This window comes from Clostridium sp. MCC353 (genome assembly GCF_018785315.1).
Taxonomy (GTDB): Bacteria; Bacillota; Clostridia; order Lachnospirales; family Lachnospiraceae; genus CHH4-2.
Map to the genome: position 1 here is coordinate 1 of NZ_WQPN01000143.1, position 57,671 is coordinate 57,671.

The window sequence follows — 57,671 nt, forward strand, 5'->3', positions numbered from 1 at the left end:
ACGGTTGGAAGCCGGTTTTCATCGCCAACGGATTCCGCTCCGCCCGGCGTCAAGCCTCCAAGCAGGCCTCCGCCCCCGTCTGTTCCCATCCCCTGGATTCATGGCGTTACTTCCGCCAACACATATAAAGCAGATTTTTATTTTTTCTGCACATATTTCAGGCAGTCAAGTGTAACCGCCGTAATGATGATGATACCCTCGAATACGAACTGAAGATTTGTGTCAATACCCAGGATGGTAAGGGAATAGATGAGTACGGTGAAGATCAATACACCGACTACAACACCTGAAATCTTACCGATACCTCCGGTAAAGGATACGCCGCCCACTACGCAGGCTGCAATTGCGTCCATCTCCCAGCCCTGGCCGTAAGCTGCGGAACCGGAGCCGACCATTCTCGCACATTCAAGCCATGAACCAAATCCGTAAAGGATACCAGCCATGATAAAAGCACCCATGGTTACGGCGAATACGGAAATACCTGAAACTGATGCCGCTTCCGGATTGCCGCCGACCGCATAGAGGTTTTTGCCGAACGTCGTTTTATTCCAGATGAACCAAACGATTGCAATCGCCGCTACAGCCCAGAGAATGATGGTTGGGAATCCGTTGATTTTCGGAATGATCATCTTAGGGATAGACGGCTCAATGGCGCCGAACGATACGCCCTTTGTTGCATATGTAACCAATCCGAAGATAACTAACATGTTCGCCATCGTTGAAATGAAAGGATGCATTTTAAATTTGGCTGTGAAAAAGCCTCCGATCGCTGTAAAGAACGTACATAAAAGAATACACATAAACAGCGCGAAAATAACCCTTACACCGATGGGCAGTCCTGTAAAATCAAATACATGGCCGAAAACCGCGCCAGTATTGATTCCCTGATGCATGATAATCGTTGCAGTTGTCATTCCCATACCAACCATACGTCCGATTGAAAGGTCCGTACCGGTAAGGAGAATCAGTCCGGCAACGCCCAGAGCAAGAAACATTCTCGGGGATGCCTGCTGCAGAATATTTAAAATATTGTTATACGTAAGAAGAGGTACGCCTTTTATGATAGGTGTGGCGATACACAGCCCGATAAAAATCAGGATGATGGCGATATACAAACCATTCTGCAGGAAAAATGCCCTGCGGTTGAATGTGTATTTGTAGTTTTCCCATTTCTGTGCCCTCGTCTCCATAAAGGTAAACTTTGACATGCGGAGCAGGTCGATCAGATGATATTTCCAGGCAAAGGCTGCATGCCTTCTGTCTTTTATCTGCTGAAGCTCCTTTTCCAGTTCCATTTTCGCGTCAAACAGACGGTTCTTATGAACATATTTTTCGTCTTTTATTTCCTGATGGTCTGTAATTTTTGAGAGATTTTCCTGGTGCGATTTCTCCAGCTCGGCAAGTTTCTGTTTATTCTTTTCCTTTGCCTGTATTTTTTCCTGGTCGCAGCTTGCTTTCAAAGGCTGATAATAATCCTTATCAAAATGTGCCGCAAGATAGGATTCCGCATCGGAAATTAATTTTGATATCTCCGCTTTGTTTTTCTCTTCTACTGCTTTCGCTTTTTCCAGCAGCGCTTTGTCGCTGGCAATTCTGGCTTCTTTTTCTTCCTTCGCCAGGCTGCGGTCCCTCTTCGTCCTGTCTATATTATTCTGAAGAGCAACCACCTTGTTTGAGCCGTCCGCTCTGAGGATGTCGATCTGTTTTTGTATTTTACCAACATAATCCTCGATTGGCTGGCGCAGTTTCATTTCCTGTTCAACCGTCAGAGTCTTACTGTTTCCATTAGCCATATCCGTCATTCCCCCCATTATAGATATTTTGCGCTGAGTCGTAAAAGCTCTTCCTGATTTGTCTCTTTTGTATTAACAATTCCAGAAAGGCGTCCATTGGACATAACGCCGATACGGTTCGTAATGCCCAAAATCTCCGGCATTTCAGAGGAAACAACAATGATTGTTTTTCCCTGTTTTGCCATATTGATGATCAGCTCGTATATTTCATATTTTGCACCAACATCGATTCCTCTTGTGGGTTCGTCCATCATAAAGATCTGCGGCCCGCGCTCCAGCCATTTTCCAAAAATAACTTTCTGCTGATTGCCGCCGGAAAGGCTGGAAATCATGTCATCCGGCCCCATGCACTTGGTATGCATGATTTTAATTTCCTTTGCAGTCGCCCGGATCATCTTAGGATCGGAAAGGGCTACGCCGGACTTATACTGCTCCAGATTCGCGATCGTCGTATTGAATGTAAGATCCCCCTTGAGGAACAGCCCGTTTGCCTTTCGTTCCTCAGTGATCATGGCAAACCCGTGTTCCATGGCTTCCTTGGCGCTGCTGAAATTCATAAGGCGGTTGTTCAAATAGACACGCCCCGCCGCCCTGGTCCGGACGCCGAAAATCGTTTCCAGAAGTTCTGTACGTCCTGCGCCCACAAGGCCGTAAAGCCCGAAAATTTCGCCTTCTTTCACATCAAAGGAGACGTCCTGCAGATGGGGTTCAAACTTTGTAGACAAATGCTGTATGGACAAAATAACATCCTTGGGGGTGTTGTCAACCGGCGGGAACCGGTTATCCAGAGAACGGCCGACCATAGCCGAAATCAGTTCGTTCATATTCGCATCCCTGGTACTCTTTGTCATTACCAGGTTGCCGTCACGCAGTACGGATATTTCGTCACAGATCTCAAAAATCTCATCCATCTTGTGGGAGATATAGATCAGGGCGATTCCCTGCTCTTTTAACATCCTCATCATCTCGAAGAGCTTGGTGACTTCCTGTACGGTCAGCGAAGATGTGGGTTCATCGAGAACGATCACCTTGGCATTATAGGAAATGGCCTTGGCTATTTCACACATCTGTCTCTGAGATACAGACATATTGCGCATCGGCTGAGTGAGGTTAACGGTCATGCCCAGCTTTCTGAAAAGCTCGGCAGCTTCTTTTTTCATTCTGCCTTCATCAACTACGCCTATGGAATTGACCGGATAACGTCCGAGGAATAAATTATCAATTACATTTCTTTCCAGACATTGATTGAGTTCCTGATGAACCATCGCAATGCCGTTTTCAAGAGCATCCTTGGGTCCGGAAAAGCTGACTTCCTTACCGTTCAGGAAGATAGTTCCCTCGTCTTTTTGATAAGTGCCGAAAAGGCACTTCATCATGGTAGACTTACCGGCTCCGTTTTCACCCATAAGCCCCATGACAGTTCCACGTTTCACATCCAGGTTAATACGATCCAGAACCCGGTTTCGGCCAAATGACTTGCTCATACCGCGTATTGATAAGACGATATCATCTTTCTTATCTGCCATTATTTTTACTCCTGTATTATAGTGTTTTCCCACAGGCGAAGCGATTAACGCCTGATTATTATAAGAAATTATTAGGGAGAATTTCTTCTCCCTAATAGCTGCCCACCTTTATTTCAATGGAAATTACTGATTAAGTAAGGATGTATAAGATGCCGCATTATCTGTCTTAACCATGTTGATGGCAAATGCATCATACTGGCTCGGATTTCCAAGACGGTTTGTGATGTTGGACTCTGTCTGTCCGTCACCGCCGATATAGTCTACCTTGAGGTTGAGAAGCTTATCATACTTCTGAAGAAGCGGCTGATAAGTTGAGCCAAGGAAGTTATCAGATGAATTGTAGATATTCAGCCATACGGACTTTGTCGGATGTGCTGCTTCATCAAGCTGATTTGAAACAGGTGCATAAGTCATTGTGGAATCTGTAAAATCCTGATAGTTGTCAGCAGTTACAGCCACGTTTAAAGCATAGTAGGAACGTTCGTCTGCTTTGTAGATAAATACGTCATCGCTCAGCACGTTTCCAGCGTCGTCTGCTGTGCTGATACCAGTATTAACATCAACTCCGTCCAGAGCATTACGAAGAACACGAAGTGTCAAATAAGCCTGAACATCCGCATGCTGGCTGATGGTTCCCCCGTAGCCTTCTGCAATGGCGGCTACCGCATCACTGTTCGCGTCATATCCGAATGTAGGAACATTATTATCTTTAGACCATGCATTGAACATGGACATGCCCATACCATCGTTATTGGAAACTACGATATCAATCTGATCGCCGAAAGAGGAAGACCATGTGCCGATACCATTACCTGCTGTTGCAGCATCCCATGTGGCTCCGGCTGAGTTCTTCATTTCCTGAGAAGCAAGCTCTCTAACCGTATAGGTCTTTCCGCCGACTTCAATGGTTCCATCCTGTACAGCGGTTGCTTTGCCTTCTGTGTTTGTACCGATCGGCTCGCTGTTGATGTTGCCGTCTTTATCAACGCCTGTACCCAGCGCCCTGCGGACACCTCTTGTACGTGCGATGGAATCGTTATGTCCGATATCTCCGATTGCCAGAACGTAACCGATGATTCCGTCGCCGTTGCGGTCAATCGTATCAATATTTTTCTCGATATAATCTTTAACCATGGTACCCTGGAGTTCAGCACCCTGATTTGCATCGAAACCTACGTAATATGTATCCTCGTTGAAATTCAGAGCCGTCATATCAAGGGCTCCGGTAGCACTGCTGGATGGCTGGCGGTTAAACCATACTAACGGTTTATCCTTATTCTCCACCTTAGCCGCTTCGGTTTCTGCCGGTGCTGCCGTTGTGTTGTCTGCCGGTGCAGCTGTTGTATCCGTTTTACCAGCCGCCGTTGTCGGAGCCTCAGTAGGCTTGGAGCCGCCGCCGCAGGCTGCAAGGGTGACTGCCATAGAGCACGCAAGTGCAACGCTTAACATTTTTTTCATTTTAAATTCCTCCTTAGATATTTAATGAACTTGGTTACAAGTAACAGTATATAGAAATATCCGGGCATTTTAAATAGAAATTCTTATGCAAAATGTTAAAATTCTTATCGTATTCACCCTGCTAATTATAAAAAATCACCTAAACGACAAAATATCCCCTATTTCTCCGTTCCGTCTCTCATTTTATTAGGGGATTTTCCGTAGTACTTTTTAAAGCAGTAGCTGAAATAATGCTGGTCGCTGTAACCGCAGCGGGCGGCGATCTCCTGTATCTTCATCGGGGTGCAGAGAAGGTACTCTTTTGCTTTTTCCATCCTCTTTTTTGTCAGAAGGCTGATAAATGTTTCCCCCGTCGTCTTTTTAATGGTGGCGCTCAGATAATTGGAACTGATATGGAGCTGTTCGCTCAAAGATACCAAAGTCATGGTTTCATCGGCAAAGCCCGTCTCAATCAGCTGAAGCGCCTTATCTGATAAGAGTTCGGAACTGACTTTTCTGTGGTTGGCGATAATATCCTGGGCCTGGCGGCAGAGGCTGGTCACCTTGGCCTGCACCTCATCCAGAGATTCCCTGGTAAAGCCCTTCTCCAAAAATGAAAACTTGGACAGCACTTCCATGGGCACATTATTATTAAGGGCCATGCTCACGGTACGGTACACCGAGGCTATAATCTGTATAACCAAAAGGTCGCGGCTGCTCTTCATCTCTTTCTCCCCGCTGACCCGGGAAAACAAGCCTGTCAAAAACTTCTCCAGTTCTCCCCTGCTGCCGGTCTTGATGATCTGATCCAGTTCCGCCACGATTTCCTCAATGTATTCGAATTTTTGGAATTCGCCTGATTCCGTATCTGATATGAACTGCACTCCCGCAGCGTCTGAAGGCACATAGTGCATGGCGGCCACTGCCTCCGAATAGGCCACGCCGCTCATGAACACTTCCGGAAAATCCCGGCTGACGCCGATTCTGCATTTAAGGCCCAGAATTCTCTCCGCACTCTGTAAAATCTCCGTCACCAGAATATGGATATATTTTCCCATATCCCGGCCTCCGGCTGAAATGACGGAGATCACCTTTCTTTTGGAAATCACACTTCCGAACTGCACATATTTCTTCAGGATTGAGTTCACAAAATTCACATGTTCCACAGCGGTCATATTCTCCCCGCTGCCGCCGAAAAATCCGGTCACCAGGACCATGTAGCAGACGTTCTCGGCGGGAAATCTGCGCAGCCCCAGTTCTGAGGCCCTCTGTTCCATCAGAAGCTTTCTCTCCCGGCTCAGCTCCTGCATCGGTTCATCCTGGTCCATCAGCATGGGCAGCAGGAATTCGGCCAGTTCCATCCGGCGTTCCCTCTCACTGAAGTCTCCGTCCTGGATCCCCCTTTTTAAATTGGCAAACCGTTTGTCCAGTTTTTCCTTGATCCGCTTCATCTCTTCCGTCAGCTCTTCGGCGGAGATGGGTTTTAAAAGATAGCTGATAATATTATATTGAATGGCCTGCTGGGCGTAGGCGAAGCTCTCATAGCCGCTTAAAAATGCAATCTGCATATACGGCCTGATTTCCCTTGCCTGTCTTGCCAGATCGATGCCGGAAATAAAGGGCATCCTGATATCTGTCAGCAGCAGGTCCGGCCCCAGTTTTTCCACAAGCTCCAATGCCTCTGCTCCGTTTTCCGCCTCTCCGATCACCTCAAATCCCACGGAATTCCAATCAATCCTTTTGATAATCGCTTTTCTTAACGCTTCTTCATCGTCTGCTATAATTACCGTATACATCAGTTAACCTGCCTTTTTCTCTGTAATTTTATTCTTTTTCGTCATCAACTGTCCTGGCAGCCTGACTGCAGTTATAGTATTTCCCGTCTTTCAGTTCTACGGTATCCTGTACATTCTGTCCCAATCCCGCAGCAGCGGCTATCCGGAACACAACCTGGGCGTACTCTTCGCTGTCGCTCTGGACTGTTCCAAACAGTTTTCCCGTCCGCAGGCCTTCCATTCCCTGGGGGGTTCCGTCGATGCCAACGATCTTGACCGGTTTGGTTATTTCCTTGCGCATCAGCGCTTCCGCCGCGCCAAGAGCCATTTCATCATTGTTGCTGATCACCAGCTCAATCTCATCCGGGAATTCGTCCAGCCACTGTTCCATCCATGCGGACCCCTGGCTCCTTTCCCAGTTTCCGATTCCCCCTGTAATCTTTTCTAACGGGACTCCTCCGTCCCTCACGGTTCTGACCGACCATTCGGTTCTGATCAGGGAATCCTGATGGCCGGTTTCACCTTCCAGAAGCACATAGCCCACTTTGCCGTCACCATTTAAATCCAGGGAGGATGGATCCTTTTTATAAGCGTCTACCAGAATCCCGCCCTGGAGGACTGCCGCCTCCCTGGCGTCTTCCCCCACATAATAGAGCTTTTCCCACCGCCTCATATCCTCTTCCACCGGCTCCCGGTTGAAAAATACCACGGGAATATCCGCGTCCATGGCCTTGCTGATTATATAAGAGGCAACGGAACGGTCCACCAGATTGACGCAGAGAGCATCCACTCCCAGGGAAATGAAACGGTCCACCTGGCTGTTCTGCAGATTCTGGTCTCCCTTTCCATCCACCTCATCGAGAATCACTTTGATCCCCGTCTCCTTTTCATATGATTTCGCCGTCTCCACGATCTTTCCACAGATATGGTTGATAAATGGATCGTCTCCGCGATACAGCGCCACTCCGATCCTCAGGGTCTTTTTTTCCTCTTTCTCCACATGACTGCGGCTTTGAATGTATATGCAGCCGGCCCCCAGAATAAAAATCACCGCCAGCGCGGCAATCAATACTTGTCTCTTTTTCATTTGTCCTCCCGCTGTTATCTTTACTCGATGGGATACAGGATCTTTTCAAACCTGCTCTCCTGTAAATCTTCTTTTTCAATATAGTAGGATTCCAGCACAATCTGTTCCCGTTTCCGGCTCTTTTCGATGGCCTCCACCGCTTTTACAATGCTTAAATAACCGGCGTCGAACTGGTTTGAAACTACCAGCCCTTTCACAATTCCCTGATCCATCCGGTTCAGCACTTTGGTTGTGCTCCCGATTCCGTAAAGGCCTGAGATATATTTGCTGTAGCCCTGGCTCTCCTTCACGATGTCGGCCGCCGAATCCAGGCTCTGGACATCCAGCGCCGCAATGACCGCTTTCCCGCTTCCCAAAGATACCGTCTCTTCTATGGCCTTTCGGAACAAGTCTTCATTCTGATACGAAGCGGAGTTTCCTGAACTCTCTTTATCTTTTTCATAAAGAAAAGTTCGGAAACCGGCCTCTGTAAGCACTCTAAAAAGGCTGTTATACGCCTCTCTGTTATAGCCGTAATCCAATCCCTCTGTGAACACAAAGACCGGCACTTCCGCCTGATTCCCGCTGACAATGGCCTCTCCCAGCATCCTGCCCGATTCCCCGTAATCTTCCGAGATACCTCCTCTCACCTTATCATGGGAAAACAGGTTTCCCATGATGATGAGAGGGCTGTTAAGGGTCATTCCGTTCAAGGCCGCAGCGCATTCCAACGGTTTGATGGGATCCAAAACCACCGCTTTTGTCCCGTCGCCGATCTCCCTTTCCAGCAGTTCCATCTGTTCCTTCACGTCACCTTTTTCATACAAGGTGATGAAATTGACATCCACATTGTATTCATCCGCAGCTTTGTCCACGCCTTTGTGGAAATTCACATAATAATCATCCGTCGTATCCCCGACGATCACGGACACGGGGTATATCTCTGTTTTCTTCTCCTTGATAATCAAGTCTGTTGAGGACAGCAGAAACAGGATGATCAGGACTGCCGCCAGCAGGCCCCAAATGATCTTTTCTTGTTTTGTCATCTCTCTTCCTCCGTTCGTTCTGCCGGTCGTTTGTGAGCTGTGGTTCCGCTATGCTGGATCCGGCTGTAGGGCACCGCAGGAAGGCGGATGATAATTTCCGTCCCTTCGTCCAGCTCCGAGGCTATGGTGAGGCCGTATTCCTCGCCAAAATACAGCTTGATCCGCTCATTGACATTCTTAACCCCGATTCCTGATCCTTTTGTGGAGGTCACATGGATCGATTCCGTGAACAAGCTTTCCACATGCTCCTTCGTCATTCCCAGCCCGTTATCACGGACGGAAAAATATAAATCATCCCCGTCCTGCCAAACCCGCAGGTTGATCTCCCCGTCTCCGTCCATAAATTCCATGCCGTGATAAATGGCGTTTTCCACCAGCGGCTGAAGCATCAGCTTTAGACTGGCAAATTCCAGGCAGTCCTCATCGGCATTGATGTAGTAAGAAAATTTATTTTTAAAACGCATGTGCTGGATCATCAGATAGTTGCGCACATGTTCCAGCTCGTCTTTTACGGTTATGATGCTCTTCCCCTTGCTCAAACTGATGCGGAAAAAACGGGCCAGGGCAGTGACCACTTTGACCGCCTCCGCTTTCTGTTCATTTTCAATCATCCAAACGATAATATCCAGGGTGTTGTAGAGAAAATGAGGGTTGATCTGCGACTGCAGAGTGTCAAACTCCTGCTTTCTCTTGGCCTCGTGTTCCTTCACGATGTCGTCCATCAGGACACGGATCTGCCGGGCCATATTGTTGATGGAAGTACCCAAATGCTGGATTTCGTAGGAGCCGCCGGAGTACACAGGGGTTTCTAAGTCCCCTTCCTCGATATTGCCTACGGATTTTTCCAGCTCCTTGATCGGGTTGGTGATTCTGGATGAGATATAGGAATTAATCAGCATCAGAATAAAAAGGATCAGCATTATTATGAATACGATGAACAGCCTGGTCTTGATCGTATTCAAAGAAACTACATTTTTAGGGGTGACTCCAATCACTTTCCATCCGGTATAACCGATGGATTTAACGGTGACGATCCGCTCTTTTCCGTCAAACTCCTCCAGATAATTGCCGTCCTTATATCCGGCCACAGCCAGATTGTTTTCCCGAACCCGCCCCGAATCGATCAACTGGATTTTCGGATGGTATAAAATCTCTCCGTCACTGCTGATCAGGTAGACATAGCCGCCGGTGCCTGTGGTCACTCCATTGAATAAATGTTCCAGGCTGGAATAGCTCAAATCCACCAAAAGGACGCCCTGGGCGGTTGACGGCCCTTCCGTCAGCTCCACAGCCCTTGACAGAGAGATCACCCAGCGGTACTGGTTTTCATTCCCGTCAAAAATGTATTGGACATGAGGATTGGAAAAATGCTGGTTTTCCGTCTTCTCAAGGGCATTTGTGAACCAGGCGTCCCCTGTCACGTCCAGATTCGTCTTGATTCTGGCGGCCGGTACGGCCTCTACCATGGTCCCGTCCTGGGAAAACAGGGCGATATTGCTCACATTATCCTTGTTATTATCATAGAGCAGTGTGATCTCGCTGTTAACGGATTCCGAAGATAAATCCGCATTTTTTACGGCCCCGTAGTAGAGGGAATCGGACAGCCTCATGACTGTACGGAGATAGCTCTCAACCGAACGGGCCACCTGGTTGATCAGGCTCTGGTTCTCTTCCTTCACCGTCTCCAATACTTGGGAGGACAACCGCTGGTAAATGGAAAAGGTGATGAGAAGGCTGGCCGCCAACGCGGTCACTGTAAAATAAATGAAAATCGTATATCGTATGCTGTTGTTATGTAAAAATCTGTTTTTTTTCTCTTTTTTCATTAATCCGGCTCTTAAACTGCTGTTATCGTCAATGTTTCCACAATCCATTATACCTGATATGACACCACATTGCAAACGGACATGCCTCCTGCACTATTTTAAAATAAATGAATTTGTGGTATACTGATCACTCGTACTACTTAAATTAGCCGCAGGAAGCGGCGGAACGGGGAATTTATGGCATTTGACGGAATTATAATTGCAAATTTGACAAAGGAAATAAAAGACCGCCTGGAGGGCGGAAAAATATCGAAAATCGCACAGCCGGAAAAGGACGAACTCCTGTTTACGGTAAAGAATAACAGGGAAACGTACCGGCTTCTGCTGTCGGCCAGCGCCAGCCTGCCCTTGGCCTATTTTACGGAAAACAACAAGCCCAGCCCTATGACAGCGCCTAATTTCTGTATGCTGTTGAGAAAACACATCGGTAATGGGAAGATCACCGCAGTAAGCCAGCCGGGGCTGGAGCGGATTATCCAGTTGGAAATCGAACATTTGGATGAACTGGGGGATATGCGGAAGAAAACGCTGATCGTGGAGCTGATGGGAAAACACAGCAATATTATTTTCTGCCGGGAAGACGGGGTGATCATCGACAGCATCAAACACATTTCGGCTCAGGTCAGCTCTGTCCGGGAGGTGCTGCCTGGCCGGGAGTATTTTATTCCCCATACGACGGAAAAATATGATCCCCTCTCTGTCAGCGAAGAGGATTTTAAGCAGGCAATGAACTCCACCCCTGCCCCTCTTCAAAAGGCCTTGTACATGAGATTTACGGGAATCAGCCCCATCATCGGAGAAGAACTCTGTCATCTGGCTTCCCTGAATCCCGATCTTTCGGCCAATGGACTGTCCGAAGCGGAACTGATTCATCTCTACAGAACTTTTTCTTTCATGATGGAAGATGTAAAAACAGGGAATTTTTCACCGAATATCATTTACAGACAGGATGAACCGGTGGAATTTTCCGCATTACCCCTCACCTGCTATGAAGGGGGCGGTTATACGGCCCGCACCTTTGATACGGTGAGCCAGCTTCTGGAAACCTATTATGCCGCCAAAAACGCCATCACCAGAATCCGGCAGAAATCGGTGGATTTACGGAAAATCGTGCAGACAGCCCTGGAGCGCAATTATAAAAAGTATGATCTCCAGTTAAAACAGCTGAAGGATACGGACAAGCGGGAAAAATATAAGGTTTACGGAGAACTGCTGAACACTTATGGATATGAGCTGTCCGGCGGTGAAAAAGAACTGAAATGTCTAAATTACTATACCAATGAGGAAATTAAAATTCCTCTGGATCCCCAACTGACAGCCCGGGAGAATTCCCAGAAATTCTTTGACAAATATAACAAGATGAAGCGGACGTATGAAGCGCTTTCCGAACTGACCCTGGAAACCAAACGGGAAATCGAGCACTTGGAGTCCATCAGCACAGCTTTGGATATCGCCCTTTTGGAAGAAGATCTGGTTCAGATCAAAGAGGAGCTGACCGAATACGGCTATATCCGCCGCCGATATACGGGGACAAAAAAACAGAAGATCACAAGCAGGCCCTTCCACTACATTTCGTCCGACGGTTTCCATATCTATGTTGGGAAAAACAACTATCAGAACGAAGAGCTGACCTTTAAAGTGGCCGGAGGCAATGACTGGTGGTTCCATGCCAAAGGGATTCCGGGATCTCATGTGATCGTAAAAACAGAGGGAAAAGAGCTCCCCGACCGCGTCTTTGAGGAAGCAGGCGCCCTGGCGGCCTATTATTCCAAGGGCAGGAATAATGATAAAGTGGAAATCGATTATATTCAGCGGAAGAATGTGAAGAAAGCAGCGGGGGGAGCACCGGGATTCGTGATCTACCATACCAATTATTCCCTGTTGGCGATTCCCAGCGCGGATTTTACAGTGGTTGAATAAAAAATGGAATGTGTCCGGCGGTAATAAATACTTACACCATATGAAACCAATAAAAGCGGCGCTGTGCCCCTTTCCAGGGCGTACGGCGCCGCTTCCTGCCTCTAACTTGTCATACATTCATTGTTTTCGATTCCGGATATTCTTTCTTAGAATTTCTTCAATCAACGTTCCGGCACAATCTCAATCCAATACCCGTCCGGGTCTGCGATAAAATAAATCCCCATAGCCGGATTTTCAAAGCAGATGATTCCCATCTTTTTGTGTTTTTCATAAAAGGCATCGTATTCATCGGTACGGAATGCCAGATGGAATTCACATTCCCCCAGGTTATAAGGCTCTTTCCTGTCTCTCAGCCAGGTTAATTCCAGTGAAAACTCTGTAATTCCATCTCCTAAATAAACCAGCTTAAAAGAATCATCGGATGCGGTCTTCTCTCTCACCGGCTCTAAGCCCAGGGCTTCTTTGTAAAAAGCCAGACTTTTGTCTAAATCTAAAACGTTGAAATTATAATGGTTAAATTTAATCATCTTAATCCTCCCTTATTCCCACGGTTTCCCGTACTGTTTATTTTTTCCTGATCTCTGTCATGCCGCCCATGTATGGCTGCAATGCCGTCGGGATCTTAACACTGCCGTCTGCCTGCAGATTATTCTCTAAAAATGCGATCAGCATTCTCGGCGGGGCAACTACCGTGTTATTGAGCGTATGGGCAAAATATTTCCCCTTTTCTCCATTGACACGGATCTTTAACCGGCGCGCCTGCGCGTCACCTAAGTTAGAGCAGCTTCCCACTTCGAAATATTTTTTCTGTCTCGGAGACCATGCCTCCACATCCACGGATTTCACTTTCAGGTCGGCAAGATCGCCGGAACAGCATTCAAGTGTCCTCACCGGGATATCCAGGGAACGGAACAGATCTACCGTGTTCTGCCATAACTTATCGTACCACATCATGCTGTCTTCCGGTTTGCAGACAACGATCATCTCCTGTTTCTCAAACTGATGGATGCGGTAAACTCCCCGCTCTTCCAGTCCGTGAGCGCCTTTTTCCTTGCGGAAACAAGGGGAATAGCTTGTCAGGGTCTTAGGCAGCTTGTCTTCCGGTATGATGGTATCGATAAACTTACCGATCATGGAATGTTCGCTGGTTCCGATCAGGTATAAATCCTCGCCCTCAATTTTATACATCATAGCGTCCATCTCAGCGAAACTCATAACTCCCGTAACCACTTCGCTTCTGATCATAAATGGAGGCACACAGTATGTGAACCCACGGCCTATCATAAAATCCCTGGCATAAGAGATCACTGCGGAATGAAGTCTTGCAATATCTCCCATCAGATAATAAAATCCGTTTCCTGCAACCTTTCTGGCGCTGTCTAAATCAATGCCTTCAAAGCTCTCCATGATCTCCGTGTGGTAAGGAATTTCAAATTCCGGTACAACCGGCTCGCCATATCGTTCCACTTCCACGTTTTCGCTGTCGTCTTTTCCAATGGGCACGCTGGGATCGATGATATTTGGTATGGTCATCATGATCTTTTTGATCTTGGCTTCCAGTTCCGTCTCCTTTGCTTCTAACTCAGCCAGGCGGGCAGAATCGGCATTCACCTTAGCCTTTAACTCTTCCGCTTCTTCCTTTTTCCCCTGTCCCATCAAAGCGCCGATCTGCTTTGAAAATTTATTGCGGTCCGCTCTTAAACTGTCTGCTTCCGACTTGGCAGCCCTGTTTTCAGCGTCTAAAGCGATCACTTCATCGACCAATCCTAATTTACTATCTTGAAACTTGTTTCTGATATTCTGCTTTACAATTTCAGGGTTCTCTCTGACAAACTTTAAATCTAACATAATTTTCCTCCTAAATTCTATACCGCGGACCCATAGCGATACGATTTCCTGTGATATAAAAAATGTAGTATAATCATACGTGAGTATACTACATTTTAAACGCAAAGGAAAGACCTTTTTCCTTATTTCACCAGCAGACAGAGCATTTCTTCCAGGCAGACCCCATGGTTTACCGGAATATTTAATTCCTCTGATTTGAGAATGCATGCCTTTATAAATCCGGCTGATTTTCTGGCGGCTGTCAAAAGATCCTCCCCCTGCAGAAGGCTGGCCGCTGTGATGGCGGAAAAAATATCTCCGGTTCCGGGCCGCTCATGCCCCACCCTCTTCATCTTCTGGAACCTGATCTCATCCGGTCCTGCAATTACGTTCACTAAAAATCCGCCTTCATTTATTCCGGTAATTACCACTTCTTTCGGACCGATATCCAGAATCTTCAGGGCCATGTCCTTTAATTCGTCCCGTTTCCATCCGTCTTTTTTATATTCCATGCCTGTGAGAATGCAGGCTTCCGTCAGATTCGGCGTCACCACATCCCCTAAGGACACCAGTTCTCTCATCCGGCCGCACATCCGCCCATCAAACGTTTTGTATGGTTTCCCATGATCCCCCATAATGGGATCGATGATTACTTTTGTATTCTTTCCCTTAAAATCCCGGATCATACCTGAAACGATTTCAATCTGGCTTTCCGATCCCAAAAATCCGGTCAAAATGCCGTCGAAGGACAGTTCCAACTGCTTCCATGCCTGGAGATAGGGAACCATATGTTCCGTAAAATCCTGAAAATAACAGGCCGGAAAGGCCAGGTGGTTGGAAAGGACTGCGGTGGGAACCGGGCAGGCCTGCACCTTCAGCGCCGATATAACAGGAATAGCCGCTGTTAGGGAACAGCGGCCATATCCTGACAAATCATTGATTACTGCTAATTTTTTCTGATGATAATCATTCATATGAACTCCACACAAAAGGAGGACATCAGCCGATATGGAAGAATAATCCGGCTTTTTTCAGCACCGGCCTCACCGCCATATACACGAACACCACAACCAGAGTACCGGCTACCGCGTTGATAAATGTAACGCCCGCCGCCCAGGTGGACATGATCTTTGCCGCTGACGACTCCACTCCTAATACGAAATTTTTGTAAAAATAACCCACAATGGGATCCATGATAACATTGAACCCCAGCGCTGCTATGGATGAAATCAGCGTCCATTTCAGCACGTATTTAGAATCGTGATTATCGGTAATATGGGCAATTTTATGGGCAATAAACCCGGCGATCAAGCCAATGCACAGCTTCAGGATAAATGTTTTAGGCGCGCTGGTGATATAAACCGGATCCAGAATATCCGCTATGGTCATTCCCAAAGATCCGGCCAGCCCGCCGTAAACACCGCCTAAAAGCAGGGCAGCCAGCACGCAGAACGCGTTGCCGATATGCAGGGCCACCATATCCCCGCCGAAGGTGGGAATCGGGATCTTCAAAAAGGTAAATGCCACATAGCATAAAGCTGCCATCAATGCCGTAATCACAATCTTGTAAACTTTTTCATTCTCTTTGTTAATCATCATAAGCTCTCCCTTGCAAATCAATTTTCCCTATCATAGCATGCAAGTGGATTGCTATAAATATCCAGTCTGTCACTTTTTAACCATACCAGTTAATCCTTTGATTCCACGCAGATCAGGATACCGCTGTCAAATTCAATACTTCCCCTTTCCCCGGTCAGCTCATTGCTGACACAGAGGCCGGATTCTCTGCCGATTTTGATGTTCTTCTTATTCAGCGGATATTTAAACCCTTTTAAGGTTATGCCGGTCACCTGTTCGGTAAAAGGAATAAAGGATATATACCTGCCCCATACATCGGATTTATAAAACTCCTTTTTCCCCATCAACAGATACAAATAGTTCTGCGGATCGGCAATCCGCCCCTCCATCCCCATCTCCTGGCAGTAATAAAGCAGATGGATATTGGCCAAAAGGTGATCCAGCCTGCCGCCGGTAGCCCCTAATATCAGCACCCGGGTGCAGCCCAGCCTGGCCGCCACAGCCAGCGCCAGTTCCGTGTCCGTCTCGTCCTTTTCCGGTTTGTGGATATCCCAGGTAACGGGACCTGCCATCCTTTTATATTCATCCACAATCTCCGGAGAGGCCGTATCAAAATCCCCTACAATGGCATCGGGTTTCAGCCCCAGCTCTTTAACCGCCTTCAGCCCCCCGTCCACTGCCACCATTTTATCAAATCGGTATTTCTCCAATAAAGAATCAGCGAAAGCCAGATCAAGGCTTCCGCCGGTAAGAATTAAACCGTCCATTTATCCTCACATTCCTTAAATATATCTAAAAATGCCTTTGTATTGGCAGCCGCATCACCGTTGAAGACAGCGGAACCGGCCACAAAGATGTTGGCTCCCGCTTCCATCAGAGTTCTGACATTATCCGGGGTCACCCCACCGTCCACCTGGATATCCGTAGAAAGCCCCAATTCCCTGCATTTTGCCCGCAGACTGCGGATCTTATCAAGAGTATAGGGGATGAATTTCTGACCTCCGAATCCGGGGTTTACGGTCATGAGAAGCACCATGTCCAGTTGGGGCAGAATGTATTCCAGCACGCTTATGGGAGTGGCAGGGTTCAACGCAACCCCCACCTTTAATCCGGCTTCCTTAATCTGGTTTACGGTACGGTCTAAATGAACGCAGGCCTCCGCATGGACGCAGATTAAGTCCGCACCCGCTTTTTTCATATCATCCACATAACGTCCCGGTTCCTCTACCATCATGTGAACGTCAAACACCTTTTCCGTGCAGCTCCTTAAACTGGCGATCACAGGCATTCCAAAAGAAATGCTGGGCACGAAGGCCCCGTCCATCACATCGATATGAATATACTGGGCACCTGCTTTATCCACAGTCTGAACCTGTTTCCCCAGTTCCTTAAAATCCGCCGCCAAAATAGATGGTGCTAAACAAAACATATTAATATCTCCTTCTGTCCTTTAATTCCTGATACATCAACCGGTAATTTTCGTAGCGGCTGGAGCTGATCCTGCCGTCCTCCACTGCCTGTTTGATTCCACAGATTTTTTCTCCTATATGAACGCATCCAAGGAACCTGCATCCTTCTTCAAACTCCCCGAATTCCGGGAAATAATTTTTCAGCTCCTCTGCCTCCATGTTTTCCACAAACATGGAACTGAATCCGGGAGTGTCCATCATAAATGTATCCTTTTCAATATAAAACAACTGGGAATGTCTGGTGGTGTGTTTTCCCCTTTGAATCTTCTCACTGATCGTCCCCGTTTCCATGCCCGCCTCCGGCTGTATCATGTTGATGAGGGAGGATTTCCCAACGCCTGACGGACCGGCTAAAACCGTTGTTTTCCCGCGCAGAAGCCCCCGGACCATATCGATTCCGGTTTCCTCATATGTGCTGGTAAAAAGCACCTCATATCCGGCCGGTTCATAGATCTTTTTGTATTTATCTATGATCGTTTGGTCTGAGAGGTCTACTTTATTGAATAAAATTGAAACAGGCACATTGGCACACTTCATCATCACTAAAAAACGGTCCAGCAGGTTCAGATTCGGTTCCGGGTGAAGGATGGAAAACACCACCAGGGCCTGATCCACATTGGCAACCGCCGGGCGGATCAGACTGTTTTCCCGGGGCAGAATCCGGTCGATATTTCCCTCACATTCCACCTCATCGAGTATGGTGATCTCCACGTTATCCCCCACCAGGGGTTTTATCTTTTTATTTCTGAAAATTCCTTTTGCCTTGCATTCATACACGGTTTGATTCCCGTCATGAACATAATAGAATCCGGCAATTCCCTTTATAATTTTTCCTGTCATTCACATTCCATCCTGAATTAATCCATCACTATAAATGTTACCGGGTAAGATTTCAGCACAGCATCCGTGTTGGTTTCCACGATCTCCACTTCCCCTTCCGTCACTCCTTTAGCGCCTTCGATAACCGGTAAATTTACAGGAAGCGTTATGTTGCCGCTCAATGTCTGGGGCTGCATCAGCGTTTTATATTCAGTTTCCCCGTTTACCACCTGTTTTAAACGGATCATGATCGTAACGCTGGTGGTTCCCGAACCTGGACCGATCAGATTGCTCAGATCATAGGTTTCATTTAAGGAGGCGATATAGCGCCTGCTGTCCTCCGCCGGACCGGAACTCACCACATAAGAAATTGACGATCCTTCCGGAAGCTGGCTGCTTGGCGATTCCACCTGTCGTATGATAACGCCAGGCTCCACCGTATCGCTGGGTTCGGTTGTGGCCGTTCCCGGAATAAAGCCGGCATCTACCAGCATCCCGATGGCGATTTCTTCCATCTGCCCTGTGATATTGGGAACGATTTTCATCGTCACAGCAGGGCCGGAACTGATATAAAGGGTGACATTTTCTCCCTCTTTTACGCTTTGGGGCTCGTAACGGATCACTTTGCCTTTTTCAATGGTGTCGTTATTTTCCTCCACCGTGGATACCACCAGTTTTTTTGTCTCCAGAAGCCGTTTTGCAGCCTCCCCGTTCAAATCCGTAAGCTTCAATTCATCCAGGTCAATTTTATTGGAACCGTTGCTGACCACCACATTCACCGTTGAATACTTGGGCACTGGTGTTCCGGCCTTATTCTCCTGGGAAATCACATGGCCCTTAACTATGGTGTCCGAATCCTCATACCCGGCGATTTTCATGATCAGAGTGCTCTCTTTTAACTTCGTCTCAGCTAAATCCTCCGGCAGGTCAAATACATCCGGCATGGCCACCTCTGTATCGTTTAAGGTGCTCTCAGCCGTTACATCCGTCTGGCTTTCCTGGGTCGGTGTTTTTCCCGAACCCAGACTGAAAATGCCTCCCAGCTTCATCACCACAAACACCAGGATCACAACAATGATAACGGCTACAGCAACTCCCGCAAGAGTCATCAGCTTCTCAATTTTGGGATTGATATCATCGTCCGGCTCCTTTTTCGGTTTCTGTACTGAAGGCCTCTGTGTTTTTCTCACCATCGGTTCCGGTTCATAGGGCACAGGCTCATAAGGCGCCTGTTTCCGGTTTCCCTCTTTAATCTGTTCCATCTCCTCAGACGTAATGGGCCTTGTCTGACCCATGATTTCCTGATGGGGCGCCTGTTTTACAAAATCCCGTTCCGGAGAAACCAGCGCCTTTCTCAGATCGCCGATCAGCTCCGCCGCAGATGAATACCGGCGTTCCGGCCTCTTCTCCGTACATTTCAAAATGATGTTTTCCAGACACTGGGGTATATCGGGGTTATATACGCTGGGCCTGGTAATCGGCTCTTCCAAATGGGCCAGCGCTACGGTAACCGTATTATCCCCTTCAAACGGCACTCTTCCCGTAACCATCTCATACATGGTAATGCCCAGGGAATAGATATCGCTTCTGGCGTCACTGAGCCTGCCTCTGGCCTGCTCCGGCGATATATAATGAACGGAACCGATGGCTGTCGCCCCCTGGGTCTGGGCGCTGACAGCCCTTGCGATTCCAAAATCAGCCACTTTCACCTTACCGTCCCGGTTGATGATAATGTTCTGCGGTTTGATGTCCCGGTGAACCAGCCTCTGTTCATGGGCGGCGGCAAGTCCCTGAGCCACCTGGATGGAGATGCCGATGGTCTCCTTTACTTCCAGATGGCCTTTTTTAACTATGTACTTTTTGAGGGTGATCCCCTCGATCAGTTCCATCACGATGTAATGAAGATATTCTTCGTCCACAACATCGTAAACATTTACAATATTCGGATGGGACAGTCCGGCGGCAGCCTGGGCTTCCATCTTAAATTTGCTCACAAAATTGGCGTCTGTGCTGAATTCATCCTTTAATACTTTAATGGCTACCAGACGGTTCAGTTTATGGCACTTGGCCTTATAAACATCAGACATTCCGCCTGATCCTATCACATCTAAGATTTCATAACGGTTTTGTAAAAAAATTCCGGTTCTTAACATGACCTCACCTCACTTAATTGGGGGTCTATAAGAATAACGGCAATATTGTCCTTCCCACCATGGTGATTGGCCTCACTGACCAGATCCTCTGTTTTCTGTTTTAAGTTCCGGTCCGAAGATACGATACGGCGGATTTCCTCATCCTCCACCATATTGGAAAGCCCATCGGAACAGAGGAGAATATACTCCCCCGGATTCAGCGTCACTTCGAAAAAATCGATATTCAGCGTGTCCTTCGTCCCCACAGCCCTGGTGATTATGTTCTTGTTAGCCTGGTAATCCTCGCTCCCACGCTCCATCTGTCCCAAAGAAACCATCTCCTCCACATAGGAATGGTCTTTGGTCACCTGCCTGATCTGTTCTCCGACCACATACAGCCGGCTGTCTCCGATATTTGCCACATACAGGGTATCCTGATCCACCGTAGCCGCCACAAGAGTGGTGCCCATTCCGGACAGACGTTCATCTTCTATTGACTTTTCATATAATTCCCGGTTGATCTTTTGAATCCCCGATTCCAAAGCAGGGACGATGCCCATACTTTCCTGATGATTCATATATTCCACAAGCTGTTCCACCATAAATCTGGACGCATAATCCCCCGCTTTATGGCCTCCCATGCCGTCTGCCACAATAAAAAGATTCGCTAATGAGCCGATCCCGGCCGATGAGGAAAAAATGTAATCCTGATTCATGGTTCTGACTCTTCCAACATCTGTCAACGCATATGCCTGCATCTATCCTCATCCCTCCTTATCCATAAAACTTTTTCTAAGCTGTCCACAGGCGCCATTTATATCCCGGCCCATTTCCCTTCTTATAGTAACATTAATTCCGTTTTTTTCAAGATAATTTTTAAACGCCTGGATGGCTTTCTGGCCCGACTGGACATAATCCCGTTCTTTTATGGGATTGACGGGAATCAGATTTACATGTCCGTGCTGGTCCTTTATCAGGTCTGCCAAAGCCCTGGCCTCTTCCAGATTATCATTCACGCCGCTTACAAGGCTGTATTCAAAGGTCAGCCTCCGGCCTGTTTCCAGATAGTACTCATGGCAGGCCGCCAGCACATCGGAAAGCTTATAACTTTTTGCAACCGGCATCAGGCTTTTTCTCACCTCATCATTGGGCGCATGCAATGAAAGCGCCAGGGTGATCTGAAAATGTTCCCGTGCCAGTTTCCTGATGCCGGGCACGATCCCACAGGTGGACACCGTTATGTTTCTCTGGCTGATGTTGAGCCCGTTTTCATCTGAAATCAAGCGGATAAACTGTACCAGGTTATCATAATTATCCATAGGCTCTCCCGAACCCATCACGACCACATTCGATACCCGTTCTCCTGTGGAAGCCTGTATCCGGTAAATCTGATCCAGCATTTCCGCCGGCGTCAGATTCCGTTCCAGGCCGTCTAAGGTGGACGCACAGAAACGGCAGCCCATCCGGCACCCCACTTGGGAAGAAATGCAGACAGAATTGCCGTGTTTGTATTTCATCAGAACGCTTTCAATCACATTGCCGTCGTGAAGCCGGAACAGATACTTTCTGGTTCCGTCAATTTGGGATACTTTCATATCCGCAGTTTCAAGCACCGTGAGTTCACAGGTTTCTATTAATTGTTCCCTCAGTTGTTTGGGCAGGTTTGTCATCTCGTCGAAACCGGCAGCCAGCTTCACATGCATCCACTGGTAAATCTGCTTTGCGCGAAACGGCTTTTCTCCAAGCTCCGATACTATCTTTGTTAAATTTTCCAGGTTTAATGACTTAATATCTTTCTTTTCCATATCTACTTTCTGCAAAATACCGAAAGGAAGAAACCATCGCAGGGATGGATGCCGGGAAGAAGCTGGATACAGCCTTCTTTCATGGACTCTTCTTTCAGATTTTCCCCTAACCGTCCTTCTATATTGACCGGTTCAAACGGATAATGATCCCTGAACCACTTCGCATTTTCTTCATTTTCTTCAGGATTGACCGTACAGGTGCTGTATACCAGATACCCGCCCGGTTTCACATACTGCCAGACTACCGACAGAATCTCCCTCTGCAGCTTTGCCAGATCATCTGCCTTCTCTTTGGTCATATTGACCTTAATATCCGGCTTCTTTCCCATGATTCCCAAACCGGAACAGGGCAGATCGGCTAAAAGCACATCCGCCTTTTCCACAGAATCCGGATCAAATTCCAGGGCGTCCTGAACCTTTGCCTGAATATTGGAAAATCCGGTCCTGCTTATATTTTCCCGTATCAGATTCACCTTTTGTTCGCTCAAGTCCCTGACATCCACCTGCCCTGTCCCTTTTAACCGGTCGGCCACATGGAGGCTTTTTCCGCCCGGAGCGCCGCATACGTCAATCACGTAATCCCCCTGTTTTAATGGAACCGCCTGGGCCACAAAGCTGGAACTCATATCCTGCACCTGGATCCAGCCTTCCATATAGGCGTGAAGTCCTTCCAGATAATCATATTCCGACAGGAATAAAATAATATCAGAATAAGCAGAAGTTTCAATCCGAACCTTCTGCTCTTTCAAACTTTCCGTAATCTGTTCTTTGGAAGCTCTGTCCAAATTGCAGCGCACTGCCAGTTTCGATGGTTTTAAAAAGGATTGGGCCATGGCCTCTATGGTACCAGAGCTGTACTTTGTTTCCCACAGCTTTAAAATCCACTCAGGGATCGAATAGCGTACCGAATCGTCCGGCCAGACAAAGGTTTCTTTCTGCCGGGCAATATTCCGTAAAACTCCATTTACAAAGCCCTTCAACCCCTGAAATCTTCTTTTAACAGCCAGCTTCACAGCCTCGTCACAGGCTGCGGAATCCGGCACCCGGTCCATATACACGATCTGGTATACCGACATGCGCAGAATGGTCCGGATCATCGGCTTCATCTTCTTTACTTTTACTTTTGAGAGCTGGTTTATCATGTAGTCGATCTGGATCAGATATTCCAGGGTTCCATCCACGATTCTCGTGATAAAGGAACGCTCTGTCTTATCCAGATACTGGTATTTGCCCAATGCCTGTCTGAGCACAATATGGCTGTACCCGTTGTTCTCAAGTATTTCATATAGCACATCCAGTGCGATTTCTCTGCTGTTTACCGATTTAGTCACGGTTTCTTCTTCCTCCAAACAGGATTATTAAGCGGAGCAGCTGCAAAACAGAAGCTGCCACGGCCGCCACATAGGTGAGCGCTGCCGCTCCAAGCACTTTTTTCGTATGATCCAGTTCCGAATCCCGTAATATCCCTGTTTCTCCCAAAAGGGCCACCGCCCGTGAAGAGGCGTTGAATTCTACCGGAAGTGTGATCACCTGAAATAAAACAACCAGCACAAACATCCAGATTCCCACCTCTATGAAGGAGGTAAAGCCGATCAACATGCCGATTAAGATCAAAGGCAGGGATAATTTGGCCCCAAAATTGGCAACCGGAACGAATGCCCCTCTGATCTTCAACGGTGCGTATCCCACATTATCCTGGATTGCGTGGCCGCATTCATGGGCCGCAACGCCGATGGACGCAACGGAACTGGAACCGTATACCGAATCCGACAGGTTCAGCGTTTTATTCCGCGGGTCGTAATGGTCGGTCAGCTGCCCCGGCACCGAGCGGACGGTAACATCATAGATGCCCTGGGCATTTAAAAGCCTTCTGGCCGCCTCCGCACCTGTCATTCCGGTCATGCTTCTCACCTTGGAATACTTATTAAACGTAGACTGTACTCTGGAGGACGCCCACATGGACAGCATGGCTCCTATGAGCACCAAAATCATCGTTGGATCATAATAATAAAACATATTACTCTCTCCTTTCAAAAACAGTACCGCATTCAACGGCATATCCTCTTAAAAAAGAGGATATATCCATCCGTTTCTTTCCTTCCAGCTGTAGTTCTTTAATTGAAAGCGCCTGGTCTCCTGTTTTAACCACCAGAGTGTCCGAATCGCAGGCCACAACCTGCCCCGGCGTTCCTTCTCCGCTCCATTCGGCCACCTGGGCGGACCAGATCTTTAACGTCTTTCCATTCCACATAGTATACGCACTTGGCCATGGGTTTAATCCCCGGATCAGCCGCTCTATGGACGCCGCGGAAGCATTCCAGTCAATGTCTCCCAGCGTTTTTGTCAGACGGCTGGCATAACAGGTGCCTTCGTCTGTCTGGGGAACGGGCACGATGGTCTTCTTTTCAAGCCCTTCCAGGGTGGAAAGAATTAACTCAGCTCCTGCGGCGCTCAATTTATCATGAAGGCTTCCGCCGGTTTCGTCTTTATCAATGGGAATTATGACTTTTTCCAGCATATCTCCCGTATCGATTCCCGCATCCATCATCATGGTGGTTATTCCTGTCTCTTTTTCACCATCGATAATTGCCCATTGGATCGGAGCCGATCCTCTGTATTTTGGAAGCAGGGAAGCATGGATATTCACACACCCATATTTTGGTATATCCAGAATGGCCTGCGAAACGATCTGTCCGAAGGCGACCACCACAATCACATCAGGATTCAGATCTTCAAGTATTTTTATAAATTCAGGGTCCTTAACTTTCACCGGCTGATAGACCGGAATCTGGTATTCCAGGGCTTTTTCCTTAACCGGAGTCATCAAAACGGCCTTTCCTCTCCCCTTAGGCTTATCCGGCTGTGTTACTACAGCCGTCACTTCATGGCCCGCATTGACCAGTGATACCAGAACATTCACGGAAAATTCCGGTGTTCCCATAAAAACTATACGCATTGCGATCTACTCCTCTTCATCCTCTTCTTCGGCTTCCACATCCATCAGTTCGCCTTCTACCAGCTCAACATAAAGCTGTCCCTGCAGATGGGCGCACTCGTGGCAGATTGCCCTGGCCAGCAGGCCTTCGCCCTCCAAAACGTATTCTTCCAGATGCTCATTCAGCGCCTTTACCTTAACGTGTTCCGGCCTTGTCACGGTTCCCACCTTGCCCGGAACGCTTAAACATCCTTCTGCCCCGGTCTGGCTTCCCTCTTCTTCTATGATCTCGGGATTGATCAGCACATATTGATTGCCGTCTTCCACATCAATAACCACAATCTGCTTTAAAATTCCCACCTGGGGAGCCGCAAGCCCTACGCCGCAGGCTTCATACATGGTCTCAAACATATCCTCTATCAGGTCTGCGGTTCTCGGCGTCATCACCTTCACCGGTTTGCACTTTTTATTTAATATCTCGTCTCCAATTGTCCTAATCTGTCTAACTGCCATAATTCCTCTCATTCTGCCGTCAAAACGGCTTCTGTTTATGAAAAATCATACTGGATCATGACCTGGGTAAAAATAACATCCTCTTTCATCTTCTGTTCCAGTCTGTCCCTAATTTTAATTAGTATATCATAATTTACGTGTTTCAAATATAAAATTTTTCTGTATATATCATTAACTTTGTATACAGACGCTTCCACAGGCCCGGTCATCTGTATATTCTCCGCTTTTTCCTCTTCACCTGCCCACTTAGCCAGTGTTTCGGCTGCCCGCGCCAGCTCTTCTTCCGATCCGGACGACATTTGAATGGTCAGCAGCCGGCAGGCAGGCGGATATTTCATAAGGCTGCGGAAAGCCATCTCTTCCTCATAAAAGGCTTCATAATCCTGTTTTGCCGCGGCCTGAATGCTGTAGTGGCCGGGGTTATAGGTCTGAATGACCACATTCCCTTCTTTTTCCCCTCTTCCCGCCCGTCCGGCTGCCTGGGTCAAAAGCTGGAAGGTCCGCTCTCCTGCCCGGTAATCGGAGGTGTACAAAGATAAATCCGCCGCTATAGCACCAACCAGAGTCACATTGGGAAAATCATGGCCTTTTACAATCATCTGGGTTCCGATGAGAATATCGGCTCCGCCTTCTGCGAACCTGGCCAGAATTTCCTCATGTCCGCCTTTTTTAGAGGTGGTATCCAGATCCATCCTGAGGATTCTGGCTTCAGGAAACATCTTAGCCGCCATCATTTCCAGCTTCTGGGTCCCTACGCCAAAGTTGGCGATATAAGGAGAACCGCAGGATGGACACTTGTTTGGCAGGGGGATCTGATAGCCGCAGTAATGGCAGACAAGCTGTTCATTTTTATGAAGGGTCAGAGTTACGTCGCAGTGAGGGCATTTGATGGCCTCACCGCAGGAACGGCAGGAAACAAAGTTGGCATAACCCCGGCGGTTGATGAACAAGATCACCTGTTCCCTCTTCTGCAGCCTGTCCTGAATCAGCATCTGAAGCCGGCGGCTGAACACGGATTTATTGCCCTCCTTCAGCTCCTGCCTCAAATCCACCACTGAAACCTGGGGCAGATAACTGTTTTCCACCGCGCGCCTGGTCAGCCGGTATAACCGGTACTCTCCACGGACTGCTCTCACATAGGCCTCTAAAGAAGGGGTGGCCGATCCCAGCACAACGGCGGCGTCACACATTTCCGCGATCTCCACGGCCACTTCCCTGGCATGATACCGGGGGGACACCTCGCTCTTATAAGCGCCTTCATGTTCTTCATCTATGATAATTAAACCTGGATTTTCAAAAGGGGTAAACAGTGCGGATCTGGGACCGATCATAATATCAATTTCCCCATTTTTCGCCCGTTCAAACTGATCGTACCGTTCTCCGGCGGACAGCCTGGAATTGATGATGGATACACGGTTGCCAAAACGGCTGTAAAAGCGCATCACGGTCTGGTAAGTCAGGGCGATTTCAGGGATCAGCACGATCACCTGCCTTCCCCTGCCTATGACGTGGCGGATCAGTTCCATGTAAACTTCCGTTTTTCCGCTTCCCGTAACCCCCATGATCAGACTGGTTTTACGGATTCCCGAATCATAGTCCCGTACAAAGCTATCCACAATCTCCTGCTGTTCGGAATTGAGCATCTTCTGAGCGGATTCCTGTTTTCCGGCGTGAACCGGATTCCTGTATTTGGTTTCCGAAACGATATTGATCAACTGCTTTTCCGCCATCGTTTTTATGGTGGCTGGTGAAAGCTTCATCCCAGTTACCGCAGTCTCATAAGGGATCTCAGGCCGCTGGCGGAAAACGGCCAGAAGCCGCGCCCTGGCTTTATAGTTTTTCTGCTCCGCCTGGGCGATGGCCCTTTCTAACTCCTCTTCCTCCAGACAGCATTTGATAACCCGTTTCTCTCTGGCTTTCACCTGCTGTTTTACCGGAAGAACGGTTTTCAGCGCCTGATTCATGGTGGAGCCGTAATATTCCTTCATCCACCAGGCCAGCTTTATGAGCCGGGATTCGGCCGTCACTCCGCCGTCTACCAGGCCGCAGATCTCTTTCATCTTCAGGGGATCATATTCCGCCTGGTCCGTCACTTCCACCACATACCCTTTCCTCACATGGTTTCCCATGCCGAAGGGAATGCGCACCTGGACTCCGGCGCTGACCTGGTCTTTCAGCGCTTCCGGAATCCTGTACTGGAATGTTTTATCTACTTTTTCATGTGAAATATCAATTATTACATTGGCATATGCCTTTGCCATTCTTCCACCTGTCTATTCTGATTTTTTCTTTAAATAGAAACTGGAAATCTCTCCCAGGTTCATGCTGTTGGAGCCCTTAAAAAGGACTGCGTCTCCGGATTTCAATTCGCTGTCCAGATACCCTTTCAGTTCCTCTTTCTCCATAAACCGGAACACTTTAATCACGCTGTTATTCTGTGTAATTCCGTCCCCGATATACTCAGCCAGACTGCCTAACAACGCTACTGCGTCAACCTTTTTCCCGCTTATGTACTCTCCCACCTCATAATGGAATTGAGGAGCGTTGTCCCCCAATTCCTTCATATCAGCCAGGACCGCGATCTTCCGGCCTTTATTCTCGATGGAAAGCAGAACATCAATCCCCGCTTTCATGGAAACCGGACTCGCATTGTATGTATCATCAATGATGGTAATTCCATTTACCGTATCGATCTGCTGACGGTTTTTAAACCCGTTAAACCGTCCAAGAGCCGCCGCCGCATGTTCCATGGGAACACCGTATTCACAGGCGCAGGCAAGAGCCGCCATGGCGTTCAGCACATTGTGCATCCCCATTATGCCCAGTTCCACCTGGACCCGCTCCGCTCCATGAACAGCCGTAAAATGCGGAAAGCCGTTCTTCAAACAAATGTCTTCGGCCCGGTAGTCACAGTTTTCACCGGTTCCGTAATACAACGTTCTAAAACCGTCCCTCGCCCTGGTATTCATCAGCATATCGTCATCGCCGTTTAAAAGCAGGGTTCCGCCCGGCTTTAATCCGTCCTGGATTGTCAGTTTTTCACGGTAAATATTTTCCCGGCTTCCAAGCTGTTCAATATGCGTAACTCCGATATTGGTCACCACCGCCATATCGATCCGGGCAATCTGAGCGATAACGGTCAGTTCCCCAGGCTCGCTCATTCCCAGTTCGATCACTCCGATCCCGTCATCTTTTGTGATCTCCGACAGGGTTATGGGGACTCCTACCTGGCTGTTATGGTTTCCCGGCGTTTTATAAACCTGATAACCGGCTGATAAAGCCGCTGCAATCATCTCTCTTGTGGTGGTCTTTCCCACACTTCCCGTCACTCCGATTAAGGGCAGGCTGAGGCGTTTCCTATAATACCGTCCAATATCCTGAAGTGCCTTTTTCGTATCCGCTACCCGGATATAAGGGCAGGCAGAATCAGCGTTGTCATGTTCACTGGTGAGTACGGCAGCCGCGCCGTTTTCAACCGCCTGGCCGATAAAACGGTGGGCATCCACCTTTTCACCGATCAATGGCACGAACAGGGCGCTGCCTTTCATCGTCCTGGAATCAATGCTGATATGGTCAAGTGAAAGTTCCGGGCTGCCGCAGAGCAGTTTTCCCCCTGTCGCTTCCACAATATCTCTTACTGTTATTCCTTCCATAGCTTTCCTCGCTTTTTCGCGGCTCCCGGCCTCTTATAATTTTTTTACGGTCTCTTCAATGACCGCCCGGTCCAAAAACGGATACCTGACTCCGTTTATCTCCTGATAATCCTCATGCCCCTTTCCAATCACCGCGATCATATCTCCCGGCTGGGCATGGATGATGCTGTATTCAATGGCTTCTCTCCGGTCGGGTATCTCGATAAACGCCCCTCCCGTTTTCTCAATGCTTCCCCGGATATCGGCGATAATGTCCTCCACCTTTTCAAACCTGGAATTGTCGGCGGTGATGATGCACAGGTCCGCCAGACGCCCTCCGATTTCACCCATGGAATACCGTCTGTCCTTGGAGCGGTTTCCGCCGCAGCCGAACACACAGACAAGGCGTTTGGGATTGTAATCCCTGAGGGTTTTCAACAGGCTTTCCATGCTCACCGCATTGTGGGCATAATCCACAATGACAGTGCATTTCGGTGATGCATAGACAATCTCCATTCTGCCGTTAACGCTCAAATGTTCCAGCGCATGACAGATCTTGTCTTTGGGAAGACCCAAAAAGCTGCACACGCTGACTGCCGCCAAAGCGTTGTATACATTGAACCGGCCCGGGATATTCACCTTCAGTTCCAGTTCATATTCCCCTGTAACCTTAAAATCCAATCCTACAAAATCAGGCTCCGCCACATACCGGATATCTTTCGCCATAAAACCTGCGTCACCGTCCAAACTGAACGTGTGGCATTCGCAGGAAGCCCGGCGGACGATTTCCTCATAATGAGGGTCATCCCTGTTCACAATTCCCGTTTTACAGCGGTTTAAGAGCTGGGATTTATAGTAAAGGTATTCTTCAAAATCCGCGTGTTCATCCGGCCCGATATGATCCGGGGAGATGTTGGTGAACAGCCCGTAATCAAAGAAAATCCCATCCACCCGGTGCATTTTCAGCCCTTGGGAAGATACCTCCATGATCATGTATTCACAGCCGGCTTCTGTCATTTTAGAAAAATATTCCTGAAGCTCATAGGATTCAGGAGTGGTGTTTCTGGTTGGATAAGTCTCTTCACCGATCACCGCTCCGTTGGTGCCGATCATGCCCACCTTTTTTCCCGCTGTTTCCAGAATCGCCTTTATCATATGGGTGGTGGTGGTCTTTCCCTTGGTGCCAGTCACACCGATGGTGACCATCTTCTCTGCCGGATAGTCAAAACGGGCCGCTGATAAAAGGGCCAGGGCGTTCCTGGAATTATCCACACGGATTACCGTTACTCCTTTTGGAAGGTTTTCCATATCCTTTTCAATCACCAGCGCCTTTACGCCCTTTTGCACCACATCATCGATAAAGTCATGGGAATCGATTCTCGATCCCATCATACAGACAAATACGGTCTGCTCTTTTGCTTTTCTGGAATCATAGATCACATCCGTGACTTCCAGATCCAGAGTTCCCTGCAGCAGTTCATATTCCATTTTATCTAACCACTGGATTAATTTCATATCTACCTCTCAATCTCTATTTGTGTTCTGGCCTGATCAGGGACGGAAGATCACATCCTCCGTCCCCGTTTATTTAGAATAATCCTACAATTACGCCATCGTCATTCACATCAATATTATCTGCGGCCGGTTTCTTTGGCAGGCCCGGCATGGTCATAATCGCGCCGGTCAAAACTACCACAAAACCGGCACCTGCTGACACATAGACATCCCTGACATTGATCTCAAAACCGGTAGGACGGCCAAGTTTTGTCTGGTCATCCGACAGGGAGTACTGTGTTTTCGCCATACAAACAGGGAAATTTCCAAATCCCATGTCTTCGATCTGTTTTAAGGCTTTATTGGCAGCCGGGGAATAAGTCACTCCGTCCGCTCCATAAATCTCGGCAGCTACTGTATGGATCTTATCTTTCAGGCTCATGTCATCCGGATAAATGGGATGGTAATGGCTTTCTTTGTTTTCCAGCGTTTGAATTACTTTCTCAGCCAGCGCTTCTCCGCCTTCTCCGCCTTTTGCCCATACTTCGGATAGGGCAAACTCGCATCCCCTCTCTTCGCAGAAATTCTTAATGAATTCATATTCCGCTTCTGTATCGGAAGTGAAGGAATTTAAGGTTACCACCACCGGTACACCGTATTTTTGAATATTCTCTATATGTTTTTCCAGGTTGACAATGCCTTTTTTCAGAGCGTCCAGATTCTCGGCGTTCAGCTCCGCCTTAGGCACTCCGCCATTGTATTTGAGCGCCCGCACCGTTGCCACCAAAACTACGGCATCCGGCTTTAATCCTGCTTTGCGGCATTTGATGTCCAGGAATTTTTCCGCTCCCAAATCCGCGCCGAATCCGGCTTCCGTAACCACGATATCAGCCAGTTTTAAGGCTGTCTTCGTAGCTCTCACGCTGTTGCACCCGTGGGCAATATTGGCAAAGGGCCCGCCGTGAACCATGGCCCCTGTGTGTTCCAGGGTCTGGATCAGATTGGGCTTAATGGCGTCTTTTAAAAGCGCCGCCATGGCTCCAACTGCATTCAACTGGCCTGCTGTTACCGGTTCTCCAGAATAATTATATGCAACGATGATCCTGCTTAGGCGTTCTTTCAGATCATTCATATCATTGGACAGGCAGAGAATTGCCATAATTTCTGATGCCACCGTGATAACAAAATGGTCTTCCCTCACAACGCCGTCGGCTTTGCTTCCAAGGCCCACCACCACATTGCGCAGAGCCCTGTCATTCATATCCAGGCATCGTTTCCATAAAATCTGTCTCGTATCGATTCCAAGGGCATTGCCCTGCTGGATATGGTTGTCCAAAAGCGCTGCCAGCAGATTATTGGCCGAAGTGATGGCATGGAAATCACCGGTAAAATGAAGGTTTAAATCTTCCATCGGAACCACCTGGGCATATCCGCCGCCGGCCGCTCCTCCTTTTATGCCGAAACAGGGCCCTAAAGACGGCTCTCTAAGGGCGATCATGGTCTTTTTTCCCAATCTGGATAAAGCGTCCCCTAGTCCGACGCTGGTTGTGGTCTTTCCTTCTCCTGCGGGAGTCGGGTTGATGGCTGTAACCAAAACCAGTTTTCCATTGGGTCGGTCTTTTACCTCTTCCCACAGTTCATCCGTAACCTTGGCTTTATATTTTCCATATAATTCCAGGTCGTCCTCTGAAATTCCATATGCCGCCGCCACATCTTTGATGGGCAGCATTACTGCTTCCTGCGCAATCTGAATATCTGTTTTCATCTTCCTGTGCCTCTCTTTCCTTATGATTCATTGGCGGTTAAACCGTCAGCCATTGCTGATCATATCGTCAAACTCCTCCATGGTCATTAAAACCTTTCTCGGCTTCGTTCCCTCTTCTTCTCCGACTACCCCGGCTTCCGACAACTGGTCCATAATGCGGGCCGCCCGGTTAAATCCGATTTTAAACATTCTCTGCAGCATTCCAATGGATGCCTTCTCTTTTTCTATTATGAATTTTCCCGCCTGGACAAAATATTCATCCCGGTCATTGCCTCCCGCCTGGGCCTGAGCAGCCGAAGGCGATGCAATCTGGCTTTCAATATCGGGATTATACTCAGTCGTCATCTCCTGCTGGGTTAAAAAATCAACTACCTGGGAAACTTCCTGGTCCGAGACAAACGCGCCCTGAACACGGAGCGGTTTCTGGTAACCGGCAGGATAAAACAGCATATCGCCTTTTCCCAGAAGTTTTTCCGCACCGTTCATATCGATGATGGTTCTGGAATCCACGCCGGATGAAACGGAAAATGCAATTCTGGACGGCACATTTGCCTTGATTAAACCGGTAATGACATTGACAGACGGACGCTGTGTCGCAATTACCAGATGGATGCCCGCCGCCCGGGCAAGCTGAGCCAGGCGGCAGATAGAATCTTCCACCTCTCCGGGCGCCACCATCATGAGGTCCGCCAGCTCGTCCACAATAATAACGATCTGAGGCAGTTTCTTAGGCTTATTCTCATCCTCGATCTCTTTAATCGTATCTACTTTAGCATTATACCCTTTTAAATCCCTGACATTATAATCCGCAAACTTTTTATACCGGTCCGTCATCTCGGCAACCGCCCAGTTCAGCGCCCCGGAAGCCTTCTTAGGATCCGTCACTACAGGAATCAGCAGATGAGGGATTCCGTTATAAACGCTGAGTTCCACTACCTTAGGGTCAATCATGATCATCTTCACGTCTTCCGGGCTGGATTTGTAAATGATGCTCATGATCAGGGTGTTGATACATACGGATTTACCGGAACCGGTGGCTCCTGCAATTAATAGATGGGGCATCTTTGCGATATCGGTGACCACCACTTGTCCGCCGATGTCTTTTCCCACCGCAAAGGACAGCCTGGATGCGCTGTCTTTAAACTCCCTGGCTTCCAAGAGATCACGGAGAAATACCATGTTATTCTCCTTATTGGGCACTTCGATACCCACTGCGGATTTTCCCGGTATAGGGGCTTCAATACGGATATCAGCCGCCGCCAGACTCAGTTTAATATCATCAGCCAGGCCCACGATCTTGCTGACCTTAACTCCCTGCTCCGGATGAAGCTCGTAGCGGGTTACGGACGGGCCGCAGCTTATATTAGTTACAGTAACCCCTACTCCGAAATTCTGGAGGGTCTGCTGCAGCTTAATGGCTGTTTCTTTATATTCTTTATCGGAAAAAGAGCCGTTGGTCTTAGCGCCCTTTTTAAGAAGGTCAAAGGGCGGGAATTTGTATTCCTTTTTCACCTTTGCCTCCGTCTGCCTGATCTCGTCCTGTACGCTGATCTCTCCCGTTTCCTTGGCTTCCCTGGCCTCTTCCCGCTTCTTCACAAGTTTTTTCTGAAGGGCTTCCGTATCCGTCTCTATGATCTTACCGGACGCGGTGACCACCCGCTTCGTCTCCTCGGGAATGGAAAATCCGGACATATCCATCTCTTCCAAAGTTCTCTGTTCCTTGCGGACAAAGATCTCTTCCGGCTGGTCAAATCCCGAAGATCCTCCTATAAAAATGTCTTCTTCGTCCACATCAAACGGAACCGCATCTTCATCCACATATTCCGGCGGCACGGCAATACTTCCGGTAAACAAATCGGCCTGCCTCTGTTTGACCGGTTCCGGCTCTCCGGCAGATTCCGGCATTCCTGTTATTACAGGCTCCCTTATCATCTCCGGCACCGGTTCCGTAAATTCCTCTTCCGGCTCAGGCATGAGTGCCGCTGCCGGTTCCATCAGTTTTGTGGAGTCCAGATTAACGCCCCGGACTCTTTGTTCTTCTCTTAAACGCCTTTTTTCTTCCTGCCGCTCGGCATGAATCTCCCTGCGCCTTCCGATATCCTCTTTTGCGTGCTGATATGCTTTATCTCCGCCCTTTTTCACAACTGAAACAAAGGAGCGCTCTGTTATGATCACTCCGCAAATAATAAAAAGTACTATGAGCACCAGGTAGGTTCCAACCGTACCCAGGGCCGATTTCATCGCATATGTAAGCATTCCGCCAAGCCATCCGCCTCCCATGCCGCTTGCAGCCGACGCCTTATAGAACTGTGTCAGCCCCTGGCCTTCCTGGTATGAGCCGAATAAAAGCTGGGCTAGTCCGCAGAGGGTGAGGACGGCCGCGATCACCGCTGTCAGCTTCAGGACTGCAATCGGATTGCCCTGGTTGGACATATAAAAGCATGTCCCCACAAACAGAAGCAAGGGGAATATATACCCCACCATTCCGAAAACGCCCAGCTGTACACCGCGCAAAAAATCTCCTGCCATTCCGCACAGCTTAAAATTGCTCAAAAATAAAAGCACAGAAATTGCAAATGATACAATCAAAATTACTTCTGCGCGTATAAAGCCATCCTTCTGCTGTGTTTTTTTCACACTCGTCTGTTTCTTTGGTCTTCCTGCCGGACGCTTTGCGCCCGCTGATGCCTTTGTCTGTTTCTTTCCTGTTGATGCCACGAAAACCAAACCTCCTTAAATTTAACCATTGAACATAGTATACAAAAAAAATTTAAGAAATGCAAGGTTATCCAAATTTCAGTTTCAGCCGGCGGCTCCAGATTGTTCCTGTTCACAGCTCCCTCTGGCGGATCCGGCCTGTCGGCCGTGCCGCTTTGCGGGGCTGTGAACAGGAACCGGGGCTGCAGCTACCGGATTACCGGCCGTTCTTCTGAAGATCGATCATGTGGTGCAGCTTTTCCAAAGCTTCTTTGATCCCGCCTACCTCATCGATCAACCCTTCTTTTACAGTTTCCTCACCTACTAAAACGGTTCCCAGATCCCTGGTCAGCATCTCTGTATTCAGCATCAGGCGTTTTAACTGGTCATAGGCGATTTTGGCATGGTTTGATACAAAGCTTAAAATACGGTCCTGAATCATTTCAAAATATTCATAAGTCTGGGAAGCGCCGATGACCATTCCGGTCATTCTGACAGGGTGGACCATCATGGTGCCTGTAGGCACGATAAAGGAATAGTCCGTGCTCACCGCCAATGGCACGCCGATGGAATGGCTGCCTCCAAGAACCAGGGAAACAGTCGGTTTGGATAAGGACGCAATCATTTCCGCAATGGCTAAACCTGCATCCACATCTCCGCCGGAGGTATTTAAAATCACCAGCATTCCATCCGTTTCATTATCGTCTTCCAATGCGGCGAGCTGGGGAAGGATGTGCTCATATTTAGTAGCTTTGCTGTTTCCCGACAGGTTTTCATGCCCTTCAATCTCTCCAATGATGGACAAAAGATGGATTTTTTGCTTTTTACCATTGTCCTCCAGCGTCATCTGTCCATATTCTTCCAGTTTTTCGTCTTCTTTTTCTTCTATATCCTTTTCTGTTTTTTTCTCATCTAAATTTTTATCGTCTTTCATCATTTCCTCCTGATTATAATCTAAAGTTAATATCTCCCATAATCAATTCTGTATTCGCCATTTCATCTAAAATGAAGTATACTGATAGCAATTGGAATATTTTTCAGGAGGATGATTATGTCGGAATACACCATAAGCAGGATTGATTATAAAAATAAAAGGGAAATGAAGCAGTTAGACGCACTGCTGGAAAAAGAAGGCATTGAACGGGATAAAAACCTGGAGTATACGGCCGGCCTGTTCGATGAAGACTATCAGTTGGCTGCAACCGGTTCCTGTTTTTTCAACACGCTCCGGTGTCTGGCCGTGGATTCCTCCCATCAGGGTGAAGGTCTGTTAAACCAGATCATCAGCCATCTGATTGAATTTCAATATGGCCGTGGAATTACAAACCTGTTCTTGTACACCAAATGCGCCACCGCCAAATTTTTTAAAGACCTGGGTTTTTATGAAATCGCCAGAGTGGATGGTAAAGTAGTTTTTATGGAAAACCGCAGAGACGGATTCTCCGGATATTTAAACCGTTTGGTAATGGAATCGCAGGAACCAGGGCCGGTTACTGGCGCTGTGGTGATGAATGCCAACCCGTTTACCCTGGGCCACCAGTATCTGGTTGAAACTGCCGCCGCGGCCTGTGATGTGCTGCATGTGTTCGTCGTCTCCGAAGATGTGTCCCTCATCCCATTTTCGGTACGGTTTCAGCTTGTCAAAGAGGGAACTGCCCATTTAAGCAATGTGATCTGCCACGAAACAGGCAGCTATATGATTTCCAATGCCACCTTCCCTTCCTATTTTTTAAAGGATTCCGACACCGTAATCCGTTCCCATGCAAAACTGGATATTGAGATTTTTGTAAAAATCGCCCGGTCTTTGGGAATTACAAAACGGTTTGTGGGGGAAGAGCCTTTCAGCCAGGTAACAGGAATCTACAATGAGGTGATGAAGGAAGAATTGGAACAGAACGGACTGGAATGCCGCATCATTCCAAGAAAAGAAAATTCCGGCGGAGCCATCAGCGCCTCCAGGGTCCGTTTGATGATCAAGGAAAACCGCCTGGAAGAGCTGAAGCAGTCTGTGCCTGAAACCACATACCGGTACTTCATATCTTCTCAGGCGGAGCCTGTCATAAAACGGATTCAGAGCGCGGACGAAGTGGTTCACTACTGATATCGTTTCGGAAAAAGGTCTAAATAAAAAGGTTCTAAGAAAAAGGTTCTAATGAAAGCTTCTAATGAAAGCTTCCCATGGCCGGAATCCGTTCCCGCAGAACGGACCGGTCATTCCATCAGATAATAATCCAATAAAACCTGATCCGGCAGCCTGGTTGCCTTGCATACAAACACCTTTTTACACATCCATCTCAACGGTTCGCCAAAGACTTCAAAATGAGGCGTGGTACAGAAATAATAGAGGGAAGGTTCTATAAATTCCCCTCTCTTCACCTGTTCCACATATTCATCCGGAACCGTGCGGATTCCGTTGTTCTCTACATAGAAGGAACTGCCGTCATCTAACTTCACCCCGTATCTGGCCGACAGTTCGCAGATTCCGTCAGGACGGATCACCTGGCTGTCAACGCCGCCCGGAAGCACCTCCCCGTGCATCGTATCCCCTTCTAATGTGCCGGAAAGGATTGGAATCAGCTGACGCCTGCCGCTTATCTCATCCTGCCCCACCACAATGGGGGTATCCACTTTCACTTTGATGGTAAAAATTTTCTTACCTGTAATATCCATAATTATTCCTCCATGCCGGAGCGTTTTTACTTAGGCACGCGCTGAGAATTTCAGCTTCCCGGCTGCGGTTCAAATCTGTGGCTCCGGCACAAATTTGGGTGAGAATAAGAAACCATCAGGATTATCTTTCTCACCAATCCTCAACTTCGCTGTAATATGTAGTTAATCGTTCTCAGGGATACTCCCTTTTGATACCTGTATTCTAACATTATTTTTTAATGTTGAAAAGGACCGGTTAAGAGATTAATTTCTTTTAATCCCCCATTAAAATCTCAACAACTTCCCTCAGCGTCGTAACCTCCCCGACATTTCCCGGGAAAATCACATAGGGCATGCCGGGGAATTTACTTTCTGCTCCGGTCATCCACACAGGGATGCCGGGTTTAATCTGACCCATGACATCAGCCTTTTTCACATGCAGGGCCTTGGTTCCCACGTCACTGGACGTAATTCCCCCTTTTGCCACAATAAAACTGGGCCTCACTGTCAGTTTACCGATGATGCTGGTAACTGCTGCGGATATCTTCACCGACGCTTCCAGAATTTGATCTTTATCCTCCGTATCCAGCTTTAACACTTGACGGCTGGTATAAACTGCCACAGTGCGCCCTTCTGAAATCTCTTTTTCAGCGGCATTTATCACCCGTTCCACCTCACCATCCAGCCCGTGTTCCACTTTAACCAAATGAGCGTTGAATTCGATAAATGTAATATGCCGGGAGCTGTTTTGTAATTCCTCCAACTGCATGGTTGTCTTCTGCACATGGGAGCCCACTAATACAATACCGCCATTTTTGTTATCCCCCTCTATCAGTTCCTCCCGTGTAAGCAGCGGCCTGTCACTGACTCCGCCAAGCACTTTTGTCACGGCAGCCGCGCTGCGGAAGATAAACTCTTTCCCTGCTCTTACAGCTCTTAAAAATGCAGTCATAAATATTTTAACGTCAACATAATCCACCGCATTAACGATAACCTTATTGAAATCCTGAACTGCCATCAATTGTCCGGTGATCTTCTCCACATTGCAGGCTCTGATATCCGCCAGATCAACACAGGTCACATCCTCCACCCGGTACTTACCGCCTGTTTTTTCCTCACACCACTCGGTCAGATCGGACGCATGATATCCGAAGGTTTTGTCCTTGGCAAATTCCGTCATTCCAGCCGGAACCAGAGTTTTACCATCCTTTACATAGTGGATATTATGTATCGTATACCTTCCCCCTTCTTTAAAAAATGGGAAAATGATCTCTCCGTCATAATATTTTCCAAGCTCCGCTTCAATGACCGTTTTCAAGGTCTCCGTTTCCAAAGGATAATGCCCTCTCAAGGTGGAATCGCTTCGGCTGATCAGAATGAAATTTTTTTTCAGTTCCTTCGAAACTTCCGCTATATTTCCCGCCATTTCCTCATGGGCCTTCCTGGTCTGTTCTGTGGTAAACCCACGTGAATTGGTCAGAATAAAAAACATGGACTTCTTTTCTTCAAACGCGGCTTTCATTGTCTCTTTCTCCCAGTCCGTATAGACGGAAATATCATGTACCGTCTGCACTCCGGTGGGATCATCATCTAAAACAACAATCTTTTTCTCCAATAAATCGAGTTCCTCTTTCAGCATTCCTTCCACCGCCGCTTCATTCGGCATCTGAAAAGAATCCAGAATTTCCATTCCTATGGTCTTCACTTCTCTCATATTCTTTCCTCCAGTCCGGTCCAAAACCAACCTCAAAAATCAATCCGCCTTTTTCACTTCCACACCGGCCAGTTGTTCAAAATACTGGACAATGCCGCCGTGATCCTCGTCCATATGACCGCTCACTTTCAATGCCTGCATCACTTCAAATAATTGGCTGGAAAATGGCATTGGGACATCCATATCATGAGCAGTTGCCAGCACATTTTTAATGTCTTTATGATTGATGGAAATTTTTCCGCCCGGTTTAAAATTGCGTTCCACAATCATAGGGATTTTTGCATTCAGCACAGCGCTTCCCGCCAGACCGCCTTTGATCGCTTCAAATACTTTGACCGGATCGGCTCCCGCCTTTACCGCCAGAACAAATGCTTCCGAAACCGCCGCGATGGTCAGATTGACGATCACCTGATTGGCCAGTTTTGTCACGGATCCGCTGCCGCTTTCCCCAATCAGAAGGGCAGAAGCCCCCATAATATCAAAAAACGGCCTCAACCGGTTGAAATCTTCTTCTCTTCCCCCTGCCATAAATGCCAAAGTTCCGTTAACCGCCCCGGGCTCTCCGCCGCTCACAGGCGCATCCACAAAACCAACTCCCATTTTTTCCAGCCGTTCATAACAGTTCCGGGATTCGGCAGGGGTTACGGAACTGCAGTCGCATACGATTTTTCCTTCCGCTAAACCTTTAGCAGCCCCATTTTCACCAAACAGCACATCCTGGACAATGGCTCCGTTAGGAAGGATTGTAAAAATCACCTCACACGCTGCTCCAATCTCTTCTGGATTACCCGGCTCCGCCCCCAATGAGACCAATTGGGCAACTGCATCCTGGTTAATGTCGTAAACCATTAACGGCATTCCTGATTTCAGTAAATTTTCTGCCATCGGCCTTCCCATAATTCCCAATCCTATAAAACCTGCCTTTTCCATATATAAATCTCCTTTGGTCTTTTATTGCATACCGGTATGCAACTGTTAATATTATACTATTACATACCGGTATACCTGTCAATCACCCCTTTTAATTTTGATATTTAATACAAATTATCGTTTTAATTTTGTGCATTATTTACATAGTTCATTGCTGTTTATAGATTTCAAAATGTATTATCTATTGACGCTGTGTATTTTTTATTGTATGCTGTTATCATTAAAAAATAAGGAACTGGTATTTATGAGAGAACGAGAATTTAAAGTTTTGCAAAAACAGGCTTATCAATACATTAAAGATCAATTGAATAGTGAAACCCTGAAGTACAATACCATCTATTCCGAATCCAAGTTAGCGCTGGAAATGGGGATATCCCGTACCCCGGTACGGGACGCTGTCCATCGCCTTTACCAGGAAGGTCTGATTGATATTATACCGAATAAGGGCTTTGCTCTGCATAAAATGACGGAAAAGGACATTATAGAAATTTATGAAGTGCGTTCTGCGATAGAAGGCTACTGCGCACAAAAAGCTGCAGAAACCATTGCATCAGAAAAGGGAAAAGAGCTGTTTAACAAACTCCAATTTTCATTGGATATGCAGCAAAAAATACTGGCCTCTACCAAAGACATTTTTGATTTTGTGGAACATGATCAGAATTTTCATAATTATCTGGTATGTTACAGCGGCAACGATGCATTTATCGAAATTTTCAGCCAATACATGTATAAAATCAAAAAGCTGGCGTGCTATTCTTTAAAGCATCAGAAACGGATGGAGGATACGTTAAAGGAACACAGCCATATACTTTCTGCCATCGAAAAGGGGGATGCGCAGAAAGCTTATTCATCCACTCTCCTGCATATGAAAGCCCCCCTGAATATTAATCTGGAAACTGTTTATGAATAATTATTTATAACCCCATCCGGCCTAATTCTTCCGCTAACTGAATATAAAACTCCAGGACATGAAATTCCCGGTAATCTTCCCTTGTGAGATCGATCATATCCCCGTGGGAAATTCCCCTCAGATACTTATTCCTGATTACGCCTCTAAAATTTGTCCACTGGGCGGATTTTACCGTAACAAGGCCGTCGCTGGGGGCGTCCAGCATTTTTAAAATCCAGTAGGGAATGCATAAAAGTTTGCTGCTGAAACCGCACCGCATCAAACTGGCATAGCTCTGGTAAAATACCCCTTTTACATCGGGGTATTTCTCATTAAACTCTTTTGCATACGCCTCCGAAAGCTGGTAACTGGCCTGGTAAGCATTGGGTGTGATATCCCCTAAACGGCCGAAATACCGGTCAATCATTCCGCATATCTGACGGTATATCCCATCCGGCAGTTTCTTCAGGAAATCCACCAGCCTGGAACCATGATGAGGGGTGTTAATCGTTGTGAGGGATGCAATGTAAGGCGCCATATCGAGGCCGCTGATCACATATCTGGAATCCAGGCCGCCTTTGGAATGAGCGATGATGTTCACCTTTTCACAGCCCGTTTCTTCAATGATTTCGAGTATCTTCGCTTTCAGCATCTCTCCGTTGCTCTCCACCGTTCCCCAGGCTTCCTGGTGTCCGTAATAGACCCGGGCTCCATTTCTGACCAGTTCTCTGGGAATCCTGCCCCAATAATTGAAATAGTGGAAGTCCCTGAATCCCACTCCATGAACTAAGAGAAGAGGATACTTTGTCCGGCAGATCTGCCGCTCCACCCGCACATCATCCAGCCTGATCTTATGAAGATCATGATCCACTTCCTGCCTGGCAAGCCCGCGGACATAAAGGGCCAGGCCGTAGTTGAGCACAGGAATCCAGATCATGCTCCACACGATAATCCGCTTTGCTATCCTGAGCCGTTTACAGACAATACACATCCAGAAAAGGATGCAGAACATGCCTATATATAGGAACAGAAAAACCATCCCCAGCCATAAATTTGTCCAATTCTTTAATCCGGCCTTTCCAATGTGGATGATCAGCAGCACTGCGGTTATGGGTACCAGCCACAAATAGATGGTCAGGATGACTGTCAGGACTTGAAGCAGTCTGGTATGTATTTTAGATGCTGTGGTTTGAAGTTTATCGTAATTCATAGCGGCCGCCTTATCCTCTGATAATTTCTGTTCAGGATTCCATGCCTATCCTGAAACTTATGAATTCATTTTACCACATTTTTCGGAGATGGGCACCATTTTACATGAAGCATTTTACATGAAGCGTGAAGGCATTTTCAAAAATGCCTTCACGCTTCATGTAAAATGCTTCATGTAAATACTCGAAAAAAGACCGGGCTCATTATTTCGCACCGGTCTTTTTCTTTCACTCATTCCACAAAAATTCTCAAAAGAGAAATTCTCTGAATTTATTGAAACTCATATTCCTTAATCTTCCGAACCACATCAATAATGGTCCCGTCGCGGCTCTCAATCACTCCCACCACCCGGTCATCAAACTGCACCGGATCCGGTTCTCCCACGATCGCATACGCTTTATCCCGCAGTTCCTCGATGGTGCAGAACGGAAGCTTTACATCTTTCATGCATTCAATCAGATCCTGTCTTCTGGGATTGATCGCGATGCCGTAATCCGTGATAACCACATCCACTGTCTCACCCGGAGTTGTAACCGTTGTAACATTGGTGCAGATAGCCGGAATCCTGCCTTGCAGGAGAGGCGCGATTACAATCGTGCATTTCGCCCCTGCCGCGGTGTCGGGATGGCCGCCCTGGGCTCCGGTTATCATACCGTCGGAACCAACCACCACATTGCAGTTGAAGTTCACATCCACTTCCAGGGATGCCAGAATGACGAAATCCAGTTTATTTACATAAGCCCCTTTGTTAAATGGGTTGGCATATTCAGAAGCTGAAATCTCTATATGGTTCGGATTGTTCTTAATGGATTCAATAGCTCCCATATCGAAATCCTGGGTATCCACCAGCTTATTCACCAGCCCTTTTGCAAGCAGGTCGCACATAGGGGTTGTGATGCCTCCCACGCCGAATCCCATCTTGATTCCCCGCTCTTCCATGATCTTGCCAAGGGAGATTGTAGACGCGATGGAAGCTCCGCCCACACCGGTCTGATAGGAAAATCCGTCTTTAAAATATGGCGTGTTGATAACAAACTGAGTGCAGTAATCCGCCATCATGATCTTGCGCACATCCGTGGTCGGTTTTGCCGCTCCGGTTGCAATTTTAGCAGGGTTTCCGATCTCATCCACCACGCATACATAATCCACATCCACCATGGAAATGCTGGCCGGAATGTTGGGAAATGGAACCAGACAGTCGGTAATTGCCACAACTTTATCCGCATACTGTGCATCTGCCATGGCGTAAGATAAGACGCCGCAGTCGCTTTTTCCGCCGTTGGCCCGCATATTTCCATATTCATCACAGGTAGGCGCTCCGATAAAGGCAATATCGATATGTACTTCTCCTGATTCAATGGCGCGGACGCGTCCTCCATGGGAACGCATGATGGCTAAATCTCTCAGCTTTCCGGTTGAAATGGCCTCTCCGATCTTTCCACGGACGCCGGAAGACTGGATTCCCACAATTGTGCCGTCTTCGATATAAGGCACAATCGGGTCATGGGCCTTTCCTAAGGAGCTGGCACAGATGGTCAGTTCTTTAATTCCCATATTGTGGATCTCTTCCATGACCATGTTGACGATATAATCGCCTTCACGGAAATGGTGATGGAAAGAAATGGTCATTCCGTCCTTAATGCCGCATTTTATCAGCGCTTCACGGATATTCTCCACAAGTTTGCTCCTGGTGGGATCGATTACGGCCCGCACAGTGGGAGCTGCTTTTGTATATTCTCTATTATCTAATGCGAAAGCCCCCTGGAATACCTCTTTTCCGGTTGCTCTTAACACTTCCTCCGGGATATCTCTTCCTACACTATTAATCATCTTATAAATCCCCCTCATATACGCCTGAAGCTTTGGCTAATTCAATGGTTCTTCTCGCTCCGTCATAGAATGCGATATCAATCATCTTACCGTCTACGGTAAATACACCGATACCCAGAGCTTTTTTCTCATCAATTTCTTTCACCACTTTTTCAGCAAAAATGATTTCTTTCTGAGTTGGCGTATAAATTTTATGAACGATGTCAATCTGTCTTGGGTTTACCAGAGATTTTCCGTCAAATCCCATCATTTTGATCATCTTCACTTCTTCTTCAAATACATCCATGGCATCCAGGTTGGTAAATACCGTATCCCAGCACTGCACTCCCGCAGCCCTTGCAGCCATGATCATATGCTGTCTGGCCCCTGCAAGCTCAACGCCGGTTCCGGTGATTACGGTCTGCAGATCCTTGGTATAGTCGCCGCCGCTTAAAGCGATGCCGATCAGGCGGTCAGACGCCTGGCAGATATCGAACGCATTTAAAACACCTTTACAGGATTCCAGGGCTGACATCAAAAGCGTGGAGCCTTCCGGCCGGCCGAATTCTCTTTCAGCGGCAAGAACTGCTTCTTCTACGGTGTGAACGTCCTGGGCGGTTTCCGTTTTTGCGATACGGATGGTATCACATCCTCCTGCAACGCAGACACGGATATCCTCTCTCCAGTGTGGGGTATCCAGACCGTTAATCCTGACAACCCGCTCCACGCCCCTGTAATCAATCTCCTGTAATGCATGGAACAGGGAATATCTGGCTGCGTCCTTCTGGCTCTCAGCAACCGCATCCTCTAAATCCAGCATGATGGAGTCCGGTTTATATATGTACGGATCTTTAATCAATCCGGGTTTCTGGCAGTTTAAAAACATCATGGATCTTCTCAATCTCTTTTTATTTGGATGGCTCATTTAATAATACCTCCCCATGGAAGATTTTCTGTAATGCCGTTGGAACGGTAGACCGCGCATTCGGTTCTGGCCTTCAACGTACAGTCCAAAGCGCCTTTATCCACCACAGTGATCTTTGCATCCGTCACTCCCAGCCTGTTCAGCGTTTCTTCTACTGTCGCCTTGATCTGTTTTCCAAACTGGTGAATCACACTGCTCTCTATTGAAAGTTCAATTCCGTTGGTCCCCGGTTCAACCGTAACTTGTGCATCACTGGATTCCAGTGTTCCAGCCATTGCAGGTTTCTTGATTTCCATTGTTTTCCTCCTCAATCCATATCCATTCATTCAATCTGTTGATCTTTACTTTGGAAGCAGTTCTCTGCCTCGTCATTTTCACTAAGCTAATGTTAACACTCCCCTCTGCACAATTCAAATACTTATCTGACTATGACAATTATAGGAAAACACTTATACGATTTTTCGGCAGACATAGGGAAAACATTATATTGGATTTTTTGGTTATTTTGTGGTATAATCAGAGTTCAAAAGCGTTATTTTATCATCATTTTGACAGATTATACCTGTTGAAATGACACGTTTATACGCCTTATACTATTTTCATAATAGCGCATATAGGTTTTAACTATCGAAAGGAATGAATACTTATGAATATCAAACACGCGCAGTATATGCTCACCGTTTTACAGGAGGGCAGCATCACCGGAGCCGCAAAAAAACTATATATATCCCAGCCTTCTTTGAGCCAGATGATCAAACTGGTGGAAAGCAATCTGGGCACACAGATTTTCAACCGGTCCACCGATCCCATAACCCTCACTTACGCAGGCCAGAAATATATCGAAGCCGCCAAGCAGATACTGGCCATTAATAACAACCTGCAAAAAGAAATCGACGAGATCAACCATGAAGATCACGGTAAAATCCGCCTCGGAATCCCAGTCCAGCGCGCGATTCAGGTGCTTCCTTATGTACTTCCCAGATTTAAGGCCAAGTACCCCCATGTGGTGGTCAATGTTATGGAAGAGGGATCTGCCACCACAGAAGCCGCAGTTTTGGAAGGGAGCATCGATTTAGCCTGCCTCACAACCTATCCGAAACACGAGGAATTAAATTATACTCTGGTGGAAACGGAAGATCTGGTGCTGCTGACCAGTAAGAATACGGAGCTGGCCCAAAGAATCCCGGCCGGGACGCCGATTGATATTACGGAAGCCAAGAACGAACATTTCATCTGCATCAAACAGGGCCACAGCGTCCGCACCACCCAGGACCGGCTTTTCGTGGCAAAAGACATGCAGCCGGAAATCGTTCTGGAAACAGGCAGCATCGAAGTGGGCAAACGCACTGCCATCGCCATGGATGCAGTTATGATCTGCCCTCTGAACTATGTATATATGTCCCCTGAACTGCTCCCCCACTGCGTAACCTATCCGATCATGGGAATTGAACACAACAGGGACTGCTATATCTGTCACAGGAAAGACTTATACCTCACCAAATATATGAAAGATTTCATCAGGATTCTGACGGAAAGGGAACAGCCTCTATTTCAATATGATTATTTAACTTAATAAACGCTGCCCGGCATCAGCCGGACAGCGTTTTTTTAATCTATAACATTCCTTATGGTTTTTGGCGTACGGTAATTCCAGGTGGAAATCTTAATACCGCTTCGCCTGCTGGCAGCATGGACAATCTGACCGTTGCCAATATACATGGCAACGTGGTTAATGGTTCCACCGCTGTTGGCATAGAAAATTAAGTCGCCGGGCCTCATCTCACTGGAGCTCACCTTGCGGCCCATCTGAGCCTGGGATCCGGAATAATGAGGGAGACTGATGCCAAAATGTCCTAAAACCGACATGACAAAACCGGAACAGTCGGCGCCTTTGGTAAGGCTGGTGCCGCCCCAGACATAGGGGTTGCCCACAAACTGCAGCGCATAATTGACAATCTGGGTTCTTCTGGAGGCCTGCTGGTTTTCCTTCTCTTCCAGAGGTGAGAATTTAATGGCTTCCGGAAGGGCGTATCTTACTTCTACGTTATTATCACGTGTTGAGATATAGGCCGCGTCCGCGTTCTCTTCTCCTGAATCCAGTTCAATCTGCACCCATCCGTCTAACTGGGTAACAACCGGATAGCGCTCCTCCTTGGAAATCTGGGTCCAAAGTTTGCCTTCCGTGGTTGGCTGATTTCTTACGTTCAGCTTATCCGTTCTTACAATCGCCATCAGAGATGCCGATGACATGGCCAGATCCTTGGCCTCCTGGCCGATGGCGGTGTACTGGGGATCGGTTGTAACATAACCGGTTATGCTGCCTGACTGGATCTTATACCATCCGTCCACAGTTTCCAGGATTTCTCCCGCCGCATTGCTGGGGAACTTACCGATTACATTGCTGGTTCCCTTATCTTCCGGTGAACTCCGGACGTTCAGATAGTTGCTCACTTTGGAAATAACTATATTTTTATACTGGTTAACCGCCATGGATTTCAAATCCATCTTTCTGGCTTCATCCAAGGCATATTTGATCTCCACATAATCGGAGGACATATATCCTTCTTTCACCTGAACCCAGCCGTCGGTCACTCCAACCACTTCATACCGCTCGTTAGTCAGCGCCTGTCCTACTATATTAGAAGAATCCAAAACAGGCTCTTTTCTGATATTCAGGTTATCCGTCGTTACGATAGCCATTTCTTTCACATAGGAAACAGCCTCTTTCTTCGCTTCATCCCCGGTGAGTACAAATTCTCCGCTGATATATCCTTCCACTTCACCGGATTTTATCTGATACCAGCCGCCTTCTTCAGAAATGATCTCGCAGGCACTTCCTCCAAGCATCTTGCCTATAATATCTCCGTCCGTGCTGGGGGCTTTCCTCACATTCAAATATCCTTCTACGACAACCAGTCCCATATTATGAAATGAATCCACCACATGTTTCTTCTCATCTTCAATCTTCTGCGCCTCGGCTTCCGATTCCGATATGGCGGAGGCCTTAGCATCTGCCGGGGTAGCTGTCTCCACTTCCGGGACGGGGCCTGCCGCCGGGCCGCTTTTACGGTTTTTCACCACCGCAGCAACCGATATCACAACCGTCAGGATTAAAAGGACAACCGCCGCGATCACCAGATATTTCTGATTATCATCGTTATTGCGTTTTCTTTTTGCCTTGTTAATGCGCGCAAGATAGTCTTTATCGTCTAACATATCATTCTCCAATTCATCGTAACTCCTATTTGCCGGGCATGTCCGGCACAAAACAACATCGCACCATATTATACCATATGTTATAGGGAATTGCGACAATGGAATCATTAAAAAATTATTAATTTCCCTGGTCTTTCTGCCCAAATCAGGAAGTTTTTCATAAAATCCCCATTTCTTTTAGTGATTTTACCTTCAATTCTTCATAAGAACTTAACTTTATTTAATAAAAAATATATGGTATTTCTCCCGATATTATAGTAAACTTTGGTATGGCAAAATTTCATCAACAGAAAAGAGGGAAAATTATGAAAAAACATATGTTAGCAGCATCCTTACTGATTATGACACTCGGTTTAGCCGCGTGTTCACCTAAAGCTCCTGCGGAAACCACTCCGGCCGAGACCACTGCCGCTGCCACCACTGCGGAAACGACTGCCGCTGTGGAAACGGAAACTGAGGAAGAGGAAGTGGAAGAAGCTTCCGTGGACGGCGTTATTACAAAGATTGATTCCAACGTAGTAACCATTAAGAATTCCGAAGATGATAAAGAAACCGCTTACGATATCAGCAAAGCAGAAGTAATCGGAGATTATGAACTGAGTGTGGGAGACGAGGTTGAGGTCACTTTCGCAGAAGGATCCACAGGCGATGTGATTTCCGCTATCGCCCTTGAGGTATATACTTCCGTAATTGAAGAAAACTCCGATCCAAAGATATCCGGTACGGTTGAAGAATCCGCAGACAGCACCGTATCCCTGAAAACAGAGGATGGAGAAACCTATTCCTTCTCAACCTCCAATTCCTATATTGTGAGCAAAAGTGGAATTAAACCAGGCGTAAACGCTGAAGTCACCTATTTAGGCGATTTAGAAGACACAGATCCGATTCCTATGGCTATTAAAGTGGTAACCGAAGATTCCTTTGATTCTGAGGACGCCAAAATCAATGCGTTCAGAGGTACCATAGATCAATTAACCGGCAATGATTTCACCGCTGAGACTGAAGACGGCAACTACTTCAGCTGCACCGCCGAGGCGGATGTGGATTTATCCTCCTTCAAAAAAGGCGATACGGTTCTCATCACCTATTCAGGCCCATTAACAGCAAAAGTTATCGCTGTAACCAATGTAGAAAAGTAAATAAAGCGCTATTTTGCCATAAAACGGACAGCCGGCTTAAATGCCGCTGTCCGTTTCTTTTGTTTCCTTCACTATAGGATTGTATTTTCCTGCAATTATGAATAAAATCACGCCTGCGATACATACGAAAATTGAAATAAACTGAGAGGTGGACAACTGTCCCACACTGCCCCGGATCAGATCCCCCCGGTAGAATTCCAGGATAAAACGGCCAATGCTGTAGAAGACCAGATATAATGCCGCCACCTGCCCATCCGCTTTTTTATGCTTTGCGAACGTGATCAGAATAAAAAAATGGAGAAAATTTAAAACACTGGAAATGGTCTGGGTGGGCACCAACGGAATCCCATTTGGTGCGAATTGTGATGCATGAAAGACAATCCCAATGGGCGACGCCGTCTCTGTTCCGTAACAGCAGCCTGCCAGGAAACAGCCGATCCGCCCGAATCCCTGGGCCAGGGCAATGGACGGCACAACCAGATCAAAATACTTCCAAAAATCCATCTTCTTCACTCTGGCAAACACATAACCAGCCAGGATTCCTCCGATAATTCCTCCGTATACAACAAAACCATCGGCAAAGTTTAACAAAAGGCTGGGATCTGCGATAATATCTTTTATAATCGTAATATAATATAACAGCTTCGCGCTCAACAGCCCGAATACCATGGAATAAATGGTCAGATTGAACAGCGGTTCAGGATCTAACCCCATCTTTTTCGCCCTCTTTTCCGCAGCTAGATAGGCGGCAAAAAAACCAATAGCAATCATCAGCCCATAACCATGTATGGTAACCGGGCCGATTGTCAGTAAATCATTCTTCATCCGTTCCTCACATTCCTCCGCTTCCGCGGCTTTTCATAAAAATGACCTTCTCAGGTCCGTATTTTAACAATCATAATACGAAATCGAAAGAAGGTCAATAAAATTAAAACCCTTTAATCTTTAAAAATTCCTTAATCAATTGAACCACCTGGTCATAATCCAGCTTGCTGGCATTGATGGTCAGATCATAATTGTTTAAATCTTCCCACTCACGGCCGCTGTAATACTTGTGGTATTCGGTCCGTTCTTTATTAATGCGTGCAATCCGTTTCAGCGCCTCCTTGGTATCCACGCCGTCAACTTCCATAACACGGCGGATTCTGGTAGGCATATCCGCACATACGAAAATGGAAACCAACTTGCAAAGCCCTTCTGAATCCAAAACAAAATCTGCACAGCGCCCCATGATCACACACGGCTCTTCCGATGCCAGTTTACGGATAACGGAAGACTGGAACCGGAACAGATTGTCAGGGGATGTTATTTTATCCTCTAAATTCGGCTCCGCCAGGCTGTTCTTTAAACCGCCTACGATTTTATAGAGCAGTTTGTTGCCTGCCTTTTCGTCGGCCAAACGGAAATACTGTTCCCCAATGGCGCTCACTTCAGAAGTCATCTTCAAAATCTCTTCATCATAAAAATGGATGCCCAGATCCTCCGCCAGTTTCTTTCCTACAATTCTGCCGCCGCTGCCGTATTGTCTTTCTATTGTAATTACCAGATTATTGTTAGCCATAATGCCGCGCCCTCCTGTTAATAATATATCGTCCTTCTCACGCCTTCATTATAACATAACACCGGCTATTTTGCCAGCATCATGCGGTCATTTGCAAACTCTTCTCCGCTGGCTTCCTCAAACTTGCGCAGCAGGTCTTCCACCTGAAGCTTTTTCTTCTCAGCTCCCGCCACATCGTAGATAATACGGCCTTCATGCATCATGATAAGCCGGTTGCCCATCTGGATGGCGTCTTTCATATTGTGGGTTACCATGAGCGCGGTCAGTCTCTGTTCGGACACGATCTCATCCGTAAGCTCCAGCACTTTTTTGGCCGTTTTAGGATCCAATGCCGCCGTATGCTCATCCAACAGAAGCAGTTTTGGTTTTTCAAGGGTTGCCATCAAAAGGGTCAGCGCCTGTCTCTGTCCGCCGGAAAGCAGTCCCACTTTACTTGACATGCGGCTTTGGAGCCCAAGGCCCAAACGGGTTAAAGAATCGTGGTAAAAATCCTTTTCATTGGCCTTAATGCCCCATCCAAGTCCTCTTTTCTGTCCCCTGCGCAGGGCCAGCGCCAGATTTTCCTGTATTTCCATACCTGCCGCAGTTCCCCGCATGGGGTCCTGAAATACACGTCCGATATACCGGGCCCTTTTATACTCCGGTTCCCGGGAAATATTCACGCCGTCGATCTCAATCTTTCCGGAATCTATGGGGTAAACACCTGCAATCATATTGAGCATCGTCGATTTCCCCGCTCCATTTCCCCCAATAATGGTACAGAAATCACCGGGTTTTAAATGAAGGTTGATCCCGTCCAGAGCTTTTTTCTCATTGACGGTTCCTTTATTAAATGTTTTTCTCACATTCGTAATGGTCAGCATTATTTCTCCTCCCCGTCTTCAGAATATGCTTTTCTGATCTTCCATTTACCTGCGGCAACCGGGAAACAGAGAGCCAGAGCCACGATAACAGCCGACAGAAGTTTCATATCGTTGGCATTCATACCCATCTGAAGCACGATTGCCCGGATCAGGAAGTAAACAACCGCGCCGACAACCGCTGAGGCCAGACGGCTTGCAAACCAGTGGAAACGCCCCATCAGGACTTCACCGATGACAATGGCGGCAAGGCCGATGACGATGGCGCCTGTCCCCATATTGATATCCGCGTATTTCTGGCTTTGGCAAACCAGGCCGCCTGCAAGGCCGACCAGGGCGTTGCTCAGCATCAGGGCTATCATCTTGGTCATCTTGGTGTTCACACCCAGGGCACGGATCATATCTTCGTTATTGCCGGTAGCCCGGAGTGCGCTTCCTATCTCAGTTCCGAAAAACCAGTACAGCAGCGCAACCATGATGAGGGCCACTAAAATACCAACCACCAGTGAGGACTGGGACTGGCTCAGCCCCGTCATATCCACCACCCGGCTGATCACTGTGTCTGTCTTTAACAATGGAAGATTGCTCTTGCCTCCCATCACCCTCAGGTTCACGGACCAAAGGGCAATCTGGGTTAAAATTCCTGCCAGTATTGCGGGTATTTCGAAAATCGTATGTAAAGCACCGGTTACAGCACCGGCCAGCGCCCCTGCTATGGTGGCGCACAAAAGCGCGAGGGCGGGATCCATATTGCGGTTTAGGATCATAACCGCACACACACAGCCTCCTAACGCAAAACTTCCGTCTACCGTAAGGTCGGCGATGTCCAAAAGGCGGTAGGTAATATAAACGCCTAATACCATAATTCCCCATAAAACCCCTTGTGCAACAGCACCCTGAAGTGCCAGCAATAAACCGCTCATAAAAACTTCCTCCATTTTCCATTCGTAAATGTCTTACATAAGGGATGACGGATTCTGCCATCCCTTATGTAAAACATCTCATAAAAGGATCTCTTTTGAATAAAAAACCAGATGAATGCCCCTCGCCGGGACATTCATCTGTACTATCATATCAGATCTTTGTCTATTTTACAACAGAAGTATCAATTCCCAATGTCGCTGCTGTTTCATCGTTGATCTTCAGCTCACATTTGTCAGCCGGAAGATAACCGATGGGGATCTCAGCCGGTGAAACGCCGTCCACCAGGATCTGAATGGCCTGCTGTCCTGCCAGGTATCCCAACTGATAGTAATCAATTCCATATGTAGCTAAACCGCCTGCTTCTACCATGCCGCCTTCGCCGCAGATCACCGGAATGTTATTGTCATTGGCAACCATGCCTACGGTAGCCATACCTGCTGCGATTACGTTATCCGTTGGAGCATAAACCGCATCCACTTTGCCGATCATGGATTCCACAACGGTCTGGATTTCGTTTGAATTGGAAACCGTATAGTCTTTATGTGCGATTCCGGCCGCATCCAGGGCTTCTCTCGCCATCTGGGCCTGAATCTCTGAGTTGGATTCTGCGGAACAGAACAGGATGCCCACTGTTTTAGCATCCGGAATCAGCTGCTGAAGCAGATCGATCTGCTCTTTTACCGGCGTCAAATCAGAAGTACCGGTAACATTGCCGCCAGGAGCTTTGTTATCCGCTACCAGACCTGATTCTGCCGGGTCTGTAACTGCAGTTAAAATAACAGGGATATCGGAAGTCAGTCCTGCAACGGTCTGAGCCGCAGGAGTTGCGATTGCCAGAATCAGGTCGCTGCCGTCATTGACAAGTTTTTCCGCGATGGTCTGGCAGTTGGACTGCTCGCCGGAAGCGTTCTGCTGGTCTGCCTCATATTTTACGCCGGCCTCGTCCAAAGCCGCGAAAAAGCCTTCGTTTGCGGAATCCAATGCCGCATGCTGTGTCAGCTGAAGCACGCCGATCTTAAATGTCTGATCTGTGGCTGCCGCTTCTTTCGGTGCATCTGTTTTGCTTTCCTCTGCCTTTGTCTCTTCTTTTGCCGCCTCGGTTTTGGCTTCTGATGCTTCTGTGGCTGCCGCAGTCGTGGCTGCTGTCTCCGCTTTGGTGCTGTCAGCCGCTTTACCGCCGCCACAGGCTGTCATGGAAAGAGCCAGCACGCCGGCAAGGACAAGTGATAATACTTTTGATGTTTTTCTCATAATACAACTCTCCTCTTTTAATACAAATTCGTTCTCATTTATTCAATCCGCTGCTGAATATTGAACTAATTGGTATCATACTACAAAAATTTGCCGCAGTCAATTTCATTGCGTTAAATTCCTATAAATTTAACGCGATAAAGTATTTTTCATGGAACAGGGGGGCCGGAAATTGCCCAATCCGCTTTTAATAAGATTGAATCTATATAGGATATAATCTATATTGTATTTGTAAAATAGATCATTACGAATTATAATAACTGATGTAAAACATCTGTTTACATATTAAATGAACCAGAACTGCTATCACCGATAAATCTGATTTACTGCCAATTAATTAATTTTATACCTGATAGCAGTTTGTGTTTCATTTCAGGACAAGGAGAATCTTATGGAAGAAGTAACCCTAACCGAAATGCTGGATGCCAGGGAACGGAGGGTATCCATTCAAAATCATCTTCTCACCCGGCACAGCCTGCCTCTGATCTGCCTGACCCTTAATATTCCGGGACCTGTAAAAGTTTTTTCACAAATACCGGATGCCTATGAAGAAGGATGCAGACGCATCCGTTCCCTGTTAACCCAACACCAATTTCCAGTTATAGACTTTATTGAAACAAAAGATAAAACAGGCTATGAAGCTTTTTTTTCGGTGGATGCGAAAGCCTCCGACATAAAAAAAGCTATGGTTTCCATTGAAGATCAGGACCGGCTGGGCCGGCTTTTTGATATTGATGTGATTGGAGAAAACGGCATGAAATTGTCCAGAGAAGAGTTTGGCCTGCCGCCACGGCTCTGCCTGCTCTGCGGCCGTCCGGCCCATGAATGCAGCCGCAGCCGCGCCCATTCCGTGCCTGAACTGATCGAACAGATTCAAAAAATACTGAATGAAAGGCTGTAATCCATGACACCTGTCCTCACCTGCATCGAAACCGCCGCCTTCAAAGCACTTTTGGGCGAAGTCGGAGCCACGCCCAAACCGGGCCTGGTGGACAAACATGACAGCGGCGCCCATAAAGATATGTGCTACCATACCTTTGAACTCAGCACCCAGGCCGTGGTTCCCTATATCACAGAGATGGCCCGGGCCGGACTGATGTGGAAGGGGTCCCTTTCTGAACTGTTTCACCATATCCGCCCATTGGGCGTAAATGCCGAAGAGGCCATGTTCTCCGCCACGGGTGGCGTCAATACCCATAAGGGAATCATTTTTTCCATGGGCATCATAGCGGCGGCTGCCGGTTTTTATTACGCTGGGAATAAGAAATTCGATTCCCAGGCCATTCTGCTGTCCTGCCGCCCCATGACTTATGAAACGCTGGAACAGGATTTTAAGCGGATAGACCCTGATACCCCCAAAACCCATGGAGAAAAATTGTATGTCCGCTACGGCTGTAAAGGAATACGCGGCGAAGCGCAGAACGGCTTTCCGGCGGTCCGCACCATTGGCCTCCCCTGTATGCGCCGTTGGATGAAGGAAGAGACTGACAGCAATCTGGCGTACATCCAGGTTTTAATGACCCTCATGTCCCGGGTGGAGGACACCAATATCCTGACCCGGTCGGACCCTGAAACCCTTTCATTTGTCAAAGAGGAAGCCGCCCGGATTTTGGAGATGGGCGGCGCATTTACGGAAGAAGGACTTTCAGAAATAAGAATCTTGAATCAGATTTTTGTAGAAAAAAACATCAGTCCCGGCGGATGTGCGGATCTCTTAGCCATTACCATTTTCTTATGGCTTTTGGAACAATATCAATATTAAATAAATCCCCTGCATCCTGCTGCAAAGACGGCTGAAAGCGCAGCAAAACACAGAGGATTTAATGGGCAGACGGCAATCTGTAACCGCCGTCTGCGGCAGAATGAGAGGATATCATGAAACCTTCACAAGATCATAAAATATCAAAACTGCATCACCTTATCTTTCATACAGCCCAGTATTTTGAAGTTCTGATCGCAATCGCTGTTATCATCGGGCTCATCATCACATTGACAACCATTCCCCGTGAGATACTGACCCTTTACACAGGCGGTGCATTCAATAATTTTCTCAAAGCCACATTTAATATCATCATCGGAATCGAGCTGTTAAAAATGCTTTGCCGCCACGATCTGGACTCCGTGGTAGAAGTGCTGTTATTTGCCGTAGCCAGAAGCATCATCGTGGAACACATGCCGATTTTTGAAACCCTGCTGGGGATTTTGGCAATTGCAATCCTGTTTTTGATCCGCAAATTCCTCTTTGTGTCCGCGCTTGATAAGGCGGACGGTGGTTGATTTGATGCACTTCCCTCCCCCTCTCAGCATATCCTGTGTTCGGGGAGTTTTCCGCTCAACACATCTATAACGGCCTTTGCCGCCATCCTGCCTGTCCGGGCATTGGCTTCCCGGGACATGCCGCCCATATGAGAGGTACAGATGAATTTTGTCTCGTCCAAATTCAGCAGGGGATGGTCATGAGGGACCGGTTCCTGCTCAAACACATCTACAGCCGCACCTTTGATCGTTCCGTTTATCAGGGCCTCATAAAGGGCCTGTTCATCTACAATTCCCCCTCTGGATGTATTTATGAGAACCGCTTCCCTTTTCATTTTATTAATTTCCGCCCTTCCGATACTGTGGCAGGCCGCAGATGTAAGGGGCAGGTGAAGGGACAGAATATCCGCACTTTGAATAACCTGGTCCTTTTCACAAAGAGCAACCTGAAGCCCTTTTGCTTCTGCCGTGTCAGCATATGGGTCATAGGCTATAATCCGGCAGTCAAATGCCTGAAGCAGACGGCTCAGGCGCTTTGCAATCGTACCGAAACCGATCAGTCCAATGGTCTTTCCTTTTATTTCACTGACCGCGTCCTTTTTCCACTCCCCATCTTTCACCAAGGAATTACATGCCGGTATGTTCTTGTACAAAGCCAGGATCAGCGCCAGAGTGTGCTCCGCAACGGCATCCGCGTTGGCTCCGGGAGTGTTCGTACCTATAATCTTCCGCTCACGCAGGTATTCTATGGGAAGGTTATCCGTTCCGGTTCCAAACCGTGACATCACCTTTAAATTCGGCAGACGGCTCACCATCTCCGGCGTCCATGTCTCCGAGCCGCATATCACTCCTTCGATCCCTCCGTATTGAGACTGGAAATCAGAAAGCTGAAAGGGAAGCCTGCTGTTAAAAATCAGGGAAAATCCCTGTTCCTTCATCATGTCCACAGCGTCTCTGCACTGCGTTTCAAAAATAACCATGGGCAATAAAATATACTTCATTTTCCCGTCCTCCGGTCAGGGCAGCAAAGTCTGGTCTTTTAACACCTGCTGCACCATCTCTTTCTGTTCCCCGTTCATAGGCGCCAAAGGCGAAGAAACATAGGGCTGCCCCAGGCCATAGAGTTCCAGAAGATATTTCATAACAGTCACCCAGGACGGACCTTTTCCAAGGCATTTCCGAACCCGGTTGATCTTTTTCTGCAGTCCGTAAGCGTCCTCTGCTCTCCCCTCTCTGCACGCCTTAAACTGATCCGCAAACAGCTCCGGGAAGAAATTAGCCAGG

50 protein-coding genes (1 of these 50 running past the window's edge) are annotated in these 57,671 nt (G+C 47.5%); 8 read left to right on the forward strand and 42 right to left on the reverse strand.

Translation table 11 applies throughout. From position 1 onward, the window contains the following. Window positions 1-137: 137 nt before the first annotated feature. From GPL15_RS22620 to GPL15_RS22650, 7 genes are all read right to left on the reverse strand, one after another. Window positions 138-1,793 carry a galactoside ABC transporter permease gene (locus GPL15_RS22620; protein WP_215700945.1) on the reverse strand — a complete coding sequence of 552 codons (1,656 nt, stop codon included), beginning with the start codon at window positions 1,791-1,793 and terminating at the stop codon, window positions 138-140. A gap of 17 nt (window positions 1,794-1,810) precedes the next feature. Beyond that, window positions 1,811-3,319 carry a sugar ABC transporter ATP-binding protein gene (locus GPL15_RS22625; protein ID WP_215700946.1) on the reverse strand — a complete coding sequence of 503 codons (1,509 nt, stop codon included), beginning with the start codon at window positions 3,317-3,319 and terminating at the stop codon, window positions 1,811-1,813. A gap of 123 nt (window positions 3,320-3,442) precedes the next feature. Further along, window positions 3,443-4,777, reverse strand: coding sequence for a substrate-binding domain-containing protein (locus tag GPL15_RS22630; protein ID WP_215700947.1), 1,335 nt, complete (start codon window positions 4,775-4,777; stop codon window positions 3,443-3,445). 158 nt (window positions 4,778-4,935) lie between these two features. Then, window positions 4,936-6,552 (reverse strand): response regulator, encoded by a 1,617-nt coding sequence (locus GPL15_RS22635; RefSeq protein WP_215700948.1) that lies wholly within the window; start codon window positions 6,550-6,552, stop codon window positions 4,936-4,938. A 28-nt stretch (window positions 6,553-6,580) separates the two neighbouring features. Then, on the reverse strand, window positions 6,581-7,618 hold the full coding sequence (locus tag GPL15_RS22640) for a galactose ABC transporter substrate-binding protein (protein WP_215700949.1): 1,038 nt from the start codon (window positions 7,616-7,618) through the stop codon (window positions 6,581-6,583). A gap of 20 nt (window positions 7,619-7,638) precedes the next feature. Further along, window positions 7,639-8,643: a substrate-binding domain-containing protein gene (locus GPL15_RS22645; RefSeq protein ID WP_215700950.1), complete on the reverse strand. Its 1,005-nt coding sequence runs from the start codon at window positions 8,641-8,643 to the stop codon at window positions 7,639-7,641. Continuing rightward, window positions 8,640-10,469: a sensor histidine kinase gene (locus GPL15_RS22650; RefSeq protein ID WP_215700951.1), complete on the reverse strand. Its 1,830-nt coding sequence runs from the start codon at window positions 10,467-10,469 to the stop codon at window positions 8,640-8,642. The genes GPL15_RS22645 and GPL15_RS22650 overlap by 4 nt, the downstream gene beginning before the upstream one ends. Window positions 10,470-10,646: 177 nt before the next feature. Here GPL15_RS22650 and GPL15_RS22655 point away from each other — a divergent pair, with 177 nt between their 5' ends. Further along, entirely contained in the window at window positions 10,647-12,389 is a 1,743-nt protein-coding gene (locus GPL15_RS22655) for an NFACT RNA binding domain-containing protein (protein ID WP_215700952.1), read from the forward strand. A gap of 161 nt (window positions 12,390-12,550) precedes the next feature. Here GPL15_RS22655 and GPL15_RS22660 read toward each other — a convergent pair whose 3' ends face one another. The 20 genes from GPL15_RS22660 to GPL15_RS22755 all read right to left on the reverse strand — a co-directional run bounded on the left by GPL15_RS22660 (window position 12,551) and on the right by GPL15_RS22755 (window position 35,989). Next, window positions 12,551-12,916, reverse strand: a complete 366-nt coding sequence (locus tag GPL15_RS22660; RefSeq protein ID WP_215700953.1) for a VOC family protein — start codon at window positions 12,914-12,916, stop codon at window positions 12,551-12,553. Between the two features lie 37 nt (window positions 12,917-12,953). Then, entirely contained in the window at window positions 12,954-14,237 is a 1,284-nt protein-coding gene (serS, locus tag GPL15_RS22665; RefSeq protein ID WP_215700954.1) for a serine--tRNA ligase, read from the reverse strand. Window positions 14,238-14,359: 122 nt separating this feature from the next. Further along, entirely contained in the window at window positions 14,360-15,190 is an 831-nt protein-coding gene (locus GPL15_RS22670) for a pyridoxamine kinase (RefSeq protein WP_215700955.1), read from the reverse strand. A gap of 25 nt (window positions 15,191-15,215) precedes the next feature. Further along, the gene (locus GPL15_RS22675) at window positions 15,216-15,809 is read right to left on the reverse strand and encodes an ECF transporter S component (protein WP_346345028.1); all 594 of its coding nucleotides are present in this window, start codon (window positions 15,807-15,809) and stop codon (window positions 15,216-15,218) included. A gap of 95 nt (window positions 15,810-15,904) precedes the next feature. Beyond that, window positions 15,905-16,561 carry a thiamine diphosphokinase gene (locus GPL15_RS22680; protein ID WP_215700956.1) on the reverse strand — a complete coding sequence of 219 codons (657 nt, stop codon included), beginning with the start codon at window positions 16,559-16,561 and terminating at the stop codon, window positions 15,905-15,907. Next, window positions 16,549-17,223: a ribulose-phosphate 3-epimerase gene (gene rpe, locus GPL15_RS22685; protein WP_215700957.1), complete on the reverse strand. Its 675-nt coding sequence runs from the start codon at window positions 17,221-17,223 to the stop codon at window positions 16,549-16,551. Before rpe ends, GPL15_RS22680 begins: the two co-directional genes overlap by 13 nt. A gap of 1 nt (window position 17,224) precedes the next feature. Continuing rightward, window positions 17,225-18,103, reverse strand: a complete 879-nt coding sequence (gene rsgA / locus GPL15_RS22690; protein WP_215700958.1) for a ribosome small subunit-dependent GTPase A — start codon at window positions 18,101-18,103, stop codon at window positions 17,225-17,227. Between the two features lie 17 nt (window positions 18,104-18,120). Beyond that, window positions 18,121-20,235 (reverse strand): Stk1 family PASTA domain-containing Ser/Thr kinase, encoded by a 2,115-nt coding sequence (gene pknB / locus GPL15_RS22695; protein WP_215700959.1) that lies wholly within the window; start codon window positions 20,233-20,235, stop codon window positions 18,121-18,123. Beyond that, on the reverse strand, window positions 20,229-20,972 hold the full coding sequence (locus tag GPL15_RS22700) for a Stp1/IreP family PP2C-type Ser/Thr phosphatase (protein ID WP_215700960.1): 744 nt from the start codon (window positions 20,970-20,972) through the stop codon (window positions 20,229-20,231). Before GPL15_RS22700 ends, pknB begins: the two co-directional genes overlap by 7 nt. Before the next feature lie 6 nt (window positions 20,973-20,978). Then, complete coding sequence (gene rlmN / locus GPL15_RS22705; RefSeq protein WP_215700961.1) at window positions 20,979-22,019, reverse strand: 23S rRNA (adenine(2503)-C(2))-methyltransferase RlmN; 1,041 nt, start codon at window positions 22,017-22,019, stop codon at window positions 20,979-20,981. Window positions 22,020-22,021: 2 nt separating this feature from the next. Next, complete coding sequence (gene rsmB, locus GPL15_RS22710) at window positions 22,022-23,350, reverse strand: 16S rRNA (cytosine(967)-C(5))-methyltransferase RsmB (RefSeq protein ID WP_215700962.1); 1,329 nt, start codon at window positions 23,348-23,350, stop codon at window positions 22,022-22,024. Further along, a complete protein-coding gene (locus GPL15_RS22715) occupies window positions 23,343-24,035 on the reverse strand; it encodes a zinc metallopeptidase (RefSeq protein WP_215700963.1) in 693 nt (230 codons plus the stop codon). The genes rsmB and GPL15_RS22715 overlap by 8 nt, the downstream gene beginning before the upstream one ends. 1 nt (window position 24,036) lies before the next feature. Then, on the reverse strand, window positions 24,037-24,975 hold the full coding sequence (fmt, locus tag GPL15_RS22720; RefSeq protein ID WP_215700964.1) for a methionyl-tRNA formyltransferase: 939 nt from the start codon (window positions 24,973-24,975) through the stop codon (window positions 24,037-24,039). Between the two features lie 6 nt (window positions 24,976-24,981). Next, window positions 24,982-25,467, reverse strand: a complete 486-nt coding sequence (def, locus tag GPL15_RS22725; protein ID WP_215700965.1) for a peptide deformylase — start codon at window positions 25,465-25,467, stop codon at window positions 24,982-24,984. 35 nt (window positions 25,468-25,502) lie between these two features. Beyond that, entirely contained in the window at window positions 25,503-27,728 is a 2,226-nt protein-coding gene (gene priA, locus GPL15_RS22730; RefSeq protein ID WP_215700966.1) for a primosomal protein N', read from the reverse strand. A 12-nt stretch (window positions 27,729-27,740) separates the two neighbouring features. Continuing rightward, a complete protein-coding gene (murF, locus tag GPL15_RS22735; RefSeq protein ID WP_215700967.1) occupies window positions 27,741-29,120 on the reverse strand; it encodes a UDP-N-acetylmuramoyl-tripeptide--D-alanyl-D-alanine ligase in 1,380 nt (459 codons plus the stop codon). A 33-nt stretch (window positions 29,121-29,153) separates the two neighbouring features. Then, a complete protein-coding gene (locus tag GPL15_RS22740; RefSeq protein ID WP_215700968.1) occupies window positions 29,154-30,614 on the reverse strand; it encodes a UDP-N-acetylmuramoyl-L-alanyl-D-glutamate--2,6-diaminopimelate ligase in 1,461 nt (486 codons plus the stop codon). Window positions 30,615-30,687: 73 nt separating this feature from the next. Further along, a complete protein-coding gene (locus GPL15_RS22745) occupies window positions 30,688-32,358 on the reverse strand; it encodes a formate--tetrahydrofolate ligase (protein ID WP_215700969.1) in 1,671 nt (556 codons plus the stop codon). A 45-nt stretch (window positions 32,359-32,403) separates the two neighbouring features. Further along, a complete protein-coding gene (locus GPL15_RS22750) occupies window positions 32,404-35,076 on the reverse strand; it encodes a DNA translocase FtsK (protein ID WP_215700970.1) in 2,673 nt (890 codons plus the stop codon). A 196-nt stretch (window positions 35,077-35,272) separates the two neighbouring features. Then, window positions 35,273-35,989 carry an ATP-dependent Clp protease proteolytic subunit gene (locus GPL15_RS22755; RefSeq protein WP_346345027.1) on the reverse strand — a complete coding sequence of 239 codons (717 nt, stop codon included), beginning with the start codon at window positions 35,987-35,989 and terminating at the stop codon, window positions 35,273-35,275. Window positions 35,990-36,106: 117 nt separating this feature from the next. Here GPL15_RS22755 and citC point away from each other — a divergent pair, with 117 nt between their 5' ends. Continuing rightward, on the forward strand, window positions 36,107-37,156 hold the full coding sequence (gene citC, locus GPL15_RS22760; RefSeq protein WP_215700972.1) for a [citrate (pro-3S)-lyase] ligase: 1,050 nt from the start codon (window positions 36,107-36,109) through the stop codon (window positions 37,154-37,156). Window positions 37,157-37,266: 110 nt separating this feature from the next. Here the strand turns inward: citC and GPL15_RS22765 are convergent, their stop codons facing one another. The 3 genes from GPL15_RS22765 to garR form a co-directional block, all read right to left on the reverse strand. Continuing rightward, window positions 37,267-37,725 carry a DUF3237 domain-containing protein gene (locus GPL15_RS22765; RefSeq protein ID WP_215700973.1) on the reverse strand — a complete coding sequence of 153 codons (459 nt, stop codon included), beginning with the start codon at window positions 37,723-37,725 and terminating at the stop codon, window positions 37,267-37,269. A 253-nt stretch (window positions 37,726-37,978) separates the two neighbouring features. Further along, complete coding sequence (locus tag GPL15_RS22770; RefSeq protein WP_215700974.1) at window positions 37,979-39,418, reverse strand: four-carbon acid sugar kinase family protein; 1,440 nt, start codon at window positions 39,416-39,418, stop codon at window positions 37,979-37,981. 39 nt (window positions 39,419-39,457) lie between these two features. After that, entirely contained in the window at window positions 39,458-40,348 is an 891-nt protein-coding gene (gene garR / locus GPL15_RS22775; protein WP_215700975.1) for a 2-hydroxy-3-oxopropionate reductase, read from the reverse strand. 244 nt (window positions 40,349-40,592) lie between these two features. Here garR and GPL15_RS22780 point away from each other — a divergent pair, with 244 nt between their 5' ends. Further along, entirely contained in the window at window positions 40,593-41,258 is a 666-nt protein-coding gene (locus tag GPL15_RS22780) for a GntR family transcriptional regulator (RefSeq protein WP_215700976.1), read from the forward strand. A gap of 4 nt (window positions 41,259-41,262) precedes the next feature. On the opposite strand, the gene GPL15_RS22785 is transcribed toward GPL15_RS22780, so the two are convergent. From GPL15_RS22785 to citD, 4 genes are all read right to left on the reverse strand, one after another. Next, window positions 41,263-42,447, reverse strand: coding sequence for a triacylglycerol lipase (locus tag GPL15_RS22785; RefSeq protein ID WP_215700977.1), 1,185 nt, complete (start codon window positions 42,445-42,447; stop codon window positions 41,263-41,265). Window positions 42,448-42,716: 269 nt separating this feature from the next. Further along, window positions 42,717-44,276 (reverse strand): citrate lyase subunit alpha, encoded by a 1,560-nt coding sequence (gene citF / locus GPL15_RS22790; protein ID WP_215700978.1) that lies wholly within the window; start codon window positions 44,274-44,276, stop codon window positions 42,717-42,719. Between the two features lies 1 nt (window position 44,277). Next, complete coding sequence (locus GPL15_RS22795) at window positions 44,278-45,180, reverse strand: aldolase/citrate lyase family protein (RefSeq protein ID WP_215700979.1); 903 nt, start codon at window positions 45,178-45,180, stop codon at window positions 44,278-44,280. Further along, window positions 45,177-45,476: a citrate lyase acyl carrier protein gene (gene citD, locus GPL15_RS22800; RefSeq protein WP_215700980.1), complete on the reverse strand. Its 300-nt coding sequence runs from the start codon at window positions 45,474-45,476 to the stop codon at window positions 45,177-45,179. The genes GPL15_RS22795 and citD overlap by 4 nt, the downstream gene beginning before the upstream one ends. A 350-nt stretch (window positions 45,477-45,826) precedes the next feature. On the opposite strand from citD, the gene GPL15_RS22805 reads away from it, so the two are divergent. Further along, the gene (locus GPL15_RS22805; RefSeq protein WP_215700981.1) at window positions 45,827-46,753 is read left to right on the forward strand and encodes a LysR family transcriptional regulator; all 927 of its coding nucleotides are present in this window, start codon (window positions 45,827-45,829) and stop codon (window positions 46,751-46,753) included. A 35-nt stretch (window positions 46,754-46,788) separates the two neighbouring features. Here GPL15_RS22805 and GPL15_RS22810 read toward each other — a convergent pair whose 3' ends face one another. Next, entirely contained in the window at window positions 46,789-48,396 is a 1,608-nt protein-coding gene (locus GPL15_RS22810) for a C40 family peptidase (RefSeq protein ID WP_215700982.1), read from the reverse strand. Between the two features lie 305 nt (window positions 48,397-48,701). On the opposite strand from GPL15_RS22810, the gene GPL15_RS22815 reads away from it, so the two are divergent. Further along, window positions 48,702-49,535: a hypothetical protein gene (locus tag GPL15_RS22815; RefSeq protein ID WP_215700983.1), complete on the forward strand. Its 834-nt coding sequence runs from the start codon at window positions 48,702-48,704 to the stop codon at window positions 49,533-49,535. A gap of 36 nt (window positions 49,536-49,571) precedes the next feature. Here GPL15_RS22815 and GPL15_RS22820 read toward each other — a convergent pair whose 3' ends face one another. The 5 genes from GPL15_RS22820 to GPL15_RS22840 form a co-directional block, all read right to left on the reverse strand. Continuing rightward, entirely contained in the window at window positions 49,572-50,360 is a 789-nt protein-coding gene (locus GPL15_RS22820; RefSeq protein ID WP_215700984.1) for a prolipoprotein diacylglyceryl transferase, read from the reverse strand. Window positions 50,361-50,463: 103 nt separating this feature from the next. After that, window positions 50,464-51,096 carry a cytidylate kinase-like family protein gene (locus GPL15_RS22825; RefSeq protein WP_215700985.1) on the reverse strand — a complete coding sequence of 211 codons (633 nt, stop codon included), beginning with the start codon at window positions 51,094-51,096 and terminating at the stop codon, window positions 50,464-50,466. A gap of 65 nt (window positions 51,097-51,161) precedes the next feature. Then, window positions 51,162-51,959 (reverse strand): ABC transporter ATP-binding protein, encoded by a 798-nt coding sequence (locus GPL15_RS22830; protein WP_215700986.1) that lies wholly within the window; start codon window positions 51,957-51,959, stop codon window positions 51,162-51,164. Next, window positions 51,959-52,879 carry an ABC transporter permease gene (locus GPL15_RS22835; RefSeq protein ID WP_215700987.1) on the reverse strand — a complete coding sequence of 307 codons (921 nt, stop codon included), beginning with the start codon at window positions 52,877-52,879 and terminating at the stop codon, window positions 51,959-51,961. The genes GPL15_RS22830 and GPL15_RS22835 overlap by 1 nt, the downstream gene beginning before the upstream one ends. A gap of 163 nt (window positions 52,880-53,042) precedes the next feature. Beyond that, window positions 53,043-54,131, reverse strand: a complete 1,089-nt coding sequence (locus tag GPL15_RS22840) for an ABC transporter substrate-binding protein (RefSeq protein WP_215700988.1) — start codon at window positions 54,129-54,131, stop codon at window positions 53,043-53,045. A 391-nt stretch (window positions 54,132-54,522) separates the two neighbouring features. Here GPL15_RS22840 and citX point away from each other — a divergent pair, with 391 nt between their 5' ends. The 3 genes from citX (at window position 54,523) to GPL15_RS22855 (ending at window position 56,408) form a co-directional block, all read left to right on the forward strand. Then, a complete protein-coding gene (citX, locus tag GPL15_RS22845; protein WP_215700989.1) occupies window positions 54,523-55,032 on the forward strand; it encodes a citrate lyase holo-[acyl-carrier protein] synthase in 510 nt (169 codons plus the stop codon). 3 nt (window positions 55,033-55,035) lie between these two features. Next, window positions 55,036-55,893 (forward strand): triphosphoribosyl-dephospho-CoA synthase CitG, encoded by an 858-nt coding sequence (citG, locus tag GPL15_RS22850; protein ID WP_215700990.1) that lies wholly within the window; start codon window positions 55,036-55,038, stop codon window positions 55,891-55,893. A 113-nt stretch (window positions 55,894-56,006) separates the two neighbouring features. Beyond that, complete coding sequence (locus GPL15_RS22855) at window positions 56,007-56,408, forward strand: transporter (protein ID WP_215700991.1); 402 nt, start codon at window positions 56,007-56,009, stop codon at window positions 56,406-56,408. 23 nt (window positions 56,409-56,431) lie between these two features. Here the strand turns inward: GPL15_RS22855 and GPL15_RS22860 are convergent, their stop codons facing one another. Both GPL15_RS22860 and GPL15_RS22865 read right to left on the reverse strand, forming a co-directional pair. Further along, entirely contained in the window at window positions 56,432-57,388 is a 957-nt protein-coding gene (locus GPL15_RS22860) for a phosphoglycerate dehydrogenase (RefSeq protein WP_215700992.1), read from the reverse strand. Window positions 57,389-57,403: 15 nt separating this feature from the next. Next, window positions 57,404-57,671, reverse strand: the 3' end of a protein-coding gene (locus GPL15_RS22865) for a dihydrodipicolinate synthase family protein (protein WP_215700993.1). It continues 635 nt past the right edge of the window; the window shows 268 of its 903 coding nt (coding positions 636-903); its start codon lies off the right edge, out of view — the gene reads right to left on this strand; its stop codon occupies window positions 57,404-57,406.

Coding starts and splice junctions, on each gene's coding strand:
- GPL15_RS22780 (WP_215700976.1), top strand. CDS start 40,593: ATGAGAGAACGAGAATTTAAAGTTTTGCAAAAACAGGCTTATCAATAC.
- citG (WP_215700990.1), top strand. CDS start 55,036: ATGACACCTGTCCTCACCTGCATCGAAACCGCCGCCTTCAAAGCACTT.
- GPL15_RS22840 (WP_215700988.1), bottom strand. CDS start 54,131: ATGAGAAAAACATCAAAAGTATTATCACTTGTCCTTGCCGGCGTGCTG.
- priA (WP_215700966.1), bottom strand. CDS start 27,728: ATGGCAAAGGCATATGCCAATGTAATAATTGATATTTCACATGAAAAA.
- citF (WP_215700978.1), bottom strand. CDS start 44,276: ATGATTAATAGTGTAGGAAGAGATATCCCGGAGGAAGTGTTAAGAGCA.
- GPL15_RS22825 (WP_215700985.1), bottom strand. CDS start 51,096: ATGGCTAACAATAATCTGGTAATTACAATAGAAAGACAATACGGCAGC.
- GPL15_RS22830 (WP_215700986.1), bottom strand. CDS start 51,959: ATGCTGACCATTACGAATGTGAGAAAAACATTTAATAAAGGAACCGTC.
- GPL15_RS22655 (WP_215700952.1), top strand. CDS start 10,647: ATGGCATTTGACGGAATTATAATTGCAAATTTGACAAAGGAAATAAAA.
- GPL15_RS22650 (WP_215700951.1), bottom strand. CDS start 10,469: ATGAAAAAAGAGAAAAAAAACAGATTTTTACATAACAACAGCATACGA.
- GPL15_RS22765 (WP_215700973.1), bottom strand. CDS start 37,725: ATGGATATTACAGGTAAGAAAATTTTTACCATCAAAGTGAAAGTGGAT.
- rpe (WP_215700957.1), bottom strand. CDS start 17,223: ATGTTTTGTTTAGCACCATCTATTTTGGCGGCGGATTTTAAGGAACTG.
- GPL15_RS22640 (WP_215700949.1), bottom strand. CDS start 7,618: ATGAAAAAGAGACAAGTATTGATTGCCGCGCTGGCGGTGATTTTTATT.
- GPL15_RS22835 (WP_215700987.1), bottom strand. CDS start 52,879: ATGAGCGGTTTATTGCTGGCACTTCAGGGTGCTGTTGCACAAGGGGTT.
- GPL15_RS22815 (WP_215700983.1), top strand. CDS start 48,702: ATGAAAAAACATATGTTAGCAGCATCCTTACTGATTATGACACTCGGT.
- fmt (WP_215700964.1), bottom strand. CDS start 24,975: ATGCGTATAGTTTTTATGGGAACACCGGAATTTTCCGTGAATGTTCTG.
- GPL15_RS22660 (WP_215700953.1), bottom strand. CDS start 12,916: ATGATTAAATTTAACCATTATAATTTCAACGTTTTAGATTTAGACAAA.
- GPL15_RS22795 (WP_215700979.1), bottom strand. CDS start 45,180: ATGAGCCATCCAAATAAAAAGAGATTGAGAAGATCCATGATGTTTTTA.
- rsgA (WP_215700958.1), bottom strand. CDS start 18,103: ATGACAGGAAAAATTATAAAGGGAATTGCCGGATTCTATTATGTTCAT.
- GPL15_RS22810 (WP_215700982.1), bottom strand. CDS start 48,396: ATGTTAGACGATAAAGACTATCTTGCGCGCATTAACAAGGCAAAAAGA.
- GPL15_RS22740 (WP_215700968.1), bottom strand. CDS start 30,614: ATGAAATTAATCCAGTGGTTAGATAAAATGGAATATGAACTGCTGCAG.
- GPL15_RS22620 (WP_215700945.1), bottom strand. CDS start 1,793: ATGGCTAATGGAAACAGTAAGACTCTGACGGTTGAACAGGAAATGAAA.
- GPL15_RS22680 (WP_215700956.1), bottom strand. CDS start 16,561: ATGGACGGTTTAATTCTTACCGGCGGAAGCCTTGATCTGGCTTTCGCT.
- garR (WP_215700975.1), bottom strand. CDS start 40,348: ATGGAAAAGGCAGGTTTTATAGGATTGGGAATTATGGGAAGGCCGATG.
- def (WP_215700965.1), bottom strand. CDS start 25,467: ATGGCAGTTAGACAGATTAGGACAATTGGAGACGAGATATTAAATAAA.
- pknB (WP_215700959.1), bottom strand. CDS start 20,235: ATGTTAAGAACCGGAATTTTTTTACAAAACCGTTATGAAATCTTAGAT.
- GPL15_RS22715 (WP_215700963.1), bottom strand. CDS start 24,035: ATGTTTTATTATTATGATCCAACGATGATTTTGGTGCTCATAGGAGCC.
- GPL15_RS22625 (WP_215700946.1), bottom strand. CDS start 3,319: ATGGCAGATAAGAAAGATGATATCGTCTTATCAATACGCGGTATGAGC.
- citC (WP_215700972.1), top strand. CDS start 36,107: ATGTCGGAATACACCATAAGCAGGATTGATTATAAAAATAAAAGGGAA.
- GPL15_RS22630 (WP_215700947.1), bottom strand. CDS start 4,777: ATGAAAAAAATGTTAAGCGTTGCACTTGCGTGCTCTATGGCAGTCACC.
- GPL15_RS22855 (WP_215700991.1), top strand. CDS start 56,007: ATGAAACCTTCACAAGATCATAAAATATCAAAACTGCATCACCTTATC.
- rlmN (WP_215700961.1), bottom strand. CDS start 22,019: ATGGAAAAGAAAGATATTAAGTCATTAAACCTGGAAAATTTAACAAAG.
- murF (WP_215700967.1), bottom strand. CDS start 29,120: ATGGAAGGAATAACAGTAAGAGATATTGTGGAAGCGACAGGGGGAAAA.
- GPL15_RS22645 (WP_215700950.1), bottom strand. CDS start 8,643: ATGACAAAACAAGAAAAGATCATTTGGGGCCTGCTGGCGGCAGTCCTG.
- GPL15_RS22635 (WP_215700948.1), bottom strand. CDS start 6,552: ATGTATACGGTAATTATAGCAGACGATGAAGAAGCGTTAAGAAAAGCG.
- GPL15_RS22820 (WP_215700984.1), bottom strand. CDS start 50,360: ATGAAGAATGATTTACTGACAATCGGCCCGGTTACCATACATGGTTAT.
- serS (WP_215700954.1), bottom strand. CDS start 14,237: ATGTTAGATTTAAAGTTTGTCAGAGAGAACCCTGAAATTGTAAAGCAG.
- GPL15_RS22755 (WP_346345027.1), bottom strand. CDS start 35,989: ATGAAAGACGATAAAAATTTAGATGAGAAAAAAACAGAAAAGGATATA.
- GPL15_RS22670 (WP_215700955.1), bottom strand. CDS start 15,190: ATGAATGATTATCATCAGAAAAAATTAGCAGTAATCAATGATTTGTCA.
- GPL15_RS22745 (WP_215700969.1), bottom strand. CDS start 32,358: ATGAAAACAGATATTCAGATTGCGCAGGAAGCAGTAATGCTGCCCATC.
- GPL15_RS22805 (WP_215700981.1), top strand. CDS start 45,827: ATGAATATCAAACACGCGCAGTATATGCTCACCGTTTTACAGGAGGGC.
- citD (WP_215700980.1), bottom strand. CDS start 45,476: ATGGAAATCAAGAAACCTGCAATGGCTGGAACACTGGAATCCAGTGAT.
- GPL15_RS22770 (WP_215700974.1), bottom strand. CDS start 39,418: ATGAGAGAAGTGAAGACCATAGGAATGGAAATTCTGGATTCTTTTCAG.
- GPL15_RS22860 (WP_215700992.1), bottom strand. CDS start 57,388: ATGAAGTATATTTTATTGCCCATGGTTATTTTTGAAACGCAGTGCAGA.
- GPL15_RS22785 (WP_215700977.1), bottom strand. CDS start 42,447: ATGAATTACGATAAACTTCAAACCACAGCATCTAAAATACATACCAGA.
- GPL15_RS22700 (WP_215700960.1), bottom strand. CDS start 20,972: ATGCAGGCATATGCGTTGACAGATGTTGGAAGAGTCAGAACCATGAAT.
- citX (WP_215700989.1), top strand. CDS start 54,523: ATGGAAGAAGTAACCCTAACCGAAATGCTGGATGCCAGGGAACGGAGG.